This is a genomic window from Bacteroidota bacterium, assembly GCA_016718825.1.
Classification (GTDB): domain Bacteria; phylum Bacteroidota; class Bacteroidia; order J057; family JADKCL01; genus JADKCL01.
This window is the reverse complement of record JADKCL010000039.1, coordinates 1-56,507: the sequence shown is the minus strand read 5'-3', so window position 1 is coordinate 56,507 and position 56,507 is coordinate 1. Positions and strand designations below refer to the sequence as shown.

Annotated in this window: 61 protein-coding genes and 1 pseudogene (2 of these 62 only partly in view); 20 read left to right on the top strand and 42 right to left on the bottom strand. The window is 50.5% G+C overall.

Annotated elements, in window-relative coordinates; genetic code table 11:
* Positions 1–19, top strand: partial view of a hypothetical protein gene (locus IPN95_26265; protein MBK9452863.1) — the 3' portion only. It extends 1,475 nt beyond the left edge of the window; 19 of the gene's 1,494 nt are visible here — the last part of the coding sequence; its start codon lies off the left edge, out of view; the stop codon is at positions 17–19.
* Positions 1–567 carry the 3' portion of a hypothetical protein gene (locus tag IPN95_26260; protein ID MBK9452862.1) on the top strand. 3 nt of this gene lie to the left of the window's left edge, so the window shows 567 of its 570 coding nt (coding positions 4–570); the start codon falls outside the window, past its left edge; it ends in the stop codon at positions 565–567. The genes IPN95_26265 and IPN95_26260 overlap by 22 nt, the downstream gene beginning before the upstream one ends.
* 155 nt (positions 568–722) lie before the next feature.
* Positions 723–1,121, top strand: a complete 399-nt coding sequence (locus IPN95_26255) for a hypothetical protein (GenBank protein MBK9452861.1) — start codon at positions 723–725, stop codon at positions 1,119–1,121.
* Between the two features lie 260 nt (positions 1,122–1,381).
* Here IPN95_26255 and IPN95_26250 read toward each other — a convergent pair whose 3' ends face one another.
* Positions 1,382–1,933, bottom strand: a complete 552-nt coding sequence (locus IPN95_26250; GenBank protein MBK9452860.1) for a hypothetical protein — start codon at positions 1,931–1,933, stop codon at positions 1,382–1,384.
* Positions 1,934–2,307: 374 nt separating this feature from the next.
* Here IPN95_26250 and IPN95_26245 point away from each other — a divergent pair, with 374 nt between their 5' ends.
* Entirely contained in the window at positions 2,308–3,810 is a 1,503-nt protein-coding gene (locus IPN95_26245; GenBank protein ID MBK9452859.1) for a T9SS type A sorting domain-containing protein, read from the top strand.
* A 48-nt stretch (positions 3,811–3,858) separates the two neighbouring features.
* Here the strand turns inward: IPN95_26245 and IPN95_26240 are convergent, their stop codons facing one another.
* Positions 3,859–4,287: a DUF1801 domain-containing protein gene (locus tag IPN95_26240; protein ID MBK9452858.1), complete on the bottom strand. Its 429-nt coding sequence runs from the start codon at positions 4,285–4,287 to the stop codon at positions 3,859–3,861.
* A 104-nt stretch (positions 4,288–4,391) separates the two neighbouring features.
* On the opposite strand from IPN95_26240, the pseudogene IPN95_26235 reads away from it, so the two are divergent.
* Positions 4,392–5,262, top strand: a pseudogene (locus IPN95_26235) (zinc metallopeptidase).
* A gap of 183 nt (positions 5,263–5,445) precedes the next feature.
* Here IPN95_26235 and IPN95_26230 read toward each other — a convergent pair.
* From IPN95_26230 to IPN95_26175, 12 genes are all read right to left on the bottom strand, one after another.
* Entirely contained in the window at positions 5,446–6,018 is a 573-nt protein-coding gene (locus IPN95_26230; GenBank protein ID MBK9452857.1) for a nitroreductase family protein, read from the bottom strand.
* A 132-nt stretch (positions 6,019–6,150) separates the two neighbouring features.
* Positions 6,151–6,684 carry a YceI family protein gene (locus IPN95_26225; GenBank protein ID MBK9452856.1) on the bottom strand — a complete coding sequence of 178 codons (534 nt, stop codon included), beginning with the start codon at positions 6,682–6,684 and terminating at the stop codon, positions 6,151–6,153.
* A 67-nt stretch (positions 6,685–6,751) separates the two neighbouring features.
* Positions 6,752–7,627: a pirin family protein gene (locus IPN95_26220; GenBank protein MBK9452855.1), complete on the bottom strand. Its 876-nt coding sequence runs from the start codon at positions 7,625–7,627 to the stop codon at positions 6,752–6,754.
* A gap of 94 nt (positions 7,628–7,721) precedes the next feature.
* Complete coding sequence (locus IPN95_26215; GenBank protein ID MBK9452854.1) at positions 7,722–8,297, bottom strand: Crp/Fnr family transcriptional regulator; 576 nt, start codon at positions 8,295–8,297, stop codon at positions 7,722–7,724.
* Between the two features lie 65 nt (positions 8,298–8,362).
* Positions 8,363–9,496, bottom strand: coding sequence for a dTDP-4-amino-4,6-dideoxygalactose transaminase (gene rffA, locus IPN95_26210; protein MBK9452853.1), 1,134 nt, complete (start codon positions 9,494–9,496; stop codon positions 8,363–8,365).
* A gap of 2 nt (positions 9,497–9,498) precedes the next feature.
* Positions 9,499–9,951, bottom strand: a complete 453-nt coding sequence (locus tag IPN95_26205; GenBank protein ID MBK9452852.1) for a hypothetical protein — start codon at positions 9,949–9,951, stop codon at positions 9,499–9,501.
* Between the two features lie 48 nt (positions 9,952–9,999).
* Positions 10,000–10,914 carry a type IX secretion system membrane protein PorP/SprF gene (locus IPN95_26200; GenBank protein ID MBK9452851.1) on the bottom strand — a complete coding sequence of 305 codons (915 nt, stop codon included), beginning with the start codon at positions 10,912–10,914 and terminating at the stop codon, positions 10,000–10,002.
* A 2-nt stretch (positions 10,915–10,916) separates the two neighbouring features.
* A complete protein-coding gene (locus IPN95_26195; protein ID MBK9452850.1) occupies positions 10,917–12,533 on the bottom strand; it encodes a gliding motility-associated C-terminal domain-containing protein in 1,617 nt (538 codons plus the stop codon).
* A gap of 143 nt (positions 12,534–12,676) precedes the next feature.
* Positions 12,677–14,086, bottom strand: a complete 1,410-nt coding sequence (locus tag IPN95_26190; GenBank protein MBK9452849.1) for a prolipoprotein diacylglyceryl transferase — start codon at positions 14,084–14,086, stop codon at positions 12,677–12,679.
* Positions 14,087–14,192: 106 nt separating this feature from the next.
* Complete coding sequence (locus IPN95_26185; GenBank protein MBK9452848.1) at positions 14,193–15,101, bottom strand: carbon-nitrogen hydrolase family protein; 909 nt, start codon at positions 15,099–15,101, stop codon at positions 14,193–14,195.
* A gap of 76 nt (positions 15,102–15,177) precedes the next feature.
* On the bottom strand, positions 15,178–15,768 hold the full coding sequence (locus IPN95_26180; GenBank protein MBK9452847.1) for a GNAT family N-acetyltransferase: 591 nt from the start codon (positions 15,766–15,768) through the stop codon (positions 15,178–15,180).
* Positions 15,769–15,781: 13 nt separating this feature from the next.
* The gene (locus IPN95_26175; protein ID MBK9452846.1) at positions 15,782–16,186 is read right to left on the bottom strand and encodes a nuclear transport factor 2 family protein; all 405 of its coding nucleotides are present in this window, start codon (positions 16,184–16,186) and stop codon (positions 15,782–15,784) included.
* Between the two features lie 165 nt (positions 16,187–16,351).
* Here IPN95_26175 and IPN95_26170 point away from each other — a divergent pair, with 165 nt between their 5' ends.
* On the top strand, positions 16,352–16,846 hold the full coding sequence (locus tag IPN95_26170) for a DinB family protein (GenBank protein ID MBK9452845.1): 495 nt from the start codon (positions 16,352–16,354) through the stop codon (positions 16,844–16,846).
* Between the two features lie 124 nt (positions 16,847–16,970).
* Here the strand turns inward: IPN95_26170 and IPN95_26165 are convergent, their stop codons facing one another.
* Positions 16,971–19,655: a valine--tRNA ligase gene (locus tag IPN95_26165; GenBank protein MBK9452844.1), complete on the bottom strand. Its 2,685-nt coding sequence runs from the start codon at positions 19,653–19,655 to the stop codon at positions 16,971–16,973.
* Between the two features lie 395 nt (positions 19,656–20,050).
* Here IPN95_26165 and IPN95_26160 point away from each other — a divergent pair, with 395 nt between their 5' ends.
* Positions 20,051–20,803, top strand: a complete 753-nt coding sequence (locus IPN95_26160; protein ID MBK9452843.1) for a hypothetical protein — start codon at positions 20,051–20,053, stop codon at positions 20,801–20,803.
* A gap of 358 nt (positions 20,804–21,161) precedes the next feature.
* Here IPN95_26160 and IPN95_26155 read toward each other — a convergent pair whose 3' ends face one another.
* From IPN95_26155 to sufB, 10 genes are all read right to left on the bottom strand, one after another.
* Positions 21,162–22,070, bottom strand: a complete 909-nt coding sequence (locus tag IPN95_26155; GenBank protein ID MBK9452842.1) for a hypothetical protein — start codon at positions 22,068–22,070, stop codon at positions 21,162–21,164.
* Positions 22,071–22,073: 3 nt separating this feature from the next.
* On the bottom strand, positions 22,074–22,457 hold the full coding sequence (locus tag IPN95_26150) for a VanZ family protein (protein ID MBK9452841.1): 384 nt from the start codon (positions 22,455–22,457) through the stop codon (positions 22,074–22,076).
* A 106-nt stretch (positions 22,458–22,563) separates the two neighbouring features.
* Positions 22,564–23,265 (bottom strand): TerC family protein, encoded by a 702-nt coding sequence (locus IPN95_26145; GenBank protein MBK9452840.1) that lies wholly within the window; start codon positions 23,263–23,265, stop codon positions 22,564–22,566.
* 108 nt (positions 23,266–23,373) lie between these two features.
* Positions 23,374–23,790: a BrxA/BrxB family bacilliredoxin gene (locus IPN95_26140; protein MBK9452839.1), complete on the bottom strand. Its 417-nt coding sequence runs from the start codon at positions 23,788–23,790 to the stop codon at positions 23,374–23,376.
* 110 nt (positions 23,791–23,900) lie between these two features.
* Positions 23,901–24,263 carry a four helix bundle protein gene (locus IPN95_26135; GenBank protein ID MBK9452838.1) on the bottom strand — a complete coding sequence of 121 codons (363 nt, stop codon included), beginning with the start codon at positions 24,261–24,263 and terminating at the stop codon, positions 23,901–23,903.
* A gap of 44 nt (positions 24,264–24,307) precedes the next feature.
* Positions 24,308–24,637 carry an SUF system Fe-S cluster assembly protein gene (locus IPN95_26130; GenBank protein MBK9452837.1) on the bottom strand — a complete coding sequence of 110 codons (330 nt, stop codon included), beginning with the start codon at positions 24,635–24,637 and terminating at the stop codon, positions 24,308–24,310.
* Between the two features lie 11 nt (positions 24,638–24,648).
* Positions 24,649–25,905 carry a cysteine desulfurase gene (locus IPN95_26125; protein MBK9452836.1) on the bottom strand — a complete coding sequence of 419 codons (1,257 nt, stop codon included), beginning with the start codon at positions 25,903–25,905 and terminating at the stop codon, positions 24,649–24,651.
* Positions 25,902–27,233, bottom strand: coding sequence for a Fe-S cluster assembly protein SufD (sufD, locus tag IPN95_26120; protein MBK9452835.1), 1,332 nt, complete (start codon positions 27,231–27,233; stop codon positions 25,902–25,904). The genes IPN95_26125 and sufD overlap by 4 nt, the downstream gene beginning before the upstream one ends.
* 6 nt (positions 27,234–27,239) lie before the next feature.
* Positions 27,240–28,007 carry a Fe-S cluster assembly ATPase SufC gene (gene sufC, locus IPN95_26115; protein ID MBK9452834.1) on the bottom strand — a complete coding sequence of 256 codons (768 nt, stop codon included), beginning with the start codon at positions 28,005–28,007 and terminating at the stop codon, positions 27,240–27,242.
* Positions 28,008–28,139: 132 nt separating this feature from the next.
* Positions 28,140–29,585, bottom strand: coding sequence for a Fe-S cluster assembly protein SufB (gene sufB, locus IPN95_26110; protein ID MBK9452833.1), 1,446 nt, complete (start codon positions 29,583–29,585; stop codon positions 28,140–28,142).
* 243 nt (positions 29,586–29,828) lie between these two features.
* Here sufB and IPN95_26105 point away from each other — a divergent pair, with 243 nt between their 5' ends.
* From IPN95_26105 to IPN95_26095, 3 genes are all read left to right on the top strand, one after another.
* A complete protein-coding gene (locus IPN95_26105; protein ID MBK9452832.1) occupies positions 29,829–30,431 on the top strand; it encodes a Uma2 family endonuclease in 603 nt (200 codons plus the stop codon).
* 18 nt (positions 30,432–30,449) lie between these two features.
* Positions 30,450–31,031: a Uma2 family endonuclease gene (locus tag IPN95_26100; protein ID MBK9452831.1), complete on the top strand. Its 582-nt coding sequence runs from the start codon at positions 30,450–30,452 to the stop codon at positions 31,029–31,031.
* A gap of 213 nt (positions 31,032–31,244) precedes the next feature.
* The gene (locus IPN95_26095; protein MBK9452830.1) at positions 31,245–33,491 is read left to right on the top strand and encodes a T9SS type A sorting domain-containing protein; all 2,247 of its coding nucleotides are present in this window, start codon (positions 31,245–31,247) and stop codon (positions 33,489–33,491) included.
* 12 nt (positions 33,492–33,503) lie between these two features.
* Here the strand turns inward: IPN95_26095 and IPN95_26090 are convergent, their stop codons facing one another.
* A complete protein-coding gene (locus IPN95_26090) occupies positions 33,504–34,928 on the bottom strand; it encodes an NAD(P)/FAD-dependent oxidoreductase (protein MBK9452829.1) in 1,425 nt (474 codons plus the stop codon).
* Between the two features lie 267 nt (positions 34,929–35,195).
* Here IPN95_26090 and IPN95_26085 point away from each other — a divergent pair, with 267 nt between their 5' ends.
* Positions 35,196–36,215 carry a zinc-binding dehydrogenase gene (locus IPN95_26085; GenBank protein ID MBK9452828.1) on the top strand — a complete coding sequence of 340 codons (1,020 nt, stop codon included), beginning with the start codon at positions 35,196–35,198 and terminating at the stop codon, positions 36,213–36,215.
* 165 nt (positions 36,216–36,380) lie between these two features.
* On the opposite strand, the gene IPN95_26080 is transcribed toward IPN95_26085, so the two are convergent.
* Positions 36,381–37,445, bottom strand: a complete 1,065-nt coding sequence (locus IPN95_26080; protein ID MBK9452827.1) for a hypothetical protein — start codon at positions 37,443–37,445, stop codon at positions 36,381–36,383.
* A gap of 48 nt (positions 37,446–37,493) precedes the next feature.
* Here IPN95_26080 and IPN95_26075 point away from each other — a divergent pair, with 48 nt between their 5' ends.
* Positions 37,494–38,936 (top strand): T9SS type A sorting domain-containing protein, encoded by a 1,443-nt coding sequence (locus IPN95_26075; protein MBK9452826.1) that lies wholly within the window; start codon positions 37,494–37,496, stop codon positions 38,934–38,936.
* Positions 38,937–39,416: 480 nt separating this feature from the next.
* On the opposite strand, the gene IPN95_26070 is transcribed toward IPN95_26075, so the two are convergent.
* Positions 39,417–40,526 (bottom strand): T9SS type A sorting domain-containing protein, encoded by a 1,110-nt coding sequence (locus IPN95_26070; GenBank protein ID MBK9452825.1) that lies wholly within the window; start codon positions 40,524–40,526, stop codon positions 39,417–39,419.
* 346 nt (positions 40,527–40,872) lie between these two features.
* On the opposite strand from IPN95_26070, the gene IPN95_26065 reads away from it, so the two are divergent.
* Entirely contained in the window at positions 40,873–41,064 is a 192-nt protein-coding gene (locus IPN95_26065) for a hypothetical protein (GenBank protein ID MBK9452824.1), read from the top strand.
* Positions 41,065–41,408: 344 nt separating this feature from the next.
* Here the strand turns inward: IPN95_26065 and IPN95_26060 are convergent, their stop codons facing one another.
* From IPN95_26060 to IPN95_26050, 3 genes are all read right to left on the bottom strand, one after another.
* A complete protein-coding gene (locus IPN95_26060) occupies positions 41,409–41,867 on the bottom strand; it encodes a hypothetical protein (protein ID MBK9452823.1) in 459 nt (152 codons plus the stop codon).
* 78 nt (positions 41,868–41,945) lie between these two features.
* Positions 41,946–42,350, bottom strand: a complete 405-nt coding sequence (locus IPN95_26055; GenBank protein ID MBK9452822.1) for a hypothetical protein — start codon at positions 42,348–42,350, stop codon at positions 41,946–41,948.
* A 46-nt stretch (positions 42,351–42,396) separates the two neighbouring features.
* Entirely contained in the window at positions 42,397–43,380 is a 984-nt protein-coding gene (locus IPN95_26050) for an SIR2 family protein (protein ID MBK9452821.1), read from the bottom strand.
* A gap of 628 nt (positions 43,381–44,008) precedes the next feature.
* Here IPN95_26050 and IPN95_26045 point away from each other — a divergent pair.
* Entirely contained in the window at positions 44,009–44,176 is a 168-nt protein-coding gene (locus tag IPN95_26045) for a hypothetical protein (GenBank protein MBK9452820.1), read from the top strand.
* 12 nt (positions 44,177–44,188) lie between these two features.
* Here the strand turns inward: IPN95_26045 and IPN95_26040 are convergent, their stop codons facing one another.
* Positions 44,189–46,723, bottom strand: coding sequence for a T9SS type A sorting domain-containing protein (locus IPN95_26040; protein MBK9452819.1), 2,535 nt, complete (start codon positions 46,721–46,723; stop codon positions 44,189–44,191).
* 44 nt (positions 46,724–46,767) lie between these two features.
* Between IPN95_26040 and IPN95_26035 the strand changes: the two genes are divergently transcribed.
* The 6 genes from IPN95_26035 to IPN95_26010 all read left to right on the top strand — a co-directional run bounded on the left by IPN95_26035 (position 46,768) and on the right by IPN95_26010 (position 51,620).
* On the top strand, positions 46,768–47,403 hold the full coding sequence (locus IPN95_26035) for a hypothetical protein (GenBank protein ID MBK9452818.1): 636 nt from the start codon (positions 46,768–46,770) through the stop codon (positions 47,401–47,403).
* Positions 47,404–47,817: 414 nt separating this feature from the next.
* Positions 47,818–48,372, top strand: coding sequence for a hypothetical protein (locus tag IPN95_26030; GenBank protein ID MBK9452817.1), 555 nt, complete (start codon positions 47,818–47,820; stop codon positions 48,370–48,372).
* A 12-nt stretch (positions 48,373–48,384) separates the two neighbouring features.
* Positions 48,385–49,326 (top strand): DUF1186 domain-containing protein, encoded by a 942-nt coding sequence (locus IPN95_26025; protein ID MBK9452816.1) that lies wholly within the window; start codon positions 48,385–48,387, stop codon positions 49,324–49,326.
* Between the two features lie 463 nt (positions 49,327–49,789).
* Entirely contained in the window at positions 49,790–50,467 is a 678-nt protein-coding gene (locus IPN95_26020) for a hypothetical protein (protein MBK9452815.1), read from the top strand.
* Positions 50,468–50,771: 304 nt separating this feature from the next.
* Complete coding sequence (locus IPN95_26015) at positions 50,772–51,278, top strand: hypothetical protein (protein ID MBK9452814.1); 507 nt, start codon at positions 50,772–50,774, stop codon at positions 51,276–51,278.
* Between the two features lie 33 nt (positions 51,279–51,311).
* Positions 51,312–51,620 (top strand): hypothetical protein, encoded by a 309-nt coding sequence (locus IPN95_26010; GenBank protein MBK9452813.1) that lies wholly within the window; start codon positions 51,312–51,314, stop codon positions 51,618–51,620.
* Here IPN95_26010 and IPN95_26005 read toward each other — a convergent pair.
* The 10 genes from IPN95_26005 to IPN95_25960 all read right to left on the bottom strand — a co-directional run bounded on the left by IPN95_26005 (position 51,595) and on the right by IPN95_25960 (position 56,222).
* Entirely contained in the window at positions 51,595–52,131 is a 537-nt protein-coding gene (locus tag IPN95_26005; protein ID MBK9452812.1) for a hypothetical protein, read from the bottom strand. The genes IPN95_26010 and IPN95_26005 overlap by 26 nt on opposite strands.
* Positions 52,132–52,568: 437 nt before the next feature.
* Positions 52,569–52,757: a hypothetical protein gene (locus IPN95_26000; protein ID MBK9452811.1), complete on the bottom strand. Its 189-nt coding sequence runs from the start codon at positions 52,755–52,757 to the stop codon at positions 52,569–52,571.
* 134 nt (positions 52,758–52,891) lie between these two features.
* Positions 52,892–53,083 (bottom strand): hypothetical protein, encoded by a 192-nt coding sequence (locus IPN95_25995; protein MBK9452810.1) that lies wholly within the window; start codon positions 53,081–53,083, stop codon positions 52,892–52,894.
* Positions 53,058–53,525: a hypothetical protein gene (locus tag IPN95_25990; GenBank protein MBK9452809.1), complete on the bottom strand. Its 468-nt coding sequence runs from the start codon at positions 53,523–53,525 to the stop codon at positions 53,058–53,060. Before IPN95_25990 ends, IPN95_25995 begins: the two co-directional genes overlap by 26 nt.
* A gap of 434 nt (positions 53,526–53,959) precedes the next feature.
* The gene (locus IPN95_25985; GenBank protein MBK9452808.1) at positions 53,960–54,265 is read right to left on the bottom strand and encodes an AAA family ATPase; all 306 of its coding nucleotides are present in this window, start codon (positions 54,263–54,265) and stop codon (positions 53,960–53,962) included.
* On the bottom strand, positions 54,262–54,492 hold the full coding sequence (locus IPN95_25980; GenBank protein ID MBK9452807.1) for a hypothetical protein: 231 nt from the start codon (positions 54,490–54,492) through the stop codon (positions 54,262–54,264). The genes IPN95_25985 and IPN95_25980 overlap by 4 nt, the downstream gene beginning before the upstream one ends.
* A gap of 6 nt (positions 54,493–54,498) precedes the next feature.
* The gene (locus tag IPN95_25975; GenBank protein ID MBK9452806.1) at positions 54,499–54,840 is read right to left on the bottom strand and encodes a hypothetical protein; all 342 of its coding nucleotides are present in this window, start codon (positions 54,838–54,840) and stop codon (positions 54,499–54,501) included.
* Between the two features lie 84 nt (positions 54,841–54,924).
* Positions 54,925–55,113 carry a hypothetical protein gene (locus tag IPN95_25970; protein MBK9452805.1) on the bottom strand — a complete coding sequence of 63 codons (189 nt, stop codon included), beginning with the start codon at positions 55,111–55,113 and terminating at the stop codon, positions 54,925–54,927.
* A 613-nt stretch (positions 55,114–55,726) separates the two neighbouring features.
* Positions 55,727–55,861: a DEAD/DEAH box helicase family protein gene (locus IPN95_25965; protein ID MBK9452804.1), complete on the bottom strand. Its 135-nt coding sequence runs from the start codon at positions 55,859–55,861 to the stop codon at positions 55,727–55,729.
* Between the two features lie 55 nt (positions 55,862–55,916).
* Entirely contained in the window at positions 55,917–56,222 is a 306-nt protein-coding gene (locus IPN95_25960) for a hypothetical protein (GenBank protein ID MBK9452803.1), read from the bottom strand.
* Positions 56,223–56,507: the final 285 nt, after the last annotated feature.

The following is a 56,507-nucleotide window of genomic DNA, read 5'->3' as shown; positions in this document are numbered from 1 at the left end:
GAAAAAGTCGGAAAAATGACCTTGACGTATTACGTCCTCCTTTTGGCCGTAGTAGGCCTTCTGGATCTGGGCTGCAAACCCTTGGCGAAGATCCCTTCAGAAATTTCGCAACTGCACCCCCAAATTGCGACAATGATTGCCATGCGTTCACAATCACAGGCCTCGGTGATGTCGCAATACATCACGGGTAAGAAGTACGTTCAATTTTTTGAAAGTGGAAAATTCAAGGGACTTCGCAAGGAGTCCTACAAGATGCCACCGATGTTTTACTCCTTCGCTGACAGCAGTGTTTGGTACATTTCCTGCTCTTTTGACGAGGCTGACAAGGATACCGCAGCATTCTCAATGTCCAAAATGGTGGCTATCCTGAGGGAACCACAAAGAATGCTCCCATCTGTATTGGACTACCCATGGCGTGAGTACATTTATCCAGATATCGGATTGGCTTTTAATGTCAATGTCGAAAAGGGATACTACGATGTCATAGAGGTTTTCCAGCCTACGAATTGGAAAAAATACAAATTGTATTTCTGGAACGATCCCTCACAGTATCCAAGCCGGCATTGATGCAGCCGATTCAACAACTTTTGCTTCCGTTCGTGCTACTTGTCGCTCTTTGTTCAGCATGTTTGCATACCAAGAAGGTCCCGGCTGAAGTATCCCGCCTTCATCCTGAGGTTGCGAAAATGATATCCTTGAGATCACAATCGCAGGCCTCGGTAATGTCCCAATGCATCCTGGGTAAGAAGTTTGTAAAGTATCTAGAAGCAGGAAAATCAAAAGGGCAAAACAAAGAGACTTACAAGGTGCCACCCATGTTGTACGCCTTCGCGGATAGCGCAGTGTGGCTGATTTCGAGTTCCTTCCGCGATGCTGCAAAGGACACAGCAGCCTTTTCCCTTAAAAGCTTGGTCGAAGTTTTTGGTGAGCCCAAGGCCGATCTTCCTTCACTGCTGGATCAACCTTTTAGAAAGTATGCCTATCCGCGTGTCGGACTAGCTTTTTCCGTGAACGTCGAGCAAGGCTACTATACCATTGTCGATGTATTTCAGCCCACATCGTTGAAAAGGTACAAACGCTTTTTCTGGAACGATCCCTCACAGTATCCAAGCCGGCATTGATGGAGCCTGGTAAAGTGCCGTTACTACAACAGGGCTACCGTCTTTCATCCCATGAGCTTGGAACAGTACAAAGCCCTTCTTTGGACCGACCCGAAGCAGTTTGGGACTGGAATTGACTAGCGAATTAGCTCCAATACCATCTGGGGAGACTGGTTTCTGAATATCGGCAACACCAACCTTCTTTGATGTTCGTAGCCGCTATGGCCATTGAATTCTGAGACAATTTTGGCTTCAACTTCAACCAATTCCAGCGGATTCCCCTAAAAATCCGCGCCAATCGTCACCTTCAACGTTCCCGGTTCCACTTGAAAAAGCCTGATCAATTCCATCACAGCCCGCACCGGTGCCGTGCCCAAATCCACTGCGAATGTGAGCTTCCCCTCCGGATAGGTCGGTGGCGAAAAATAATGGATCACTTGCTGTACCCCATCGGCATCATAGGGCTTTTCGTCCTCGGAATCGATCCAATAGGTTGCCCAAGCCTCCAAGGCCTGACGGTCAAACCGTTCGCAGAGCACTTGCACCATGCATTCACTCCATTCGAAGGGATGAACCTCCACCATCATACCGCCACGCGATTCCCGGTAAATTTCATGTTCGAAGGGTCCGGAAAGCGTGAAGGAAGTCAGTTTGATCTCGCCCTTGACCTCCCGCACATAGTCGCCGCGAAAGAGTTTGTAGATAGGATCCGGAACGTAGCGATCCATTTCCAACAGCACCTCCGAACGCCCACCACTCCATTTCGCCAGCGATTGAACGAAATGATCCAAATAATGCGCCCGGTGCATGTCCAGCAATTCCACGAGATTCATAACCGAAGTTAAGTGAAAAGTGAATAGTGATCAGTGAAAAGTGTCCCTTTGGGCACCCCTGGTCATGCTGATCGATTGCCCCACCCGTCATGCTACGCCATTTCCCCGCTCGTCATGCAGATCGCAGCGAAGCATCTACCGGTTAGAAACACTCCAAGCCGATCAGCGCAGTGTGTTACGTTCGCGGTAGACTCAACCCCAAGCTGCACTCTGGGCAAGCCGCTGCGCTCTGTGTGACAAACGAATCCCTGAGTGACAAACGGCGCTCTGCGCGTTAACGGAACACCAATCACCACCAACCCAACTTTTCACTTCAAACTTTTCACTTTTCACTTACTTGGGGGATTTAAGCCAATAGGTTGTATCTTAGGATAATGAAACAAATAAATAAATTAGGACTGCTTGCTTATTTGCTGCTTACCCTGTTCCTCCAATTCGCGGGCTCGATGGCCGCGCAGAGTTGGCATCCATTTCCAGCGGGAAACAGCCTCACATATTCCTTTTCGCAAAATGGCTCATCCGATACCTGGTTTTTGGAAGCGGCATTTGATTCCGTTCGGTTGGAAGGTCAAGACACGGCCTACTATTTTTACCGAATTGACCGCAGCATCTTGCCGACGGATACGGGTACGACCTGCTATGGGCAAGATATTCAGCAGTTTCCCACACTTTACCGCGTAAACCAAGACCATTTTATGGGGCGCAAAATGACCTACCGTCCGAATGGTGAATGCAGTTTTGTTTCCTCGGTTGGCGATACTTTCCTGCTCAAAACCCAAGCGCAATCCGGGAATTCGTGGAATTGGACAAATGCTGTGACAGCTACCGTGGACTCCGTGGTTTTGGGAATCGTCTTGGGGCAATCGGATTCGCTCAAGTACATCCGTCTCGGATCCGGCCAAACTTGGGTTCTGAGTAAAGCCCATGGTTTGGTGCAGGCCACGAACCTCCTGCCCTTTCCGGATTTGACAGGTGCCACCGTCACGATTCAGCTCACCCTCGCAGGCATTCCTGCTGCCGGTTTGGGCGTAAGCCTTCCGGGATATGCAGAGATCTTCCAATTCGATCCAGCAGACCGATTTGGTTACGAACACAATGAGGGCTACCAACTCGGTTCCCGAACTGACTTTTTGGAATACAATGTGCAATCTCAGACACCGGCTTCGCAGTTCAATTACCAAACAACCTTGGAGCGGTTTGTGATCAACCGGCCCATTCAAGCTGCCATTGATTCGACCTACTTCCCGCCGGTTCCGCACAACTGGAGCTTCGATTCCGTTTCTTATCCCTTTCTGAATTTGAAACCCTATCAACACCGGATGATCGTTTCGTCGGTCAACGGAGCTGCTGTGCAGGCGGGTGTACATACGATGGCAACCATGAATGGGCGAATGGTCAAGGAATTTGATCTCTTAGAAATGTACGATTCCTGCGCAAACGTTTACACCACCTCAGTTACCACTGGCAATCAACGGTTTGGAGAAGGTCTCGGCGAACTCTACTACTTCTTGGGAAACGTACAAACGGCGCACATCCGCGAATTGTACGCCTACGAAAAAGGAACTGAAACCTGGGGCAATTTCCGGGAGTTGAGTACCTTGCTTGCTGTTGAATCGGGATTCGAAGGCCAACTCAGCATCTTTCCCAATCCGGCCCAAGACGGCATTCAAATTCAAGTTCCTTCGGAATTCCGTGGCAACAGCAAAGTCCTGAAGCTCTGGGCAATGGACGGAAGGCTGATCAAGACCGAAACCATGGCTGCTGATCAAACTTGGCAGCAAATGGAGCTAGCGGATCTAAACCCTGGCATGTATATCCTCAGCGTAGAAGAAAACGGAAACAAAATCGCGCAACGACGAATTGCGATCCAGCGCTAAGAGGATCTAAAAATCCTTGCAGTCGTATCACCAATCACTTTTCGTTTTTCACTTATAACTTTTCACTTCTCCATCCGCCAGCACGGCTTCGTAGAGATAGGCCGTCAACAATTCGACATCGATGTCTTGCAGGCGCTTGAAATCACGATAAAACACCTGTTTCCGGTTGCCGCGGTCGAGGTAGCCGATTTCGTCTGACATCCGGTAGCCTTGTTGAAAGCCGAAGCGCACGCCTTCGTGGGTGACCTTTCCCCAGCTCACTGCACCCGGCCAAATGAAAAAAATGCCTTTGTTCCGCCGGTAAAACGGGACGTTGAAGGAGAGTTTTTCCTCGATCTCAGGCACGCATTGGAAGATGAGTTGGCGCAGAAAGTCCGTGAGTTTGAGTTGATCCTCAGGTAAAAACTCCAGCAATTCGTCGATCGAATCGAATTTGACGTTTTGCATCGACTTTTTGGCGGGCGATTTTGGCTTCATGGGCGCATCAAAAACTGCATTCGGCCAAAGTTAAGCAGCTACATTGAATTCGTGCGTGGGTGAAAACCCCTATCTTTGCAACCGAATTCAAAACTTCTAGCATTATGGAATGGAAAGGTCGGCAGGCAAGCACGAATGTTGAAGATCGCCGTGGCGGTGGCGGAAGAGGCCGTGGCATCAAAGCCGTCGGCGGACTCGGGCCTCGGCGGCATCGTGATCGCCATCGTGGTCATGCTCTTGGGTGGCGACCCTGGGCAGGTCATCAACAACCTCCCGAGCAGCAGCAACGGACCCGTCACCGACAACAATACCCAACCCGGCGAGGGCCGCAGCGCCAAGGAAAATGAAGATGCCGAGTTTGTCAAGGTAGTCTTGAAAGACACAGAAGACGCTTGGAACAAGATTTTCAAGGAGCAATTGGGACGAGAATACGAAGAACCCATTTTGGTCCTTTTCACGGATGAAGTGTCTTCCGCCTGCGGCGAAGCATCCGCCTCCACGGGTCCGTTTTACTGCTCCGGTGATCAAAGGTTGTACATCGACCTGAGCTTCTACGATGACTTGAAAAACAAATTCGAAGCGCCCGGCGATTTTGCCATGGCCTACGTCGTCGCACACGAAGTCGGTCACCATGTGCAATACCTCCTTGGCAAATCCACCTGGGTACACGAGCAAAAAGCCCGTCTCAGTGAGGTCGAATACAACAAACTGAGCGTCAAATTGGAACTACAAGCCGACTTCTATGCCGGTGTTTGGGCCCATTACGCAGAGAAAATGAAGGATGTGCTGGAAAGCGGCGACATCGAAGAAGCCCTTAACGCGGCCAACGCCATCGGCGACGACCGTCTGCAAGCCAATGCCGGCCGCCGCGTGCAGCCTGAAACCTTCACCCACGGCACAAGCGCGCAGCGCATGAAATGGTACAAACTCGGTTACGAAACGGGCGATATCAAAAAGGGAGACACTTTTAAGTGAAAAGTGAATAGCTAAAAGTGAAAAGTTAGTTAGCAGTTAGAAAGTAGCAGTTAGCAGTGCTTTTGGCGCTGTTGGTGCGACTCTGCACTTATAACCTCCTCGTTTCTCGCTGTTGTGAACTTCATTTCCGATTCTCCACAACGAACTGCTAACTGCTAACTACTCATTGCTAACTATTCGCCGTTAGCTTTTTTTCAGCACAATCTCCGAAACCGGCTTCCGTGTTCTGGGTGCCAATTCCCTTGTCAGGAAGGGCTCGGGCAGCTTTTCTGCGGCATCCAAGTAGCCGAGGGCGATCATAGCGACGGGGGCGATTCCTTCGGGCAATTCCAATTCGGTGACGGTGCGTAGTTGATCAAATCCGCCCATGACGTGTCCGTAGATGCCGAGCGCGTTGGCTTGGAGCATCAGGGCGAAGTTGGCGGCGCCGAGGTCGTGCATGGCCCAAGTGTTGGGCTTGCCAGCGGCGTTGTGTGTTTGGATCATCGAAACCATCAACACCGCGGCGTTTTTGGCCCAAATCTGATTTCCGGGCATGAGCAGTCCCGTAAGCGTATCAAACAGGGGCGTGCCATGGTGCGCGTAGATATAACGCCAAGGCTGCTCATTCGCGGCGCTGAAGGCCCACGTTGCTGCCTCGAGGATCGTCTCGACGTCGGTCTCGGCAATCGGACGCTCAGCAAACGAGCGCGGGCTCCAGCGGTGGGTGATGGCGTCCATCACTGGACCGGTGGTTTGGGGAATTTTGATGTCCATCGTTTTTGAATGGAGAATTTTGAATTGAGAATTGAGAATTGAGAATTGTAGAGCAATCGCAAGAAATGGAGAATGGAGAACAAGCATAAGCAAGTTACCGCTCATTCTCCATTTTCAATTTTCCATTCTCAATTACTGCTTGAGCAATTGCAGGTCGATATGAATCCTGACTTCTTCGCTTACGAGAAGGCCGCCGGCTTCGGTCGGGGCATTCCAGACCAAACCCCAATGCTTGCGGTTGATTTTGGTTGAGATCGTGAAACCTGCCTTTGTATTGCCCCAAGGATCTTTGGCGACGCCACCAAATTCGACATCGAGGGTGACCGGATGGGCTTGTCCACGGATGCTCAAATCGCCATGGATTTGGAAGTCGGAGCTGCCGTCGTAACCGCTGATGCTCGTGCTTTTGAAGGTCATCTGCGGATGGTTGTCGACATCAAAAAAGTCGGCGCTGCGGAGGTGACCGTCACGCTGCTCGTTGCCCGTGTTTACGCTTGCAAGGTTGGCCGAAAAGCTGATGTCGGCCTTGCCGAAATCCTCTTCCTCGGAGGTGACATTCACGGTAAAGTCAGCAAAATTCCCCTTGACATTCGTGATCATCAAGTGCTTCACGCGAAATCCGATTTCGGAGTGGGAAGCGTCTGCAATCCAATTTACTGTTGCCATTTCCTTATTGATTTTGATTAAATATGTTCAATTTTTAAAAATACAATATTAATTACTATCTTCTCATTTACAGCGACATTGGCACATCCATCAACAACACTTCAGCTGATGATGAAATTGCCTTCAAGTCCAGCGATTCGACATCCCATACACCGAAGCCGTCGCGGCTTTCGAGGGTCTGTCCATCGACTTGGATGCTGCCGGAGAGCACAAATACATAGACGCCGTTGCCCTTGCGTTTGACCTGATATTGCGTCCCTTTTCCTTGGTCAAATTGTCCGATATGGAACCACGCATCCTGGTGAATCCATACGCCTTCGTCATCCGAATTGGGGGACAAAACCTGCTGCAAACGGTTGTGCCGATCGTCCAATTTCAAGGGAAGTTGGTCGTAGCGTGGCGTCACATTCCGCTTGTTGGGGAAGACCCAAATCTGAAGGAACTTGACCTCCTGATCCTTGCTGCGGTTGTATTCGCTGTGCTGAATTCCGGTGCCGGCACTCATCACTTGAATGTCGCCATTCCGAATGACCGCCACGTTGCCCATGCTGTCTTTGTGCTCCAAATCACCCGCCAAAGGAATCGAAATGATCTCCATGTTGTCGTGCGGATGCGTGCCAAAGCCCATTCCCGGCGCAACGCGGTCGTCATTCAGTACCCGCAGCACCCCGAAATTCATTCGCTCGGGATTGTAGTAATTGGCGAAGCTGAAAGTATGCCGCGATTTCAGCCAACCGTGGTCGGCGAGTCCGCGAGAATCTGATTTATGAAGAATACTGTTGCCCATGACTTTCGAATCTGAATTGGGAATATGATTGAAACCAATGATGTCCAGCGGTTTAAGCTCATCATTGTCGTTGGCGAGGAGTTTCGCAGCCTGCGTCGAAGCTGCCAGGATTCCTGCGCCTACCAAACCTTTTTTGAGAAATTCGCTTCTTTTCATTGCCTTTTTCGAGGTTGATGAAGCAAAGATAGGGTGGTCAAACACCTCGCGGCATTGAACTAGTTCAAGAAAGCATGTCGCTACATTTATTTTTTCAATGATTCATCCGGCTGCGGATCTTGCTGAGGAATTCAGCGGAAACGCCGAGGTAGGAAGCGATATAATGCTGTGCAACGCGTTGCGGAATCTGCGGATAACGCTCCAAAAACTCCAGATAGCGCTCCTGCGCGGGTTTGCTGAGGGTGGAAAGCAAGCGGTCATAAACCACGGAAAGGCTTCTTTGGAGCATCAACCGGTACATGCGCTCGAATTTGGGGTATTTGTCGAGCAGGATTTCCTTGTTGGCGCGGTTGATCATCAGCATCTCGGTGGGTTCGAGCGTCTCAATGAACAGTCTTGAGGGCTTTCCTTCATGGAAACTCGCCAGTTCGCTGACCCACCAATCTTCCACGGCAAAGGAAAGGGTCACTTCGAATCCATTTTCATTGATAAAATAGGTTCGCACACAGCCCTTGAGGATATAGGCTTCGAAGTCACAAACTTCTCCTTCTTGCAGCAGCATCGCCTTCTTTTCAAACTTTCGATAGGTAAGCAAGCTGTTGTAAAAAGTCAGCTCCTCCTCACTCGGGTGAAGACATCGGCGTACGTACGCGTTGACGTTTTCGTGAATACCAGACATATTCTAAAGCTTTAAGTAAAATCAATCAAAAAACTGATTTACAATATACTTACGACTTAAACTACGAATCTGTTAGCGACCAAAACAGCGGCAATGACCCGTTCTTGTTCCTCAGAGGTCATGCCATGGTAAATCGGCAGACGCACGATGTTTTCGCTCCATTCGCGGCAATTCGGGAGTTCACCGTTGTGGTGGCGATCAGCAAAATGGGGACTGCTGTGAAGGGGAATGTAATGAAAAACCGCCATGACATCCTGCTCCCGCAATGCTTGGATCAGCTGATCGCGTTGCGCCTGATTGGCCATTCGAAGGTAAAAAATATGCCCGTTGCAATCCGCGCCTTCCGGGACTATGGGCAATTGGAAAAGTCCATTTGCTGCCAAGGGGGACAAAGCTTCTTGGTAGCGGGCCCAAAGCTGTTTGCGACGTTTGAGAATCGACTCCCGTTCGCAGAGTTGCCCATAGAGATAGGCGGCATTGAGATCGCTCAAGGTGAAGCAGCTGCCGGTTCCGACCCAGGTATATTGTCCGACTTCGCCCCTGAAAAATGCGGCGCGGTTGGTCCCGTTTTCCCATGCAACGGCGGCTTTTTCGTGGAATCGGGCATCATTGACGACAAGCATTCCGCCTTGACCGCAGGTGATGTTTTTGGTTTCATGGAAGGAGAATGCCGCCAAATGCCCAAAGCTACCCATGTAGCGCCCCTTGTAACGCGCTCCGAGGGCATGCGCGGCATCTTCGACGAGAATCAGGTTATGTTGCGCCACAAGCGCCCCAATTGCCTCCATATCGCAAGCCATGCCCGCATAATGCACGACCACGATGGCGCGTGTACGCGGACTGATGCAAGCGGCCACGGCAGCAGCATCGACATTGGGATGGTCAGCGCGGCTGTCGGCAAAAACGAGGGTCGCGCCTGCACGCTCAAACGCATTCGCTGTGCCCACATGCGTGAAGCTCGGCAAGATCACCTCGTCGCCGGGCTGGAATTCGCAGCACATCGCCGCCATTTCCAAGGCTCCTGTGCAGGAATGCGTCGGGAAAACATCCTCAAAACCAAAAGCTTCCGCCATCAAAGCCTGAACTTTGCGCGAAAACGGGCCATTCCCCGAAATGTGTCCATTTCGGATGGCTTCTTGCACCCATTTCAGTTCGGTGCCGGTCGTGCAGGGGACGTTAAATGGAATCATCGCTAAAACCGTTCAATGTACCATTTTCCATCCCTTTTTACCAAATCCATTGTATCAGGTTTGTCACCATCGGGTCCGAAAAGAAACGGAACCTTGGCGGTTTCGCCTGAAATGTAGGCATCTCCATTCAGCCTGCCTTCAGCAAAAAACATCGGGAATTCGCCTTCCTTGTCAAATCCATTGGCGTAGTCACAAATTCTACGGACGTCCAAATGGGCATTTCCGGAAGGGTCGCAAATGCCTTGCAGGAGGCTTGCATCCCCTGTTTTTGCAGCTTGAAAAATGGCCTCGACCACAGCCGCCGGATTGGTGTGATCCACCGTTATTGCCGCTGCTGAAGTCGCGTCAGCCTCACTTGTCTCGCAACCCGTGAACAGCAACATTCCTTGAATGATCAGGCTCAGATACATCCGGATGCGGTCGGAAAGAAGCGTTATTTCTTGTCTAGCATGCATGCTCACGATGCCCGTACTTTTCCTTTGCTAGAAGAATCGGTGAAGCCCTTAGAACCTTACAGGTGAGGCGTTGTCGGCCCGATGGACATTCAAATCCAGACCGAGCATCACTTCATGACTACCCGAAGTATACTGACCTATTTCCTTCAAAGTCAGATCATAAGAGTATCCCAATTGAAGCTTTGGTGTAATAAAGGTTTGCAGTTGCATCACCAAGGAATTGCCCGGTCTCCAGATGCTCCCGACGAAGATTCTGTCTTTGAACATCGCGCCCAAGCCGAGGTCGAGGCCGATCGGCAATCGCGGTGTTACACGGAGCATCATCGAGGGGCGGAGCTTCACGGCTTCTCCGACGGGGATCGCGGCACCTCCCATGAGGTACACGCTTTTGGGCAACTTCGAGACGGATCCGGGAATGGCGTAAATCTTTTCGAGCTTGCCGGGCATGATATTGGGCATCGATGCACCGGCATAGAAAAATTCGTTTTGATAGTACAAGCCTGGGCCAGCGACAAACGTCATGAGGTGCTGATCTTGATAGGCGAAGACCGGATCAAAAACTTCCTCGGTAAGATCTCCAAGCAACAAGGAAAACTGTTTGAAACCCATATTCAATCCAATCCCAAGGTGACCGGAGCCGATTGGAATGCGGTAGGCATAGTTCACGTTGAATAACCTACTTCTCGTATGCCCTAACCGATCCATCACGAAGTTGATGCCGACGCCATGGCGTAAATCGGCAGTGGGCATGTGAAAAGATGCCGTCTGCGTTTTGGGGGCATTTTGAAAGCCTACCCATTGCCAGCGTGACATCAGGCGAAGGGACAATTCGCCGGTGCTGCCCGCGTAGGCGGGATTGATGACCAGCTTATTGAAAAGGTATTGGCTGTACTGCGGATCGTTTTGCGCCCGTAGGGAAAACGTGAGCAACAGCAGGCAAGCAACATTGAGGATTCGTTTCATGTTCATCTGCCGATTAGTACGTTTCCATGAAGGGTCTCGCGGTCAGTTCCGAAGTCCAGAATGTAGAAATAGTCTCCCATCGGCAGGTTATTCCCCGATTTTCCGGTTCCGAACCAGTCGTTGTTGTAATGCTCCGTTCGGTAGACTTCGGCTCCAAAGCGGTCAAAGACGACGAGACTGAGCTCGGGGTAACGGGAAATACCTTCGACGTAGAAGAAGTCATTCACCCCATCGCCATTCGGAGAGAAGGCCTCGGTTACAAAATCGCCTTCTACGGGAGCAACGACGGTCAAAGGATCGGATTCGAAACTGCAACCATAGGCGTTGGTGACGATTACGGTATAGGTTCCAGGCTCTGGATTGAACAAGTCCTGACCGGTTTCGCCCGGAATCAATTGCCCATTGAAGGTCCAAGCATAGTAATTTGCAAACGAAGAATGCAATTCGGTTGGCAATTCCTGCAGTACGGGTTCGGCCGGATAGGGGTAAAAACCATAGACAACTGTGTCGGAGATCGTATGGCAGCCAAAGCTGTCGGAAACTTCCACCCACAAGGTCGTCGTCTGGGTAAGGGTAACTTCACGGGTAATGTCGGCTGTGCTCCAGGTATAGGCACTGAATCCCGCGCCGGCGTCAATGGTGATGCTGTCACCGACGCAGAGGCTATCGCCAGCCCCCACGTTGGGGTTGGGCAATGGCCGCATCAAAACTTCGAAGGTATCGCTTCCAAAACATCCGGTCGTGCTCACCATATCCACCCAATAGGTCCCGGAATTCTCAATGGTGTCGCGGCTTGTCGTGGCCCCGGTGGACCAATCGTATTGTGCATAAAACGGCGGCAAAACCAATTCGACAGGGGTTCCTTGGCATCCTTCGTAAAAATCAAAGAGGGTGGAAACCGGTTGAATGCCCGCAACAACCAGTGCTGCTGCGGTCGAAACGCAGTTGTTGGCATCCACAACCGTCACCGAATATAGGCCGGTATTGGCCAGATAAATCGAAGCTGCGGTTTGCCCATCACTCCAAGCGTAAGAAAGGTATCCAGACGGGACGCTCACGAGCGTCATGGTTCCGGGACATAACATAGGTTGCTGTGGCGTTACGGTCAGCGCAAAGGAGCAATTGTCCCCTTCGACTTGAATGGCCATTGCCCTCGTCCCGTTCGTGGCCCAAGTGGCGCCTCCATTCTCCGAAATAAAAAATGCTTCCCCCGTATCGGTGAAGGTTGCAGCACTGCCGATTGCGGAATAACCTGTGCCCTGAAGGTTGTTGTAACCATCCACGACCACCCAATATTTCGCGCCTACCGACATTACCGCTGAAAATGTGCTGTCCCAAACCCAGCCACCGCCACTATCTGGCAATTGCACTGTGCTTTCCTCCAAGATAAAATTCAGATCAGGCGAACCCGTACCATTGTCCTTGACAAGCGCGATTTTGACTGCTCCTGTGCCGGATTCAGCCTTGAGCCAGACCCCGAACTTCCTGACGCGGGATACATTGGCAAAGAAGCTTTGGGCTGCAAAATCCGTGCTGTCTTCCCCCACACCCGTCCAAAATGTATCTTGCGGCGTGAATTCATCGACCACCTGCGCTTGCAAGGGAATCATAGCGAGCATGGGCAGCATCAGCAAACCACAAATGAAGGACTTGAAAAAAAAGCCATGCATCGTCCATCGGTCCGACCCTCGAAATCTTGGGCGCAAAGCCCTTTTATTCGCGGTGTTCAAGGCAAGAAGGTCGTTGCTTTTCATGCGCGGCATCATTTCCCGGATGTATTGGCTTTGTTTTCAGTGGGCGGAATGGGGGCAGGAAACTTGGGATGGGTATAGGACCAAATGGTGAAGAAAAATCCAAGCAACACAAACGGAATGCTCAGCCACTGCCCCATTGTCAAGATCGACCCTGTCATAAATTCTGCTTGCTCCTCTTTTGCAAACTCAATCAAGATACGCATTCCGAAAATGAGAATCAAGAAAATGCCGAAGAAGCGCCCCAATGGCACCTTTCCATCGTGGTAGTAGTAAAACCACATCAAAAACACAAAGATGATGGTATAGGCCACGGCCTCGTAAATCTGGGCCGGGTGGCGCGCAACGAGCAAGATCTCATCCTCCTTCAGCACGAGTTTGTAATGCGGATTTTGGATTCCTTCTGGCGAATCAAGGGTATCAAGCACCATTTTGCGTGAATTCCCGCCAGCGACACCCCGGTGGATCACCGTCCAATTGTCGTCGCCGCTGCTGCGCAGCAAAAGGGTCCCTCTTGAAACATTTGCCGGAAAAAGACCACGCATATCAAACTTCAAATGGACCTTTGCCCCTTCCCAACGCCCCGCAAAAGCAGTGCGCTCAACCGAAAACGGATCCTCAAAAAAGGCCGTTCGCAGATTGAGGCTGTCGCCATTTTCTGCAGTCAAGGCCGGTTTGGTTCCCTTTTCGGCACTCACGTAGTGAATTCCAGCTTTGGTGCCCGGCGCAGTGTCCCGAAACTTGGCCATATTGCTTTCCTTGGGATTTCCCGGAGGAAACGCCAAGGGTGCGATCGGCAGGCGGGTATAGTTGGAATCGTTGGTGCTGCGGTAGACTTCAAAGCTTCGCGCATCGGACGAACCTTGTGGCAAATAGGTCAAATCAACCTGCTCGCCTTCCCATTTGGCACGCAAGGATTCGCCCTGATCTGCCCTCGGAAAGACAAAGCCGTAACTTGCCGTGGTGGGTGTGCCCAAAATCTCCGAATTCATCAGGTTGCCGAGGCGAATGGTAAGTCCAGACAAGGCCACCACAATCACAATGCGGTCCAAAACCCAGAGCACGTTGCGTTTGCTCACACGGCGCGTCCAGAAATAGAGTCCGGTAATGATGCCGATCGCTGCTCCGTGGCTTGCCAATCCACCTTCCCAGACTTTCAAAATCTCGAGCGGATGGGCGAGATAATAGTCTGGATCGTAGAAAAGGCAATGTCCAAGCCGCGCACCGACTACGGTGCTGATCGCCATATAGATCGTCAGCGACTCCAGCCAATTTTCGGGAACGCCCTCCTTGGCAAAAAATCGCTTGATGATGATGTATCCAAAAAAGAAGGAGGACGCAAACAGCAGCCCATACCAACGAAACGGCAATCCAAAGATCGATGGATCTGGATCCCAATGAATGTATTGAAGAAAATGCATCCCTGCGAAAATAGGAAAATTGTTTGGTCTTGGCGGGAAAACCATGAGAAAACGTCGAATCCATGGCCATTCGAAGTTTTCCCAGTCCGTCCAAAACTTGTTGGGCTTACAAAACCACTTTCCGCAGGCTCACTTGCCCCTCCAACAAGCCGATTTGTTGCATTTTCCCGTCACGGAAATTCAATACTTGGCCATCGGTGCGAATCTTGTGATTCAATTGGATGTCCAGTTCCTGAATCAACCATCCGGGTTGATTTTCAGGATACAACGCGATCACCCCGTCTTCGGGCAAGCCGTTATCTGGCGCTGAATATACCGCTCCGTAACCAAAGTTCACATCCACAACCGGCGACCATGAGGCCTCTCCAACCGTCTGGGAAACAACGGCATAACATTGGTTTTCAAGCGCACGCGCCCTTGCGCCGACATGTACGCGGGTAGCGCCCCTGCGCGTTTCCGTGCAACTTGGGACAAGGATCACATCGGCCCCTGCAGCGCAAAGCAGATGACTTCCGAGTGGAAATTCGATGTCATAGCAAATCTGAATGCCGAAACTGCCCCAATCCGCCTCAAACAACGTCAGCACCTTCTCCGAACTCGAAATCCCCCATTCCTCTCCTTCGAAGCGTGTCATAAAAAACTTGTCTTGCCAGCCAGCAAGCCCATTTTTCCCGAAAACAAAAGCACGGTTGATGAATTTTCCGTTCTCAGCCACGGGCAAACTTGGCGCCACGATGATCACTTGGTGCTGGATGGCGAGTTCTTCAAATCGAATGGCGAATTCCTGCAACAAGGGCTGCAAAGCTGTCAGATTTCCATGGATATCCGCTTGTATATCGGATGAAAACAGGCTCAGGAGCTCCATGGAGCCATATTCTGGAAAAAGCAGGAGCTGCGCACCTTGACTGACGGCCTTGGCGACCCAATCAGAAGTATGCCTATGCCACGCGTCCATGCCTGTGAAAGAGGTGATGGGATAGCTCGCGGAAGCAATACGGATCGAATGGGTGTTCATGGGCATTTTCGTTTGGTGGGTTCAAAAGGAAGAAGCATCCGTGCAAAAGTAATCGTGTTGGCCTACCGTTGGCAAGTCAGAAATTTCGCATCCAGTACATCATCGGTTTGGCGGTGGATTCCGATTCGCCGACATCTTTCCATTCAAAATGACTGACAAGTTCTGGCACCTTGCGGTAGCCACGTTTGATCCAGAAACCGTCGAGCGGTTGGTAGCCGTCGGGCCGCAAGGGATGATCTTCGGGCCGCTGAACGGCACAAAAACAGGTGGAATGAAAGGTCCCGAAACCCGCAGCATGTGCCTCGCGGGCGTCAAAGAACTTATTCCCGATACCCAGGCCTCGAAATTCGGATAAAAGAATGCTCTCCCCGAAATAAAAAATTTCAGAAAGCCGCATTCCAGCATCTTTAAAAGGCTTTTTGACGTCCTCCGTTTCGTCCTCCAAAGGAATGCACGTCGTGGCGCCTACCAAAGAATTCCGATAAAATGCGCCGAACATCAAGGCGCTTTCAGCATTGGAATAGGTTTTGAGGTACTCCTGCTCATAGGCAACGTCGCCTTCGTAGAGGTAGGGATAGTCCCGAAACACCGTGATGCGCAGGGCAGCAAGCGCGTCAAACTGGGATTCGATTGCCTTACCTTGAAAGGCTTTATATTCGATTTCCATTGGTCAAATCCCTTCAGGCGGAAACGAGGCGCAACCATTCCTCCAAATTGTAGTAGGTGCGAATCGTGGTGATCAATCCATCCTGGACGTCGAGCACTGCAACGACGCGGAGTTTGTAAACTTGTCCGTTTGCAGGCGGCATTCCTTCGCCCGCTAGTTTGTAAATTCCGGTAACGAGAAAATCTGCAGCGACCTTCCTGCCATTGGCCTCCTCCAAAAACGTAAAGTCGCTGAGTTGCTCGCTGTAGGCTGCGTCGTTGGATTGCAAAAATTCGGAAAGCAGGGCTTTGCCCATCCTTGGCAGACCCTGGTTAGGTTCGTGCCTGACATCCTCTGCGACAAGGGAAAGCATTTTGGGATAGTCCCCCAAGTTGAAAGCATTGTAATAAGTCTCGGCGACCTCGCGGGCTGTGCGCATTTTCATTCTACGATTTTAAGGCTGCGAAAATACCGCTTTTTCTGATTCACGGCTTGTTTCATTCGATGGGTAGGGCAGGCAAAAAAGGTGCCTTGGGAACTTAGATTCGGCACTTGTCACGAAAAAAAAGCATTAACTTCCTCGCTCAATCCAAAAGAATTGATGATGAATCAGAAAGAAACTTTTTTGAGCGAGTTCGTTGCCGAAGCAGCAAAAACACGCAAAATGCTGGAGCGCGTACCCTTCGACCACGCCACCTGGAAGCCCCACGAAAAGTCATCGACCTTGGCGGCCTTGGCACAACACGTCGCGAATCTGCCCTTGTGGGTGTCTATCACGCTGCTGCAGGACGAATTGGACTTCGCGAAGCCGATGGAACGGAGCAAACCTGTCGAAAGTCTGGAGGAACTGCTGGCTTTTGCCGATCAGCGACATGCAGCTGCCAAAGCTGTCCTTGAAGCGACATCCGACGAAATCCTCGACACCGGCTGGACAATGCGCAATGGGGAGCAGATTTTCTTCACCAAACCGAAAAAGGATGTTCTGCGCGAATTTGTCTTGAACCACACGGTCCACCACCGCGGGCAGCTGTCCGTGTACCTGCGTCTGCTCGACGTTCCCGTACCCGGAATGTACGGCCCAACAGCGGACGAGAAGTGAAAAGTGAAAAGTGAAAAACTATAAGTGAAAAGTGCCGGACGGAAGTGAAAAGTGAAAAGTGAAAAGAAAAAGTGCCGAGAATCAGAATCTTGGCACTTTTCACTATTCACTTTTCACTTTTCACTTAAAGCCCTGCGAGGGACTCGCGGAGGAGCTTTAGCGTTGCTTCGCCGTCGGCTTTCTTTTTGCGTTCGGATTCGACAACCTCGGGTTTGGCATTGCTGACAAATTTCTCGTTGCTGAGTTTCTTGTCGATGCTTTGCACAAATCCCTCCATGTAGGCGATTTCCTTCTCAAGTCTTGCCTTCTCGGCGTCGACATCGATGTTTTGAAGCGGGATGTAGAATTCAGTGGTCAAAACACGGAGGCTTCCGCTGCCGGCAGGCGCTTTGTCGGTGAACTGAATGCTGCTTGTAGCCAAGAACTTCTCGAGCACCGGCTTGTTGGCATTGAAAATTTCTGGTGATTGCGTATTGATGTAAAGATCGATCTGATCTTTGTAGCTCAGCCCTTTTTCGCCGCGGAATGCGCGGATCGCCGTCACCGTCTCCTTGATCAATTCGAAGTTGGAGAGGGCGTCAAAATCGTCGCCCACCACGATCGGCTCGGGAATCTGTGTGAGCATGATGCTTTCGCCGTCTTTGCGTTCGCGGAGGCTTTGCCAGATTTCCTCCGTGATAAACGGCACGAAGGGATGTGCCAATTGCAACACGGATTCGAAGAGATCAATCACCAATTCATAAGATTTGGCACTCATCGTCTCGTCGCGGCCGGTCTTCATCATTTCCAGGAACCAAGAACAGAAGTCGTCCCAAACCAAGCCGTAAACCGTCCGCAAGGCATCGGAAATACGCAATTTCTCGAAATGATCGGCAATCTCCGCTGCGGCAGCATTGATTTTGCGGCGCATCCAAGCCGTCGCAATCTTATCGAGTTCGGTGGGTTCTTTTTCCGGATCAACCGTCCAAAGGCTCACCAAACAGTAGGCATTCCAGATCTTGTTGCGAAACTTGCTGCCTTGCTCACACAGCTTGGAATCAAGCGCCTCCTTGGTCAAATCGAGCGGCGTATCAAAAATGAGGTCCCCTCCTGCCGGCGAACTCATCATGACGCCCACACGCACGCCGTCGGCGCTGTACATGGTGATCAAATCAAGCGGATCCGGAGAATTTCCAAGGCTCTTGCTCATCTTGCGGTTGTTCCGGTCTCGGATCAAGCCTGTGAGGTACACGTTGTTGAAGGGCTTTTTGCCCTCGTATTCGAAGCCAGCCATGACCATCCTTGCCACCCAGAAAAAGAGGATGTCGGGGCCGGTCACCAAGTCGTTGGTCGGATAATAATAGGTTGCGTCGGGATTGCCCGGCTCAGTCAAGCTGCGGAACACCTGAAATGGCCACAACCAGCTCGAAAACCAAGTGTCAAGCACGTCGGGATCTTGATGCAAGTCGTCGATCGTGAGTGTGAGGCCCGTCTTCGCGCATGCCTTTGCAAGCGCGCCTTCCGGCGTGACATCCACAAAATATTGGCGCTGCTCCTCGGGAAGCCCCATTTCATACTTCAAATAATACGCAGGAATCTGCTGTCCCCACCAGAGTTGACGGGAAATGCACCAGTCCTTGACATTCGCCATCCAGTGGTGGTAGGTGCTTTTGAACTTCGAAGGAATCAAATTCACGCTGTCATCCATCACGGCATCAAGCGCGGGCTTGGCCAAATCCTTCATGTCTACCCACCATTGCAGCGACAGGCGTGGCTCGATCACGGCATCCGTGCGCTCGCTATGGCCGACTGTATTCGTGTAATCCTCGATTTTGACCATGTGGCCTGCTGCTTCGAGGTCTTTCACGATCTTCTTGCGCACTTCAAAGCGGTCTTCGCCGATATACAATTGCGCCGCCTCGCTCATGGTGCCGTTCGGATTGAGGACGTCGATGATTTCCAGGTTGTGGCGCTGCCCGATCATGTAGTCATTCGGGTCATGTGCCGGGGTCACCTTGAGGCAGCCTGTACCGAAGTCCATTGTCACGTAATCGTCGGCAATGATGGGGATCGACCGTCCAATCAATGGGACAATCGCGCGCTTGCCCACGAGGTGCATGTAGCGCATGTCCTTGGGGTTCACGGAGATGGCAGAGTCTCCCAAAATCGTCTCCGGACGCGTCGTGGCGATCGTTACATATTCATTTTTAGTGCCTTCGATCTTGTACCGCACTTGGAAGAGACGCCCTTGCTTTTCCTTGTAGATGACCTCTTCGTCGCTCAAGGCGGTCAATCCCACGGGATCCCAATTGACCATGCGAAGGGCACGGTAGATGTAGCCTTTTTCGTACAGGTCGCAGAATACCATGATCACCGCCTTGTAGTAATCGGCATCCATGGTAAAACGCGTGCGGTCCCAATCACAGCTGCAACCGAGCTTGCGGAGCTGCTGCAAGATGATACCGCTATATTTTTCCTTCCATTCGAAGGCATGCGCGAGGAATTCGTCGCGGGTCAGGTCGGATTTTTTGATGCCTTGGTCGCGCAAGAGGCGCACAACTTTGGCTTCCGTGGCGATCGAGGCATGGTCGGTGCCGGGCACCCAGCAGGCGTTGTAGCCTTCCATGCGCTTGCGACGGATGAGAATGTCTTGGATCGTATTGTTGAGCATATGCCCCATGTGGAGCATTCCCGTGACATTCGGCGGAGGAATGACGATGGTATAGGGCTCACGTTCGTCGGGAACGGATTTGAAAAATCCGCTGTTTTCCCAGTATTGATACCATTTTTCCTCGCGCTCGGCGGGATTGTACGTCTTTGCGATGCTCATAGCGATGCCATTGATTTTGGGTGTGCAAAGGTAGTGATTAATGGAGAATGGAGAATGAAGAATGGAGAATGAAAATGAAGGTCTTGGGTTGAGGGAGCGGAGTAATCAGCAATGGGCTGTTTTGTGGAAAGTTGAGAGTGGAGAGTTGAGAGATGAGAGTTGGCGATGAACGTCGCATTTTGAATTTTCGGGAGCCGTTGTTACCGTCCATTGGCGAATGAACTGGCTTAGAAGCGCAGGGAGTCAGGAATTGGCTCGTATGCGGTTTGATTTAGGTGAATATTAAATTTTTACGATGTTACTTTTAGGAAGATATTGTCATGGAACTGACGAATTTATCATGCAGATTGGTATTGTCAAGAGAGAGATCAGTTTCGCTTTAATTTATTCTGGCTATGGAGGTTTTGATCGTGCAATCCGCCAAGGAGGGCAAAAACAGAATACCTGACTTTGAGGATTCTGCCAACCGCAGCCGCTTTAGGCGGGTTTATTCTGTGAAGGATGCAGTATCTGCCATCAAATTTCTTGTTCCCGAACTTGTGATCGTCGATGTCGACATTGAAAACGGGCAAGGATTTCGGGTATTTGAAGACACTAAGGATGTTACTTATGAGAAGATTGTAGTTTCGTCCTCTGACAGTGGCAGGGTGAAGTCGATCCGGTTTGATGTCGCGTTGCATTTACGCAAACCCTTGAAGTCAAATGAATTGCATCTTGCCCTACTTTCGTCGATTTTCAAACGGCAACAACACGGAATCCAAAGACTCTTCAAGGAAAAGTTTGATTCTGACCTTCAGGTGAGGCTTTCTCAAATCTTCCTCCCTACCGCTTCTGGCGTGGTACTCATCCCGGTTGGGGAAATCGCCTGGGTTGAGGACACTGGTGATCAACGCATTCTCAACCTGGCGAATGGCAAAAAGTTGAATTCACCGACAACCATGCAACGGATTCGCGGGCTGTTGCGCGGGAATAATTTTGTGCTGACACATGGATGCATTCTGGTGCAAGCACAGCAAGTTGTGGGCTTCGGGAAGTTTGAAGGCGCCTCGGTTGCCGTTTTGCGCTCCGGCAGAAGATTGGCTGTGAGTTATCTGGACGAATGCAGAATCCGTTCCCTTTGGCAACGCACGAACCATGGAATCACCTGATTTACAATCCTATTGAGATTGGCACCGTACTTTATTCTAGCCCTTGCCGTGAAAAGAATCACCTCTAAAGTGAAACCAATCCAGTAGGGGCTTTTTCTTTGCCCATTCCAGCAAAGCGAGTTTGGCACGGGATTTGGAACAGTTCGCTTGTAGTTTACAGCGTTCTTTCCTTGGAATTGTTCTCCTTAGCAGGAGTGCCCTTTACCTCAGGTAAGGGGCATTTTTTTTTGCGGCTTTGCCGCAAAAAAACAGTGAGGCTGCGGGGATACGGGTGGCAGTTAGCAGTTAGTAGTTAGCAGTTTTGAATGTCGCCTTTAGCGCCATTGGAACTGCTAACTGCTACTTTCTAACTGCTAACTCAGTTAATTTTCCACTTAACCTCCCATTGCATGATTTTGCGGTCATCGCTGCAGGAAAGGAGGCTGTTTTCCAACCAAAGCAGGCGGTTGACGCCGTTCCAGTGGCATTGGTTCTTTTCAAAATTCACGACCTTGAGCAATTCCAGCGAATTGGGGTTCCAGAATTTGATGCTTTTGTCCATGCTGCCACTGATGAGCATGCCGTCCGGACCTTGAATCAAGTCATTGACTGCGAAGTTGTGGGCAGGAACGGAAATCATCCTTTCTGGATTCGAATCCGATTGGTGAATACTCCACAGCGTGATGTGCGCATCCAACCCAGTGGAATACAACTTGCCCCCCTCCCCGACCAAGAGCCTGAAAATGGACTTTTCATGGGCCCGCCAATGCTTCAGCTCATTCAATCCGAGGTCCAATTCACGGATTGTTTGATCGCTTGCCCCCGCGTACAGGCGTTGCGTGCTTGCATCATAGGCAAGCGTGCGGACACTTTTTACAGAAATGCGTTGATAATGAAGATGATCCAAACGTTCCAGGTTCCAAACGGAAATCGCGCCGTCTTCGCCGGATGCGAGAACATGCTGACCGTCGGGCAACAGCAAGAGATCGAAAATCGACTTTTTGTGCAGTTGCACCCGTTTGATCGTTTCCCCGTTCCGCAGATCGACAAACACCAAGTCTCCCGACTGCAAACCCAGCAAGAGCAAATCCCTTTCGGCGATCAGCAATACCGAAAACACTGCGCCCGGCGCCTGCACGATGGCTTTGCCTTCCCCCGTCTCCAGATTCCATTCGGCAACGATTCCCTCAGATCCGCAACTGATGAAATGCCCCGACTTCGTCGACGGACTCAGACTGTAAATCGCCGCGGTATGACCGGTGAATTCTTTGAGTTTTGTGACTTCCATTTTTCAAAAGGGGCCTTGCAGCGATTTTGAAGGTCTTTGGATGCGAATACCCTTGAAAATTCTCAGACATCCATATCCCATCATTGCTCCCAAAACATTCAACAATAAATCATCGACATCCAGACTCCCGCGGTGAAGCAACAATTGGCTGCATTCCAGGATGACGATGGCGCTTACAAACAAAACCAGCATTCTCCCCCATCCGCCACCGAATACCAAAGGAATAAGAACTCCAAATGGCACAAAAATCACGATGTTGCCAGCAAGATTCACGGCAGCAGCCCAAGGATGATTGGCATACATTTTCAAAAAAAGCTTGATCGATGCGAATGGAACCAGGTTGTATTTTGGCGCATCTACTACTTGGCGCCCAAACCCGAATAGCATCCAATAAGTTACCAAAAGGCCGTAACAGAGCAATAGGGATAGAAATACACCCTTCAAAAAAGCCCGGTGGCGGGGTGATTTCTGGATTCCCATTCGCTAGCGTGCATTATGATTTCTCTTCCTTTGGCTTCAAAACCCGCATCTGAATGATGTCTACCAAAAAAGCGAAGGCCATCGAGAAGTAGATATAGCCTTTGGGAATCTCAAAATGGAAGCCTTCGGCAAGCAAGGAGACCCCGATCATCATCAAAAAGCAAAGCGCCAAGATCTTGAACGAAGGATGCTTGCTGATAAAATTGCTGATCGGCTTTGCCGCCACCAACATGATCAACACGGTCACAATCACTGCCGTGTACATGACCCAAAGTTCTTGCACCATGCCAACCGCAGTAATGATCGAATCGATGGAAAATACCAAATCGAGCAAAATGACCTCGGATAACATTCGGCTGAAGCCACTCTTGGCTGGAACGTGAGGCCCATGCTCCTCCGTTTCTGTCTTTTTGTAGATTTCCTTGGCGCTTTTGTAAATTAAAAACAATCCCCCGGCGATCAGAATCAATCCCTTTCCGGTGAATTCGACGTCGAACAAAACAAAGAGCTTTTTGTCCAAGTGAAGGATCCAAGAGAGAAAGGCAAGGAGTACCAAGCGCATGACCATGGCAAGTCCAAGTCCCCAAAAACGAAGTCTACCTCGTTGATTTTCAGGCAATCTGTCTGCCAAGACAGAAATGAAGACAATATTGTCTATGCCCAGAATCACCTCCAAGGCGATCAAAGACAACAAGGGAACAATGGCATCAACCATGGAAAACGTATGTTTTGAGTGCTTTCAAGGATGGGAATGATCTGCAAAGTCATAAAAATGGGATGCATCGCAGCTTGACGAAGCATCCCATTTTTCGCGGATATCGTCTCAGCAGTGCTCTTCAAATGCCGCCAACAAGTTGCCGGCAATCATGTCTGCACTGCGGCCTTCGATGTGGCGACGCTCAATCATGTGAACGAGGTTGCCATCTTTGAAGAGTGCAATTGCAGGAGACGATGGCGGATAAGGTGCCATATAGGCCCTAGCCTTGTCAGTCGCCTCGCGGTCCACACCCGCAAAAACGGTCGTGAGATGCGTTGGCAATTTCGCCGAAGACGTCACGGCCTTCACGATACCTGGACGCGCTGCACCGGCAGCACAACCGCAGACGCTGTTCACGATCACCAACACGGTTCCTTGCGTGTCGTGCATGACTGCATCAACTTCGTCAGCCGTGTGCAGCTCTTGAAAGCCCTTGGAGCTCAGCTCCTCGCGCATTGGTTTTACTAATTCTGGAGGATACATATCTTTCTTGTTTCTTGTTTACAAATTTAACTCGATTGATTGAGAATTGAGAATTGAGAATTGAGGGCCAATCGATCCTCGCACTACTTCCCTATCTAGATTCTCGACCTTCATTTCATCTTCTCCTTCGTGGACTTGATTATCTTGACCAAAAGGCTTACGATTTCTTGGCAGTCATCATTGATGCTTGCAAACATCTCCATATCAATGTATGCGGACCTTAACAACAACTCGATCCAATAAGCTGTCTCATTTGCTTCCTTAAGTGCAATCGAAAGCTTGTGTACAAAATCTGCTGTACTTTCACCATGCTGAGATTCTCTTACGAGTGCTCCAATGGAGGTGCCACTTCGCAAAAGCTGCTTGGACATGATGTACTCTTTTTTCTTTTCTCCAAGGAACTGATACATCTTCACAATGCGAATTGCAAAGTTCATCGTCTTCTCATGCAATATGTTTTCTCTCCCTTGCATAAGTCTAACCGACATTCTCAATTCTCAATTCTCAATTCTCAATTTTACATCATCCCAAGCTCAAGCTTGGCTTCTTCGCTCATCATGCTTTGCTCCCACGGCGGATCGAATGTGATTTCGACTTCGCAATGGTTGACTTCCGGGATGCATTCGACCTTGGCCTGGATTTCTCCGGGAAGGCTGCCTGCGACCGGGCAATTGGGGGATGTGAGCGTCATGCGAATGTGCACGTCTGCGAAAGGCGTGACTGCGACTTCGTAAATGAGGCCCAACTCATAAATATTGACCGGAATCTCGGGGTCATAAATGCTCTTGAGCACGTCCATGACGCGATTTTCCAAGTCCAGCACCAATTCGGGATCGATCTGCTGCATCGTCGTTTCCATCATTGAAACATCTTGATCACTTTGTGGAGGCCGGCAATCAAGACGTCGATTTCGGCTTCAGTATTGTAAAATGCAAAGGAGGCCCGCGTTGTGGCAGGAACCCCGTAGCGGTCCATAATAGGTTGGGCGCAGTGATGTCCAGTCCGAACGGCGATACCGCGGTGGTCGAGCAAGGTACCCACATCACTGGGGTGAATGCCATCGATGACGAAACTCACGACGGCCACTTTTTCGGGGGCTGTGCCAATGATCCGCAAGCCTGGAATCTCCAACAGCTTCGCCGTTGCCAATTCCAACAAATGCTGCTCGTGGGCCAGTGCACCTACATGATCCATCTGATTGAGGTACGCAATCGCCGCACCCAAACCCGCAAAGCCGGCAATATTGGGTGTGCCCGGTTCAAACCGGTGCGGGGGATCGTTCCAGGTGAAATAATCCAAGGTCACGCGGTCGATCATGTCTCCCCCACCTTGGTAAGGTCGCATGTCCATCAACCATTTGTCCTTGCCATACAGGACACCTGTTCCCGTCGGGCCAAACAACTTATGGCCGGAAAATGCATAGAAGTCCACATCAAGATCTTCCATGTCCACGCGCATGTGCGGGACCGCCTGTGCGCCGTCGAGCAGCACGGGAATGCCCTGCGCATGTGCCATTTTGATGATTTCCTTCACGGGATTGATCGTCCCGAGCGCATTGGACACATGGCTGAGCGCGAGCAATTTGGTGCGCTCATTGAGCAATGCCGGAATTGCTTCCAAGTCCAATTCTCCGCTATCCGTCAGTGGAATGGCCTTCACCTTGATTCCGGAACGCGCGGCCAGCAGGTGCCAAGGCACGATGTTGGCGTGGTGTTCCATCCCGGAAATCAGCACTTCATCGCCCGGTTTCAGCTTTTCTCCGAAACTATGCGCTACGAGATTGATGCTGTCTGTGGTGCCTTTGGTGAAAACCACCTGACTGCGGTGAATGGCATTGATATAGGTGCAAATCTGGTCACGTGCACCTTCGTACAGCCGTGTCGCTTGATCGCTCAGATAGTGCACGCCGCGATGGACATTGGCATTTGAATGCGCATAGTAATCGCTCGTCGCATCGATGACCGCCTGCGGCTTTTGGGCCGTCGCAGCATTGTCGAGATAAACCAACGGCTTGCCGTAGGCAGTCGTTTGCAGAATCGGAAAATCTGCCCTCACCCTTGCCAATTCGAAGGGAAGCACGGTTTCCGGAGATGCGACAGTGGTTGCCATGTTCATTCGCCTCCCAATCGTTGCATCAAATAGGTTTCCAAGGTATCCTTGAGCGCCACCGTCGAAATCTTTTCAAGAACTTCGGCGCCGAAGGCGTAGGTCAACAAGGCCTTGGCCTTGGGCGCAGACAGGCCGCGGCTGCGCATGTAAAAAAGCGCGGTTTCATCGAGACGGCCTGTTGTCGCGCCATGCGAACATTTGACGTCGTCGGCAAAAATTTCAAGTTGTGGCTTGGTTTGCACAGAGGCGCCTTCGGAAAGCAGCAAGGTTTTGTTGCTCTGAAAGGCGTTGGTTTTCTGTGCATCCGGACGCACCATCACTTTGCCGTTGAAGACCGCGGTGCTTCTGCCGTCCAACACAGTCTTGTAGTTTTCGTTGCTGTAGCAATGCGGCATCGCATGGTCCACCAAAGTATGGTGATCGACATGCGTATTGCCATCGAGCAGGGTCAAGCCATTGAGGTGGGTTTCGCAACCCGTGCCTTCATGCCGCACCTGCAAATCGTTGCGGACGATCCCTCCTTGCGAACTCATCACGACCGAGGTGAAATGGCTGTTCTTGCCTTGAACCACTTGGGTGAAGCTCGTCAGCGAATAGGTTTCCTCGATTTCGTTTTGAATGCTGCACAATTCGAATTTCGCACCTGCTCCGACGGAGATTTCCGATACATGGTTCTCCCAAATGGGCGCTGCATTCCAATTGTACCATGTTTCGATGACATTGGCTTCCGATAAATCATCGACCAAAATCAGCGTTCTGGAATTGGCCGCAACGCCTTCCCCTACGCCAAGATGAATGACGTTGATCGGTTCAGCGAATTGGGTGTTCCTAGGAATGTGCAGGTAATAGCCATCGGCAGCAATGGCCGTGTTGAGCGCCACCAAGGCGTGATTTTCGAAGGAAGCGATCTTGGAATAATGCTCCAAAACGCCTGCATCGCCGTTCTCGAGGGCCACCTTCAGGCTACCTACCCGAATTGCACCCGCTTGCAAACGTGACAAATTCGGATCAAAATGACCATTCACCAAAACGACGACGTTGCTGCCAAAACCATGCGGCAATACGACATCGTAGAAGTAGTCCACCGAGTTGTCAATGCCTGTTTGAGGCAAGCGGAAGGCTGGAGCAAAATTGCCTTCGACCAATCGGCGCAGGCTCGTGTATTTCCATTCCTCGTGCTTCGTGGTCGGAAAGCCCAACCTTACAAACGTTTGCATGGCTGCGTCGCGGGTAGCTACAACGGAGGCCGGCAATCCCGTGGAAAAGCTCTTCAGCATTTCGTAGTTGGAGGCCCAAGCCCTGACTTCCGCAGCTATTTCTAAGGTATTCGTCATGCGATTTTATACTGTTGGGACGCCATCGACCTCGGCCTTGATCCAATCGTAGCCTTTTTCCTCCAATTCGAAGGCGAGTTCCTTGGTGCCGGACTTCACGATGCGGCCGTTGTACAACACGTGCACAAAGTCGGGCACGATGTAATCGAGCAAACGCTGATAGTGCGTCACGACGATCACGGCGTTGTCGGCATTCTTCAGCTTGTTCACACCGTTTGCGACGATGCGCAAGGCGTCAATGTCGAGTCCGGAATCGGTCTCGTCGAGCAAGGCCAACTTCGGTTCAAGCATCGCCATCTGGAAAATCTCGTTCCGCTTCTTTTCGCCGCCGGAAAAACCTTCATTCACCGAACGCTCCTGAATGAGCTTGGGATCGATTTCGACGAGGTTGGCTTTTTCCCGCATGCGCGTCAAAAATTCCTTGGCCGACATCGGATCCAAGCCGCGCGCCTTGCGAATCTCCTCCAAAGCGGTTTTCAAAAAGGTAATCGTGGTGATGCCCGGAATCTCAACCGGATACTGAAATGCAAGAAAGATACCCGCCCAAGCGCGCTCCTCTGCATTCAATTCCAGCAAATCCTTGCCGTCAAAAGTCACCGAACCGTCGGTCACTTCATATTCCTCGCGGCCTGCCAAAACGGAAGCCAAGGTGCTCTTGCCGGAACCATTCGGCCCCATGATCGCATGCACTTCACCGGCCTTCACCGACAAATTGATCCCTTTCAAGATTTCCTTGTCCTCGACCTTTACACGTAAATCCTTGATCTCTAACATATCTTTTCAGTTAGCAGTTAGCGGTTAGCATTTAGCAGTTGACGAGTGGAAACGTTTTCGTGTGACCACTGCTAACTGCTACTTGCTAACTACTAACCCTTCATTTTTCACTTTTCACTAATCACTTTTCACTTAACCAACGCTTCCTTCCAAACTGATGGCCAACAGCTTCCTTGCTTCGACTGCGAATTCCATCGGAAGATTCTTGAGAACGGCATTCGAAAAGCCATTCACAATCAAGCTGATGGCTTTTTCCTGATCGATGCCGCGCTGTTGGCAGTAAAAAATCTGATCCTCCCCGATTTTGGACGTCGTGGCTTCGTGCTCGACCTGCCCTGTCGGATTGGCAACCTCTATATAAGGAAAGGTGTGCGCGCCGCATTTGTCCCCGAGCAGCAGCGAATCGCATTGGGAAAAGTTCCGCGCGCCTTCGGCTGACTTCAAGATTTTGACCAATCCGCGGTAGGAGTTTTGGCTCTTTCCTGCCGAAATCCCCTTGCTGATGATCGTGCTGCGTGTGTTTTTGCCGATGTGGACCATTTTGGTTCCCGTGTCGGCCTGCTGATGCATATTGGTCAGGGCGACGCTGTAAAATTCGCCGACGGAATTGTCGCCGGTGAGGTAACAACTTGGGTATTTCCAAGTGATGGCGCTACCCGTTTCGACCTGCGTCCAGGAGATTTTCGAATTTTTCCCGAGGCAATTGCCGCGTTTGGTGACGAAGTTGTAGATGCCGCCCTTGCCCTCTTTGTCGCCTGGGTACCAATTCTGCACCGTCGAATACTTGATTTCCGCATTGTCGAGCGTGATGAGTTCGACGACGGCTGCATGCAGCTGATTTTCATCGCGTTTGGGGGCGGTGCAACCTTCGAGGTAACTCACGTAGCTGCCTTCCTCGGCGATGATCAGGGTGCGTTCAAATTGACCGGTATTGCTTTCATTGATGCGGAAATAGGTCGATAATTCCATCGGGCAACGCACGCCTTTGGGGATGAAGACAAACGATCCATCGCTGAAAACCGCCGAATTGAGGGCTGCAAAGTAATTGTCGTTGTATGGCACCACGGCGCCGAGGTACTTTTGGATCAGTTCGGGATGCTCATGCACGGCCTCACCGAAGCTCATGAAGATCACCCCGAGCGTTTTCAACTTCTCCTTGAAGGTAGTGACGACCGATGTGCTGTCCCATACGATATCCACAGCGACGCCGGAGAGTACTTTCTGCTCTTCGATGGAGATGCCGAGCTTGGCGAAGGTCTTCAGCAATTCAGGATCGACTTCGTCGAGGCTGTTGAGCTTGGGCTTCTGCTTCGGCGCGGCGTAATAGGTGATATCCTGATAATCGATGGGCGGATACTGAACATTTTGCCAGTGGGGTTCCTTCATCGTGAGCCAGTGCCGAAAAGCCCGCAAACGCCAATTCAGGAGCCATTCGGGTTCATTTTTCTTGCTTGAAATGAGCCTGACGATGTCCTCATTCAGCCCTTTTGGGGCCCTATCGCTCTCAATATCAGTCACAAAGCCGTAGGCGTACTCCTGTCCGGCAATGTCTTCGATCACTTTGAGGTTCTCACTCATTCCACCAATTTCTTATTTAGACTCATTCTAATTAAGGGCAAAAATACGAATCTTTAACTCTGAAGGAAGGTGAATGTTTTAAAAATTTCGGGATTGGGTGGAATGGGGGTGGATTTGGGTTTTGGCCAATCCGAAGGTAGTATGCTTCCGAGTGACCAATGAGTAGGTGAGACAACCCGACACGATCGAAACCGACCTTGAGCCTAGCTTTGCCTGCTTTCAAATTCTGCGTATCTTTATCCAATGAATGCTGCAGAGAAAAACTTGAGGGTATCAGCGAATGACTATCTGATCTATTTGGATTCCATTGAAGGTCGGGCAGAATTCTATGACGGGCAAATTTTTGATATGGCTGGGGGATCCAACAATCACAGTAAGATTGGTGTGAATTGCAGTTCTGCGTTACTCTCTGCGCTTTCCCACAAAGATTGCTCAGTATATGGTGCCGACGCAAATTTGGCGATCGATGCAGCAAACGCTATCGTGATGCCGGATGTCCATGTGGTCTGTGGCGATGAGAAATACTCCAATCAAAACAGCAAAATTCATACGAATGCGATCGTCGTTGTAGAAGTGCTCTCACCATCGACAGGCTTGCACGATCGCGGGGGCAAATTTCATATCTACATGAAGATTCCGACACTTCAAGAATACGTCCTCATCGATCAGTTTCAACCCCAAGTGGACGTTTTGCGACGTTCGGATACTGGTTTTTGGCTGTTTCAATCCTATTCGGGTATGGAGGAAGTTATCCACCTTGCCTCACTCGACATCGATATTCCCTTGAGCAGCATCTACGCAAAGGTCAAGTTTGATCCGAATCCGGATATCGCCATCAAACCTTAAAATTGCAGGCAACGAACCATGGGTGTCGGAGAAAAAGTCACCGTTCAGGATTACCTGACCTATTTGGATTCCATCGAGGGTAGGGCCGAATACTATCAAGGAGTCATTTTTGATATGGCAGGGGGGACCAATGTGCACAGCTTAATTGGTGTGAATGTCAGCGGTGAACTCCGTGGGTTCGCGAAATCCAAAGGGTGTCGCGTCTATGGACCTGATGCAACACTTGCAATTGATGCAACGTCTTCCGTGGTCATGCCTGATGTTCACGTCGTATGCGGTGAGGAGACACCCTCAAGCCAGAATCAAAATCTCAATACGAATGCGATTCTGATCATTGAAGTCTTGTCTCCCTCAAGTGGAACCTATGATCGAGGTGGCAAATTCAACCGATACAAACACGTACCGAATTTGCAGGAATATATGTTGATCGAACAAGCAGAGCCGCACGTGGAGGTTCTTAGGAAACAACCTTCCGGAATTTGGTCATTCCAGTCTTATGATGATCTTTCAGAGGTCATCCACTTGACATCGATTGGATTTGACCTTCCCATGACGTCCATTTATGACCAGGTTGTTTTTCTGGCGAAAGGCAAGTCTTGAAACAGCGCTCCTCCTACGTCCTCCCTCCAGCTCACAATTACGATGATGCAAATCTACCGGAAGGTCGAATTTGAAACGGAAGCCTGAAAGCATTCCTCCTTGATTTGTTGTTCAATTATCCACAAACGGGTACCTGTTTCCACCATGATGCTACGCGAAGGGCAATTTTTCCTACCTTTCCTCTAGGTAATAGGAATTAACACTTGGTAGGGTATGGAAAAGAAACTCTTTTTGGCGGCGATGCTGTGCGCGCAGATGTTGGGCATGCAGGTAATGGCGCAAACGATCGCAACCGTTCGCACGGCTTCGATTGGCAGCACGGTGACGGTTCGCGGCATTGTGACGAACGGTTCGGAACTCGGCAGCATTCGCTACGTGCAAAACGGAACGGCGGGCATTGCGATTTACGGATCCAATTTGTCCTCGTTGCAACGCGGTAACTCGGTGGTGGCAACGGGTCCGCTCACGAACTACAACAATTTGTTGGAGGTCACGCCGGTCAATTCGTTTACGGATTTGGGGCCGCAGACTTTGCCTGCTTTTCAGACGATCACCGTTCCGCAAATGAACGAAACGACCGAAGGCGAATTGGTGCGTTTTGACAACTGTACCTTTGCCTTGGGAGGCGGTACATTTGCTGGGAATACCAATTACAATGTCACTTCCGGCGGACAAACGCTGCAAGTTCGGATTGCCAACACGAGCCCGCTTGTGGGAACGGTGATTCCCGCCGCCGCGGTGCACCTTACGGGAATTGCCTCGCAGTTTTGCGTCAATCCGACTTCCGGCTGCACGACAGGCTATCAACTCCTGTTGCGCGATGCCAACGACATCCTGCAGATTTCCACGATTTTCATCACGGCAGCGACTACGCAGACCAATATTTCGACGACAAGCTTCGATCTGAATTGGAGCACCAACGTGGCAGGAACGAATTCCTATCTCCAATATGGCACGACACCGGCCTTGACCGGGGGAACCGTCACCGCCAACAATGCAACGAACCATACCGTGACGTTAACGAGTTTGAGTCCTGCTACGGTCTATTATGCCAAGGCGTATTCGATTCTGAATCAGGACACTGCCGTGACCTTGATCGCTCCGTTTTGCACACAATCCTTGTCTTCGGGCAAAATCACCGCCTATTTCAACCGCATCCCCGACCTGAGCCAATCCACGGGCGTTGACGCGCGCTACATCGGCACCAAAATCGCCGATACTTTGGCGGCCTACATCAACCGCGCAACGATCAGCCTCGACATTTGCATCTACAATTGGGACAACCTCACGCAAGGGATGAAGATTGTATCGGCGGTGAACAATGCGCATCAACGTGGTGTGGCGATCCGCATGATTTACGATGGCAGCACCAACAATTCCTGCCTCAATTCGCTGAATGGTGCGATCAAACGGTTGGCTAGCCCTGGCGGAATCAACTACAGCATCATGCACAACAAGTTTGTGATCATCGACGAAAACGCATCCGACCCGAATCTTCCTGTGGTTTGGACCGGCTCGACCAATTGGACCGATCAGCAGCTCACCGAAGACGCCAACAATGTCATCATTTTCCAAGACCAAAGTCTGGCACGTGGCTACAAGCTGGAATTTGACGAAATGTGGGGGAATTCCAGTCAAACCGCTGCCGCTACGCCGGTCAATTCGAAGTTTGGACAGTACAAATCCGACAATACACCCCATGAATACATCATTGGTGGCAACAGCGTGCAAAGCTATTTCAGCCCATCCGACCAGACCAATACGCAGATTTTGAACACCATTGGCACGGCTGATACCGATTTGTATTTCGCGCAGTTTGTAACGACACGCTCAGACCTCGCCTACAAAATCAAGGATCAAATCGCGCTGAATGGGCTGGACAGCAAGGGTTTGATTGACGATTCCTCGTCGTCTGCCATTCCTTATGGCATCTTGAAACCGACCATGCTTTCGAACCTTGCTTTGTACAAACACAGTTGGCTGCTGCATCAGAAATACCTGATCGTGGATCAAAGCGATTTCCAGAGTGATCCTTTGGTGCTTACCGGTTCGCATAATTGGAGCAACAATGGCAACAACAAAAACGACGAAAACACGGTCATTGTCCACAATTTGATCCTTGCCAACCAATATTACCAGGAATTCATGGGCCGTTGGTGCGAACGCGAAGGCATGACTTGTACGCTTTCGGGTACCGAAGATGCGCTTCAGATGGAATTGGGCGTATTTCCGAATCCCAACAATGGCAACTTCAACGTTCGTTTTGAAGCGACAGCCGATGCCGTGGGCGTGATCGAACTATATGACCTGACCGGAAAATTGGTGTATGCAACTTCGAATGCGATTCAGTCGGGCATCAACCAAATTTCCGTGACAACTGCAGGGTTGCCCCGCGGGATGTATGCGCTGCGAATGGTAGCCGGAGAAACGACTTGGTCGAGCCGTGTGATGTTGCAATAGTTTCTGAAACCATCAGGCTTCAGAATAACATCCTCCCTCCCACCGTTGGCATTTCAATTGGCTGAATGCCTGCGGCTTGAAGATGCTTTTTCCGAGCAACATGCGCACGCATTCTTGCACACCCTCGGTGATGCTTGGATGCGGATGCACCATCTCTGCGAGTTCGTGGATGCCCTTGCCCATGCAGATGAGCAGGGCCACGGCTTGGATGGCGCTGCTCGCATCCTGCCCGATCGCCCGCATGCCCAAAATGCGCATTTCTGCATCGTCGGTCACCAGAATTTTGAAAAATCCCTCCGTTTGCCGCATCGCGATCGCCCGTGGAATGCAGTCGTAATTCCAAGTCGCCACACGGTAACAAAGTCCGGCGCACTGCGCTTGAATTTCGTTCATGCCCACGCCCGCGACTTCGGGCTCCAAAAACATGATCGTCGAAATGTTGTCGTAGCAAAGCGCCTTGTGGGCGTAGCCAAACATGGTTTCGACCGCAAATCTGCCTTCCAATTCGCCAACGTTGACGAGGGCGATGTCGGCGGTGATGTCGCCGACGGCAAAGATATTGGCTGCGGTCGTGCGGGTATCTTTGGACATTTCGAGGATATGGCCGCGGTCTGTCAATTGGACGTCGGTATTTTCAAGGCCAAGGCCTTCGGTATTGGGCTCGCGCCCGACCGAAATCAGGGCCTTTTCGACGTTGAAAATTTCTTGTCGGCCATCGGAATACCGCAATTCGTATTCGACGCGGCCATTCTTGATTTCCATTCGCAGCAAACTCGCATGACGGTGGATCGTTGCGCCATTCGCCTCCAGATTTTTCTCCACGATGGTCACGATATCGGCATCTTCGAAGGGCAAAATCCGGTCGGCTTTGTCGATGAGGTACACTTTCGTTCGGCCGAAGGAGGCAAAAATCGTGGCAAATTCGCAGCCGATCACGCCTGCCCCCAAAACCACGATACTTTCCGGGTAATCCTTGAGATTGCCAACGCCATCGCTGCTGAGGATGATCTGTTCATCCACTTGAATATGGGGAAGCAGCCGCGGCCGGCTTCCCGTTGCCAAAATCACAAATTCGGCCTCGAAATGTTGCGGCCCCTGCTCGGAATCCACGCGGATATGATGGTTGGATTCCAAAATGGCTTGGCCCTTGACGTAGTGGATGTCGGCATGCAATGCACAGGAATTGCAGCCCTCGATGTGACGGTCAAGTTGCGCCATTCGTTCATTGACGGCGACATTGACCTGGGCGACAATGTCTGCAAAAGGCACCTGCACGCCCGGCAAGCCGAAGTGCGCATTCTGCTTGCGCCAACGTGCCAAATCCTGCGAAATTTCCCAAAACGTCTTGGAACTGAGCGCGCCATTGTGCAAGCCTGCGCCACCGAGTTTGTCCTTTTCGATGAGCAACACACGCTTGCCAAAGTCCACGGCACGCATGGCATTTCGTTGGATTACCGACTTTACGCCTGAGGTCGAAATGCAACATTGAATTGAGAATTGAGAATTGAGAATCGAAGATCGGCGAAGCCAAACCCGCAGGGTTCAGCGAAGCTAATTAAAAAACGAAGTTCAGCGAAGCTAATTGAAAATGAAGTTCCGGCGCGATCGGGGAGTGAAAAGTACGGAGATTTTGGGTTCGTTTTGATAGGCTCTTCGAATTCTTGCTTTTGGCTGTATCTTGTGCCCTCAATTAAGAGTCACCGCATGAAAGCATTTGTCCTCCAGAAATTCGGTTCCGCCGCTACTGCCTTTGAATTCAAGGAACAACCTGATCCGCGGGCGAGCAAAGGAACCGTCGTCGTCGAAACCGAAGCCTTTGGCATCAATTACGCCGACGTCGTCGCGCGCAAGGGCATGTACAAGGAATGTCCGCCGACGCCATGTGTGATCGGCTACGAAGCGGCAGGACGGATTACCGAAGTGGGCGAAGGCTGCGAACATCTTAAAGTCGGCATGCGCGTAGCGTGTTTTACCCGTTTTGGCGGATATGCAACGAAAGTCGTGGCGCCGGTTGCAGGGGTGGTACCCATTCCGGAGGACATGGAGGTCGGGATTGCTTTGGCCTTGATGGTGCAATATTCGACGGCGTGGTACTGCGCCGAATATGCCACCCGCATTTTGCCGGGCGATCATGTCTTGATCCAAGCGGCCGCAGGCGGCGTCGGAACGGCCTTGGTGCAAATCGCCAAACACCGCGGCGCCATTGTCTATGGCACCGCAGGCAGCGCCGCGAAATTGGAGTATTTGCGTTCCTTGGGTGTCGATCACCCGATCAACTACAACGAGGAGGACTTTTTCACGAAGATTCAGCAGCTCCGCGGCAAAGCCGGCGTGGACTTGGTGTATGACAGCTTGGGTGGCAAACAATTCAAACGCGGTTTCCAATTGCTGGGCAAAGGCGGCCGCATTGTCGGCATGGGTTCGGCAAGCCGAGAAGGCCGCGGCATTTTCGCCGATATCGGGACGCTGTTTGGCTTTGGCCGCTACTTTGCGGCGTTTTTGCTGATGGAAAGCCGGGGCATCATCGGCTGCAACATGTTGCGGGTGGCAGACCATCGTCCCGATGTCTTGCAGCATTGCTTGCAAGGCTCACTCCGAGGCGCAGCCGAAGGCTGGCTCAAACCCACAGTCGGCAAAGTATTCGCCTCCACCGAATTGACAGCAGCGCATGAATATGTCGAGCAGCGCAAGTCGATGGGGAAAGTGATCATTACTTGGAAGTGAAAAGCTAAAAGTGATAAGTGAGAAGTAACAAGTGGGAATTGTTTAGTGGAGAGTTGAGAGATGAGAGTGGAGAGTTGAAAAATTAGCAGCGTTCATTTCTTTGTGCCTTCGTTGCGAATTTGGGGGGGCGGGGCTTCGTGTCTTTGTGTCTTCGTGGCCGAACTCCTACTCCGAATATTCATCCTCCAAATACTCGATCACGGCTTTCCGTTTGATGCTGTCTTTTCCTTTCAGAATGGCCAACAATTCTTTGTTCCAGGCGTGGAGAAACAGCTTCTTGGATGCGCCCAAGTCAAAGGCCAATAGCTTTTCTGTATTGAGATTGGAAGATTTAAATTGGGGTTCCATTACACCCGTTTCGAGATTCGCAGTGTAAACAACATCCGCTTTTCCCTTGAAGGTCGGTTGATTTCCCCGGTAGCGGTAGCCCAATTCGATGGTCCACTCGTAGCGCACCGTCAGCGGATTGTAGCTTACAATTTTGCTTTCCAATTGCCGGTTGTAGACGCAAGGATTCGCCAAATTGACCTCTTCCAACAAAGCACCCGCAGGAACCAAATGGCCATTGACAGCCGTGTAAAATAGCCACGAATGTTGCCAGATTCCAGTTCCACTCCCTTGATTGACAAGGTGAAACGCACCTGACACGCCCTTTGTATCTGCAAATTTGCCGCCACGGATGCCGTATTTATGATAAACATTCTGCGCACCGAGGTAGCATCCGTTTTGGAAATAATAAACCCTTGATTCCCAACTCATTTCATCAGGATTCAGCAGCACCATGTCGATGCCATTCGCTACCTTCTCCCCTTCTGTAAATTCCCAAATAACGTTTACCGAATCGGCGATTGCACCCACGATCGATCCAATTTCCTCGCTTCCGAATATCCGAACTGCCGTCGCATACTCCAATAATCCTGACTTCCGGGAGGCCAAAAACGCTTCCCAATCCTCCTTGGATAGTTGTGTGCCAAGGTCAGAAAAATCACGCAACAGGCTGTCCGTCTCATGATTGACTTCCGCAATCCAAGGTTTAGGATCCTGTTTACCAACGGCCTGCACGTATTCGCTCCATTCCGCCACCGACCTTGCTGCACGTATTTCATTTGCCCCCTGCTCCGCTTGTCCCAGCAATGCTTCACTGAAAATCAGCAGCATCGCCATCAAAACGTGCATTTTCCAATTGTTACCGCGCAAATTCACCCTTCTTCCGAACGCTTGCATTTTCATTCTGCGATTTTCGCTAATTTTACTGAATCGTCCTTCTAAGAATCGCCTATGCGTTGGAAAGTTACACCCATCTTGCTCCTTTTTCTTATTTTCCTCACTTCGAATGCCTTCGCACAATTCAAATTGTATGAAAGCACCTTCAATGGCGGGGTCGTAACCGGCGGCTATTCCAATGGGGCAACCGTACCGAGTGGTTCGGGCAGTTTTAACGTGACGATTCCTCCGGGAAGTACCATTCGCCAGGCGTATCTTATTGCCGGCAGGGTTGGAAATGCGCCCAATCTCACCGTGACACTCAACGGAACCCCTTTTACGTTCAACGCCGGAAATATCGTCACGACGGGATTCAACACGCTTTATGGAGGAAATTCGGCCGTGCATGCGATTGACGTTACGGCTTCGATCAGTGCCGCAACCTCCGCCTATACCATTGCCGTTCCCGTCCAAAGCAATACAGTCTCCGACAAATTCCCCGAATTTTACCTCTACATCGCCTTCAACAATGCGGGCCTGCCTGCGATCAATTCGGCAATTTATTTGAACACGGTCACGCTGCAAGTGAGTTCATTTTCCTGGACCCTCAACACCACGCAGGCCGTCAACAACAGTCAGCCTGTGGGATTTGCCATCCTTGGCGGCTATGCAACGACAGGCTCCGACTGCGAACAGGTGGTGGTGAATGGAACGAACATTGGCTCATTTGGCGGTCAAGACTTCAACGCTTCCTCGCAATGGGGCTGCATGGGCGCATTTCAATATTACAACAACGTGCTCACGGGTTACAACGACGACAACGCCAATCAGGCCATCCTTTTGACGGATGCCTTGAGCAATATCCAAGGCGTGATTCCCGGAAGCACCAATTCGATTCCGGTGACCTTCAACCATTGCGGTGGCGGCAGCGACAACCATGTTTGGGCCGTTTTCCTGACTTGGGGCGGCGTGATTTTGGACGGGAACTTGCTCAACTTCGAAGCCCAACCGTTGGACAATTCCGTGCAACTCGCTTGGGCCACGAGTTCGGAAGAGGGTGTCTCCCACTTCGAATTGCAGCATAGCCTGAACGGAAATGACTTCAACACCGTCGGCAACGTGGCGGCCAAAGGCACAGAAAATGGCGAATCCTATACATGGCCACATGCCGATCCCCGCGAAGGCAGCAATTGGTACCGCGTGCGGATGGTTGGTGCCGATGGCGTAGCGAGTTTTTCAGAAATCCGCGAAGTGCAATTTGCCGGTGCCCATGCCTTGGCCATCGGTCTGAGCCCCAATCCGGTGCGGCGCGGCGGCGAATTGCAACTGCAATTGGTTACGGGAAATGCACTGAATTGGACCATTTACGGCATGGGCGACGGCCGGGAATTGCTCAAAGGACAACATACGAATGGCATGGCAGCGACCCTACCGACCAATCAATTGGCCGCAGGTGTTTATGGCCTGAAGCTTGAGGGCGATGGGAAAGTGCAGATGATGAAGTTTGTGGTGGAGTAATTTCTGGATCAGAATTTACAGAATTCGCAGAATTTTCGGAATTGGGGGTTGTGTTGAATTTAGCCGTTGCGGTTACTGAATGGTGCGCTTTGCCAACTCACTCAGAGGATGGTGTTTGAGTTGGCAAAGCATCTGGATTTCAGTATCGTGGTCAGTGACGGCTTTGCCAACTCAACACACCGCGTTCCGGGGAGTTGGCAAAACCTAATTTGTGGATTGTCGGTGCGCTTTGCCAACCTCTAGTTGCAAAGCAATTACGGATCAACCATGGTCATGCGGCTTTGCCAACTCACACTTCCGCGGAGTGCAAAACCCCCCCCGGATGGTGTTTGAGTTGGCAAAGCATCTATGATACAGCAATTCCGCAAAAGGCCATTGTGATGTTTTGCTCCGGAAGCACAGTACGAACAGCTAATCCAAATGAAAAAGCGCGGAGGCCCATAAGAGGCATCCGCGCTTTTGACCTTTTAATACAGTAGATCAACGCTGCAAGACGAGCTTCTGCTGCTTTACAATTCCAGTATTGGTGGTCAAGCGGGCGAAATAAATGCCGTTGGCCATCGATTCACCATCCAAAATGACTGTTTGGCGCAGGTTGGCACTGAGGTTTCCTTCAAACAAAGTGGCAACACGCATTCCTTGAAGATTGTACACTTCCAAATTCACCGCGGCATTGGAAGCGACTGCAATCGTAACGGCAGTTTGTGCAGCAAATGGATTGGGCGCAGCGGTCATTTCGACTTCTTGGACAATGGCATTTTGCAGTAGTGAGCGATCGGATTTTCTTACTGTTTGATCGATCAAATCCGACGCATTCTCGTTCACAATCCCCTTGCGGTGAACGCTGTCGCCACCGTGGCGGGTAGTTTGACCTTCGAATGCAATTTCTGAAAGATTGACGATCCCCTTACGGTGAACGCTGTCACCACCGTGGCGGGTAGTTTCTCCTTCGAATGCAATTTCTGAAAGGTTGACGATCCCCTTGCGGTGAACGCTGTCACCACCGTGGCGGGTAGTTTGACCTTCGAATGCAATTTCTGAAAGGTTGACGATCCCCTTGCGGTGCACGCTGTCGCCACCGTGGCGGGTAGTTTGACCTTCGAATGCAATTTCTGAAAGGTTGACGATCCCCTTGCGGTGCACGCTGTCACCACCGTGGCGGGTAGTTTGACCTTCGAATGCAATTTCTGACAAGTTCACGATCCCCTTACGGTGAACGCTGTCACCACCGTGGCGGGTAGTTTGACCTTCGAATGCAATTTCTGAAAGGTTGACGATCCCCTTGCGGTGAACGCTGTCACCACCGTGGCGGGTAGTTTGACCTTCGAATGCAATTTCTGAAAGGTTGGCTATCCCCTTGCGGTGCACGCTGTCACCACCGTGGCGGGTAGTTTGACCTTCGAATGCAATTTCTGACAAGTTCACGATCCCCTTGCGGTGAACGCTGTCGCCACCGTGCCTTGTGGTTGACGCCATTTGCGGACGTGATGCCGGATCAGTATTCGTTTTTTGACCGAAAGCGACATTCGCCCCCAAGAACGAAACGACAATCATCGACCCGACCAACAGTGGTTGTAACACTTTTTTCATCTTCTTTTCCTTAACAGTTGAATGATTCTTAAGCTGAATACTACGAAAGAGCGCACTGACAGCCATATCCGGATGGCAGCATTTTTGCATGTATGCATGCAAATAACAATGATTGCTTGCCCATAGGGCAAGTCCCTTAACAATCTTACCAATATTCTTCCTCGGAACCAATTGAATGTGAACAAATCCTCGACGTCGGTGCGTTTAGATTGTCGGTGCGCTTTGCCAACTCACTCGGCGGAGGATGTTTGAGTTGGCAAAGCAATTACGGATCAGCATCTTGGTCTGTGGCGGCTTTGCCAACTCATGACCCGCGTCCGGGGAGTTGCCAAAACCTAATTTGCGGATGACGGTGCGCTTTGCCAACTCACTCGGCGGATGGTTTGTGAGTTGGCAAAGCAATTACGGATCAGCATTGTTGTCTGTGGCGGCTTTGCAAACTTCCCAATCCTCGGGACCGGGGAGTTGGCAAAACCTAATTTGCGGATTGACGGTGCGCTTTGCCAACTCACTCGGCGGAGGATGTTTGCGTTGGTAAAGCAATTACGAATCAGCATGGTTGTCAGTGGCGGCTTTGCCAAGGTTCTCGACCGGGAGTTGGCAAACCCCCCCCCCCCCCCCCCCCCCCCCCCCCCCCCCCCCCCCCCCCCCCCCCCCCCCCCCCCCCCCCCCCCCCCCCCCCCCCCCCCCCCCCCCCCCCCCCCCCCCCCCCCCCCCCCCCCCCCCCCCCCCCCCCCCCCCCCCCCCCCCCCGCCCCCCCCCCCGCCGCCCCCCCCCCCCCCCGGCCCGCCCCCGCCCCCGCCCCCGGCCCCCCCCCCGCCCGGCCCCGGGCCCCCCCCCCCGCCCCCCGCCGATCTCCCCTTTCCGATCAGGCGGATGTGGCTACGGCACAATATTAAACTCAATCCCCGTGATCGATCCGGTATAGGAATAAGGCACCGGCGAACTCACGGTCGGCAACCACAACGAAAAGGTATGCGTGCCCGCTGGCAACCAATAGATTTGGTGGGGCACAGTGAGTGTTGTACTCGTCACCGACGAATAAATGATCACGTCGTCCATGTAGATTACGGGTGTTCCAGCCCAATTAAACAAGGCCGCATAGGTCGAGGTCGTGTATTGACCTTTCGTAATGTTGGCATTCGTGCTTTCAATTTTCCAGACTTTGCCGACCGGGATGTTGAATGTCTGAATGTTGACTTGATGGTAGTTGGATCCCACTCCAACCGACTGCGTCCCGACGAGGTCGATCTTGAAGGCTTGGTTGAATTGCAAATTGCCTTGCCCAAAAACGCATCCCGTCACCAACACGAATGCAAAAAGTACAATTAGATTCTTCATTCGATTATTCTTCAAATCAGAGGCTTTAACTCTATTCGCTCAAAACCCTGAATTCAACCCCAAGGCCGATTCTATAAATTATGAGAATTCTGCTCTAGAAACCATCACAGGTATAACAATGCCCCGCAACCGTAGTCGTGCTACCCACCCCCGGCAATGGCTGCCAGTACAAGTTACCTGCACCGTCCGTCGAAAGCACCTGCGTACCCGCACCATCTGCAGGCGCAGTACCCAAACGACATTCGCGGGAATGACATCCGGAGCTTTGAAGCCGACGAAGTTCGTGCCTGCGCCTGTGGGTTCAAGGAAACGCAGATCAGCCGTCTGCCCTGCCGCCGGACCAAACGGATCGATTTGAAGGGCAGCAGCGTTGTTGGGCTTGACATGCAGCTTGGACTGCGGGGTCGAAATGCCGATGCCGACATTCTGCCCGAAGCTCAACGATGCCAGACTCAGCAAGGAAAAAAGTACAAGGTAGCGCATAAACCGGTGGTTCTAAACGCCACGAAGTTAGCGCATTGCAGGGGAATTAGGAAACGGCGGTGGCGTCGGCTTCCAACATTTTCAGATAATAATCCTCGTAGCTGCTGCAAGCAATCGGCACCGGTTCCACGTCGAGGGAGCGGAACAGGTCGGTCTTTGCAGCATTGGCCTTTTTGCGGGAGAGCCGGGAGGCGAATTCGTTGAGGTCATTGGGATCGGCTTCCGGCAAGACGGCGTAGTAGTACCGAATTCGATTCTTGATCTGCCCTTTCTTCCGGCGCTTTTGCTTGGCCCGGTAATTGATCAGCCACCACAAATGGTGCTCGGAAAAGTCGAAGGACAAGCCCGCGATGGCCAAATCATGGGTGAAGAACAGGTCGATCCATGATTCCTCCTGAAAGTCCTTTTTGGCCATGCGGTCAAAGAGTCCCACCGAACTTTTGGTCACTTCGCCACGCAGGTACTTTTGCATTTCGCCGATGTATTGCGAGTAGTGTTCATAGCCGATCATGATCGACTTTGACGGAAAATTGCGGATGGATTCGAAGCGTTTGTTGTCGTGGATTTCGCCGTGCATGTGCCAAATGGAAAGCTCCGGCTGCTGGAAAATGGTCCTGCGTTTGATGCTGTTCAGGGTTTCGTAGGTACTCACCTCCCGTTGCCCGGATTCGTTGGAAAACGCAGGATCGATGGCCTTTTCGAAGGCGTAATCGTAGTTGGTGGTGAGGATATGGCGCACGCCCGTGGCGATCACGGCCTTGTGCAGGTGCGTCGCCGGCGTATTGCGGAAGGCATCCGCGATTTTCCCCTTGATCATCTTCAGGTTGTCGTCGTAGTCGCCCTTGGTTTTGAACAGGATTTCCTCGAATAACAATGGAAACGGCTTGAGTTCATTGGAGAGATCCACGGGCGTACCGATCGCCTTGGCGAGTGATTTCAGCAATTCGCTCCATGACTGCACATCGTTGGGAATCGCCCGGTTGATGCCGTTGCCAATCAGAAAGGCCCTTTTTTCCACCTTGTTGCCCATTGTTCCAATCCTGTTTTTCAAAATCCGGGTTCCCCGAAATCCTCCACTTGAAAACCCATTTTCCAAGCAGGCTCAATTTAGGGAGGGAATTTTGAAAATCAAGGCGATGTGGAGCGGGGAATAAGGTGGGGTTCTGCAACGGGTTATTCGTTGATGGTAGCATCGGTATTTGACGGTCAAACCTACGAGAAATGCGAATGCCGTGCCACGCTCCGGAGGAGCCCCGTCCAGGTAGCCCACGGCAAGCCGTTGAATAATCCCCTTTGTTCTGTTTTCGGCGCGGCCGAAAACAGACACACGGATAGAAATCGTTTCTGATCGAGGCTACCTAGACGCGACCCCGCTGGGGAAAGACGGGCCAATGTATACATCCTATTTGTCTGTGGCGGCTTTGCCAACTCATCACATCGCGCGCCGGGGAGAGTTGGCAAAACCTATTTTTACTTGTCGGTGCGCTTTGCCAACTCACTCAGAGGATGGTGTGTGAGTTGGCAAAGCAATTACGGATCAGCATGGTGGTCAGTGGCGGCTTTGCCAACTCATCACACCGCGTGGCGGGGAGAGTTGGCAAAACCTACCCTTGGCTGACAGTCCCCCTTGCCAACTCACTCGGCGGAGGATGTTTGAGTTGGCAAAGCAATTACCGATCATCGCAGTGGTCAGTGGCGGCTTTGCCAACTCATCACACCGCGTGGCGGGGAGAGTTGGCAAAACCTACGCCTGGTTTTCGGTGCGCTTTGCCAACTCACTCGGAGGATGGTGTGTGAGTTGGCAAAGCATCCATTTTGCAACGTGACAATCCGTAGCCTCACTCCTTCACCACCCGCAAGGCAACTTGCCTGCCATCACCCAGCAATCGCATCATGTAAACCCCGCTCGCAAGCTCGATCAGACTGATTTCGGTGACCTGCGTCTCGACGGACATCCTGCGGACAAGCCGCCCCTGTGCGTCCAACAACTGCAGCTCCAATCCCTCGATCAAATTTGGCAATTGCAGGGTGAGTTTGTCTGCGAATGGATTGGGATAAACACTGATTGCGCTGCAAAATCCGCAATCCGGCAATCCGACGACAGTCTCGCAGGTGCTTGTGTCGGTGCAGGTGCCGTTGCTGACGACCACGGCGTAGCTGCCCGAACTTGTTGCGGTGAAGGTTTCCATATTTGCACCGGAGACGGGCGTATTGCCATTGCCACAGTCAATCCATTGGTAGGTCAATCCGCTGGGCGAAGCGGTGAGCGTGCCGCCGTTGACTGTGACACCCGCAGATACGGGTACAAGGGTGAGGGTGAGGATGAGCGTACTGTCACAACCTGCCGCGTTCGTGAGCGTCTGCGTGTACGTACCCGCGGATGTGTACGTCTGCCCGTTGAGCGTGAAGCTTGTGCAGGCGGATTGCGTCAGCGTCGCGCTTGTGGGTTGGTTGATGGTAAGGTTCAAGGTAATGACGGAATCACAGCCTTGCGAATTGGTCAATGTCGCCGTTTTGGGGCCGCTTGTGGTATAGGTTTGGCCATTCGCGGGCCAAAAGTAGGCGCCACAAGCGGTGGCAGATTGGCTGGCACTGGTATTTTGGTTGATCAGCAGGCTGATGGTCAATGTCGAATCGCAGCCGTTTGCATTCGTCAGGGTCTGCACATAGGTCCCCGAACTCGTGTACGTTTGGCCGTTGATCGTGTAGGGACCGCATTGTGTGGTACTCAAGGTCCCGAAGGTCGGCTGACGAATGGTCAAAAAGAGTGAAATCGTGGAATCACAGCCGACGTGGTTTCCAATGATCTGATTGTAGGTTCCCGAATTCGTATAGGTTTGGCCATTCAGGGTATAGCTGAAGCAGGCAGTGTCGGTCACCGTCGAAAATGTATTCAGCCCGGTACACTGCGACAGCTTGACAAGGAACATGTCGTATTGATTGACACCCGGCAGGCTCGTCAGGTTTTGGACGCCGACGCCAGGGTCAAAGTCCACCTCTCCTGTGAAAAATCCGAGTACATGGATGCTCTTGTCAGGCCCCAAAGCGATCGCATTTCCATTCAACGATCCTCCCGGACCCTCCAATGCACCTGCCCAAACGAAAACGCCACTGCTATCCAGCTTCTGGATAAATGCCGAACCAATCAACGGACTCGGTGCCGAATAAAGATTGAATACACCGACGCCCGGATCAAAATCCACCGTACCGATGTAATATCCCGTCGAATAAATATTGCCGAGATTGTCGACATCCATTGACTTCGCAAGGTCTTCGGCGATGGCCCCTCCCATCGTCGCCACCCAGCGAAAATCCCCATTCGGAGACAAGCGAAGCACAAAAATGTCCTGCGAGCCGGCGATTGTAATTCTCGTAGTCGTACCGGTGCCTGGGTCAAAATCCACCGTATCCTGAAATGTACCGGCCAAGACGATATTCCCCCATGGATCCGCCCGCACTTCAGTGGGACTGCCGCCCCCATTGGGTCCGCCAATGTTTTTCGCCCATTGGAAATTACCCCCCGAATTGAGCTTCAATACAAAAAAGTCCAAGTCAACCCCGCCATCGGGAATGATAAATGTTCCACTACCAGGATCCACGTCTGTATTTCCTGAATAATAAGCAGTTAACAAGACATTCCCCGCAGCATCGACATCCACACCAGTTGGATACAAAAATTGATTTCCCGCCCAGACTCGGTGCCATTGGTAAACGCCAAAGTTTGCAGCAAGCTTGACCATAAATATATTGCCGCTGTTTGGGAGCGTTTCAAATTGTGTTCCCAATAGCGGATCAAAATCAACTGTACCGCCCCAGACTCCAATCACCACCGGATTTTCATTTTCGTCAAGTGTGATGGATCGGCCTTGTCCAGAGGAGGCGGTTCCACCGAAAGCGCAGACCCAGAGGAAATTTCCATTCGGATCCAATTTCAATACGAAGGCCCCTACGTTCCCGTCGGTGGTCTCGAGGTGGGTAGAAAAGCTGGGGTCAAAATCGACGGTATTTGTGTAAACGCCGGTGACATAAACTTCGCCCATGGTGTTGGTCACCACATCATTGGCCGAGTCATACGTAGTGCCTCCGATCTTTTTTGCCCAAAGCAGTTGGCCATTGGGGCCGAGTTTTTGGATAAAAATATCTTGGGCGCCATTGCTCACAAGATTCAGCGTGCCGGCGCCCGGGTTGGCATCCATCGTACCACTAAAGTAGCCCACACTGACGACATTACCGGATGGATCGACGTCCACCGCCTTGGCCTCCTCGTAGAGGCTATTGCCCGTTTGTACTACCCAATCGAAGGTCTGGGCGTGGAGATGCGTACCGAAAAGCAAGAGGCAAACAAACAAGGAGAGAACGCGCGGAAATGTCATTGAGAATTCGATTGAGGATGAAAAACAAAGGTAGGTGATTGTGGATGGAATGTCAAAATATCGATGCGTTGTTGGCGATATGCCAAGCGGAGGATGGCGGTGCGCTTTGCCAACTCACTCGGTGGATGGTGACTGTGCGCTTTGCCAACTCACTCGGCGGATGGTGTTTGAGTTGGCAAAGCAATTGTGGATCAGCACCGTGGTCAGTGGCGGCTTTGCCAACTCATCACACCGCGTGCTGGAGGAGTTGGCAAAACCTACCCTTGCCTGCCAGTGCGCTTTGCCAACTCACTCGCCGGATGGTGTTTGAGTTGGCAAAGCAATTACGGATCAGCACTATTTGTCAGTGGCGGCTTTGCCAACTCATCACACCGTGTGCCGGGGAGAGTTGGCAAAACCTACCCTTGGCTGGCAGTGCGCTTTGCCAACTCATTCGGCGGATGGTGTTTGAGTTGGCAAAGCAATTGTGGATCAGCACCGTGGTCAGTGGCGGCTTTGCCAACTCATCACACCGCGTGCTGGAGAGAGTTGGCAAAACCTACCCTTGCCTGACAGTGCGCTTTGCCAACTCACTCGGAGGATGGTGTTTGAGTTGGCAAAGCAATTACGGATCAGCACAGTGGTCAGTGGCGGCTTTGCCAACTCATCACACCGCGTGCCGGGGAGTTGGCAAAACCTAGTTTGTGGATCGTGACAGTGCGCTTTGCCAACTCACTCGCCGGATGGTGTTTGAGTTGGCAAAGCAATTACGGATCAGCATAGTGGTCAGTGGCGGCTTTGCCAACTCATCACACCGCGTGCCGGGGAGTTGGCAAAACCTACCCTTGCCTGACAGTGCGCTTTGCCAACTCACTCAGCGGATGGTGTTTGAGTTGGCAAAGCAATTACGGATCAGCATCGTAGTCAGTGGCGGCTTTGCCAACTCATCACACCGCGTTGTGGGGAGAGTTGGCAAAACCTAATTTGTGGATCGTCGCAAAACCTATACTGTGGATGGTCAAAACCTATGCTGCGGGCACCAACGCCCCCCCCTTCCCCACATCCGTTGAAAACCCGAATTTGACCGACAATCCACCCCTGCTTATCCTTGCGCCATGAATTGGAACAAAAACGCATTCTCCGAATTTCCCTATACCATCACTGCGAATAACCATTATTGGACCGAACATCCGGAGTTTGACAAGAAGTCGGGGGCTGAGTTTTCCAAGCTGTACCGCCAAGCGATTGAAAATAAGCGGCCTGTGGAACGTGACATTCGGCAGGCGATCGCGAAATGGCCTACGGTGGCGGGATTCCAATGGTTGTTGGCCGAATGCTTTTCGTATGAAGACGAAGATCAGATGGATGAGGTCCTCGAGGCCATGATCGAAAACCATCCGACGTCGATCTTTTCGGTCGTCGCCAACCTCGGCCGCGTCATTTCGCACGACGAAGAATTGCCGACCTATTTTGGCTTGGACGATTCGCTCGAACTCGACGAATTGTTCCCCGACCGCAATGTGTTTCATGCCTATGAGGTTTTTCTCTACGAATCGACCCTCTTTTTGGTCTCGTTCCATGTCAGCAGTGGCCATTGTGATTTGGAGCGCCATCGACCGCTACCTTCAGATTGCCGACGCTCATCAACGCCAATCAAATCGCGATGTTGACCGAGATCATCCATGAAAAGCATCCAGGTCGACAGCAGCGACCATGACCTGTTGAATGAAAACGACGATCCCTTCGGCGATGGCGACTTTGACGATGAGGAGGATGAAGACGACGAAGACAATGCAAGTCCGGAGGAAATGGCCCGTCGATTTCGCGTATCCTCCAAGTTCCTCGAAATCCAAACCACCGAGCCGCCACGTTTCCATTTGGCGGTGACCGAAGCCTTGTATTCGGCCCCGATGCAGCTGCCGGATGACCTGATGCAAGACCTGTTGGCCCAAGACCGTGCTTTGCTCATTGCGGATCTGGAACTTGTATTGCGCGATGCCGTCGTGCGATTTGACTACTTCAGCGTCCTAAAAGATGAAAATTATTCCAGCCTGCATGCCTTCATTTTGCTCTGCCATTTCCAATCGGTGGCGAGCATTCCCGTGATACTGGATTTCCTGTCACAACCCGAACATGTCCTCAATCATTGGCTGGACGACATTCTCGAGCAAAACGTTCCGCAATGGCTTGCGCCGATGTTGCAACAGAATCTGAGCGCCTTCGACGCCTTGATTTTGGATGGGGATGCCTACGAATTTGCGCGCATCGCAGGCCTCGCAACCTTGGAACAATTTGCCTTGCATTGGCCGGAACGCAAAACCGATGTCGAAGACCATTTCCTGGAATTGCTGCTTGCGATCAATGCCCCCGAAAATCCAACGTTGGGTCAACCGTTGGTCAACAGCTATATCTCCTTCCTTGCAAGCAGCCTGAAAATGAAACGTCTCCATGCAGCCATGCAACCGCTGTTTGCGGCCGACAAGGTTGGATCAACCTTCATCGGAAGCTGGAAAGAAGCAGAAAAGGAATTCAACAACGAGAACAATCAGGCCATAAAAATGCCAATGTACCTCGATGACCTCCGGAGCACATACCACGAAGGGCTGGATTGGGCGAGTGTTTGAGGGGGGGGATGAAACACGCGGAAAACCCGGCAGCTGAAGCAACCGGAAATTGAGTAGCCAGGAACGCTGTACAAGCAAGCCGCTGAAATTGAGTCAACAGCGTGGTAAGATTCTTTCTCAATTTCAGCACCAACGTGATCACGGCGGAATGGCTATTCAATCTTCAGATCAGCGAAGCTAATCACCGTATCCTTTAGGTTACGGACGCCAACCAACATCCGGCAGCTGAAGCAACCGGAAATTGAGTAGCCAGAAACCGAACAAAGCAAGCCGCTGAAATTGAGTCAACAGCGTGTAAGATTTTCTCTCAATTTCAGCATAACGTTGATCACGGCGGAATGGCTACTTAATTACCGTATCGTTTAGGTTACGACCCCAAAGGCAGCCAAATCCACCGCCAAAATTGAAATTCCCATTCGCAGACATTAACTTTGGGCTCCAACATTCGCAGAAGGCATTCCCCATGAAAGAAAAACCAACACCACCCAAGAAGCCCAACAAATCTGCTGCGCCGACTCCCCCGCCGCCACGGTATAGGATTCCCGAACGGACGACCTTTTTGACGGCGACGATGACTTGCATTTGCGGCGTGGTGTCAGAACAGGAATTCCCTTGGGCTTTTGGCGCATTCGAAGATACTTTAAGTGTTTTGTGCCAACTCCCCTGCCCTGCCTGCGGAGCCAACCGTTATGCTTCTTGCAAATATTACCATCCACCGATCGACGAGGAAATCCTGACGGTTTGGAGCCGTTACACCGACGTTTGTTTTTCGAGTCAAGACGAAGACCTTCTGCTTGCCTCCGTAGAATATCTGCCGTGGATGGAGAAATTGATCGATGACCCGCTTACGCATCCTAGGAAACGCGGGGACTTGGTCTGCGCCATTATCACCTTGATTTTCAACGCGACGCCATCGCCCGGCAGCAAATGGTCCGAAGCGGAATTGGCGCAATGCGAAATCCTTCGGGAACGTGCCATCGCCTTTCTCAAACCCCGCATTCCCGTGGAGATGCTGCCCCATTACCATCATTGGGGTTACATCGCCCGCATCGTCTATCCGCAACTCGGCGCTACCTTCGATGAACAGCATCAGCCAAAGGTTCCCGAAGTGGAAGCGAAAGAGCCGCCGCTGATCTTGTAGAAATCACCGCTACCTCCATTTGCCAAATCCATTCCTTCTACCCAAATTCACCCCCTGCCAGCGTGGACCAGTCCCAGCCGGCACTTTGATCACCGCCAAATCACCCATGGACACCACCGTCACCTTCGCTGCGCACAGCCCCGGTAATGCGCACAAGATCCGTTCACATTCATTCCCTATCATGCCCATAGACGCCACCTTGTCCATTGACCTAGGCGACATCGAAAATTCAGCGAAATAGAGGCTCCGCATTTCTCCAAAAAATCACGACCTTCACCTTTCAATTTCATCCATTGATTCGACATTGAAGCAAGACAACGTCCTCTATCTCCAATTTGCCGATGGCCAAGAAGAGGCATTTGAGATCATCTTTGCCGAATTTTCCTTTTGGTTTGTTTATGCAGAATTGGAAGACGAAGAGCCGGCCAAGGACGAACACGGCGAAAACATCGGGGAAATCAAAATCACAATTCGGACAGGAAAAGCCCTGCATCCAAACCCTGAATTGGGTCCCGCGCGTTTGCATCCGCCGCGATTGGTCATGCACCCGCGCATGAGCGGCGAATCTTTGATGCTTTATCCGGGCAAGATCAGGCAGCTGCCAACATCGAGCCCTTTCCATCTCGATCCGATCCACAACAGCCTCTTTTATCGTGGCCACTACGGGAAGATCGAGAATATCGAAGCCGAGGTGCTCAGATCCGAAGGAGACGACTATCGGATGCATTTCACCGCCGATGGCATCCTTGCAGACTCGGGCACCGCTCCTATACACCTCGAAGCCATTGTCGATCTCAAATTTTCCATCTAATTTCCCTGCGTCATTCCAAATTCCCATTCACACATGGACATCACCGCCACCTTCCTCAACATCAACAAAATCATCGAACGGGAGAGCAAAAGCGCGACCTACAAGTTTGCTTTGCTGCGGGGGGTGATTGACATCGTGCAGGACAACTCGCCATACATCCGTGTGGTGGATGGGTTGGTGGAAATGCCCTTGGGGCTGTTGATGGAGAAGTGGATTTTGTATTATTATCCGTTGCTGGGGCCCCATCAGCGGATTCAGCAAATTGGCGGGGCGTTTCGGCTGGCTTTTGAACAACAAATGGCGCCGGTGATCGCCCCTATTGAATATTCTGCCGCTTCCTAAGCAGGTTCAGAAAGAAAGTAGGTTGGATAAACCCTCTTGAATTGTCTTCATGAGCCTCTTTAATCAATGTGAGGCCACCATTTGCATAAGCTTCCATTGTGTACATAAGAATCCCCACAGCTTGATCAATCGTAATTTCACCCCGTTCCAAGGACAAAAGGTCAAGGTTTGACTTTGCAACCAAACTGATAAATAAATATTCTTGAATGGTTGACAAATCACGCCTATCTAATTTGCCAGCCTTACTCCCCCAAAACTGTATAGGATGACCAAAATCATCCTTTGGATCTTTATCCCCAAGCGGAACAAACTCGTTAGAATACAATCCTAGAAAGAATGCATAAATGTATAATTCATAATTGGAACCAAAATGCTTGCCCAAGTCTACTCTGGACTTTTCGGATCCTCCTCCCTTTTGGGAAATTCCTTCAAAAAGAGGACCGCGAAATGCTTTGTGATACTTTGGAACTTTCAGACTCCATTTATCAAATAAACTTTCCATATTTTTCAAATTTCAATCACTTCAGTTGCAATGGTGCTTAGCACATTTGAATCGAATGGTCGCTAACACGAAGCCATATAGCTCGTGATCGTTTGACATCATCAAATGATGGCTTGACTTCGAGAGACCGCTGTCAGATTTCTCCCCAAAAATTCTTTCGTCAATAGTATTATCTGCCTTCAGACTCTGAAATAATATTCAGAATGATGCTGTTTTGACTTCTCCGAAGGAGGAAGTCGGCGCATCAAATATAATCGGATATGATTCATCCTCATCACCCTTGGCAATTTGTGAGATTCCAAAAGAATTGAAATATGCATCGAAGTCAACAGTGACTGATTGGGCCTATGAAGCTTTTCATCTCTTTCACGCAGTTCAATCACCACCGAGGTTCTCCCATTAAATTCCTCACGTTGCAGAAAAATAATGCCAGAAGAACCCCTTGTTCATTCTTGCAAAATACTCATTACTAATGTCCTCCAACCTAGAAATGAACTCATCATACATGCGATATTTTGTTTCTTAAAAACCTTTTCAATAACCCTCATTAAATCCCTAGTTTTTACAAGAAAGGCACTTGCTGACACTTTGTCGATCGCCTCCATTTCCATCTGTTCTGGTTCTAATATCGGCATTTAACCTATTCAATGTAACCTCAAATCCCTAGAAGTCTTCTGAAAATCAATCTTTGGGTCTGCCATGAATTATAGTCCTTCAGAGACGATCGAGATCTTTTTCTCCGATCGACCTACCAACAATTCTATCGCGATCATTCTTTTCCACTTCCAAGGGCAGCTTCAAGCCGCGCAATATCGTTTCTACGGTCTTCGTTGAAGGAAAACCTTGCAGCAACTTTTTCGGGAATTTCACGAAGCTTGACTTTATCATTCTCATGCCGCGAAGACATTACAAAAAGCCGATCTATGTAATTTGCTTTAAAAGGAACTTCCAACCTCTTCATCATCTTGGATGGGCAAATGCGATTTGAAGTATTCCTGCAGTCGTCGATACATAAAGTTGTAGGCATCAGTACCTTTCTTTGCCTCCCTATTGCACACCTTACAAATCTCTTCTTGTAACATTTCCTCCATGTGCACCTTGGATGGTACAGTCAATGGTAACGGAACTGCATTATTAAGCAATTCTAGGTGCGCCATACGTTGACCTTCTCGAACTCCCTTTTCCCGATCAAATTCGGATTGGATTTTTCTCCTTAAGTTGTAAGCATTCTCCACTTTCAAAATATACTCATCAAGCACAGGCTCGAAGCCCTCCAAAATCCAAAATTCATCCAACAAAGGGATGGTGAAATTATCGTCCAGCCTAGATCTTGTGGTTAGTAAGTCTTTCTCGATGGTTGAAATCCTACCATTAATATTTTGAAGCTCTTGCGCATTTTTCACGTATCGTTCCGCATCCTCCTAAATTAGCAAGTAACAACTCCAGCTGCTGATGCGCAGTGTCAATTTCCTTTTCAACGCGACCCTTCTTCGATTGCAAAAGTGAGATTTCAGTTTCCAATGCTTTATATCTGGCGGTGTTGCTTGAATCGCGTTTCGTCGATTCTTTCACATTGGCCTCAGTTCGTGTCCTGAGAGCCTCGCCGATCCTTATATACTTATCGTAGTGTTTAACGGTGGAGAACCGGTTTATCAGATTAGCTAAGGCATTGTCGTTGTTACGAAATATATCCAATTCTGTCTCTCCCTTAAACAAAGAATATGCGCGAATTTGGTTTGGAAACACCTCCTCCAAAAGTTCCTTCCCAGAAACCTTAGATCTTTCACCTCAAATGTTCTCCGAATAACCAACAAAAGATAATTCCTTAGAATGCACATTACCTTGGGAATTCAATGCTACAACAAATGATCTTGAGCCCCTGGGTTTCATCAAGGTGCTCAACCACTATTTGAACTCCCACCTTAAACTCACCACCATCCTGAAGTTCTGAAATGGCTTTTGCGGATGCCAGGAGAATAGGATCCCAATCACGTTCATTCAAAAGCCAATCCATGGCCTCAATGAACTTGGTTTTTCCTTCCCCGTTGTCTCCAAGGATAATATTAAGTCCTGAGGAAAAGTCAAAAGTTGATATCCGATGATAACAAAGGAAATTCTCGATGACAACTTGCCGAAATATCATATTTTACCGGTTAAGTAGTTCGTGATTTGCGAATAAAGCAACTTCTCAGTTGCAGGCGTTGAAGATTCTAACGAATCAACAATCAGCGCAATTGTGCTAATAATTGGGATCTCAGAAACCAATCCTTCATTAATAGTTTTCGGGAGTTGGTGGCTTTGCAAATCCCATTTGGACTGAAATATTTCATGCTGCATGAAATTTCTAAATATGTCATCTTTTCTAGCCATTATTAATTAAAATTGTCGTCGACACCAAAATCCTCCAAGCTCCCCATAATGACCAAGTGCGCTTTTGAGTTCCGAATAGGAATCCATTGGGTTCATTGCGAGCTTAGAAAAATCGAATACTCGTTGCAATTCTTTCTTAAATAAAGATTTTTCCATTTCGAATGTCTCATCTACGCGTTCTGAACGAGGAACAACAACGAGATCATGAATCGTTGCGAAATGCTTGTCCCTATGGATTCTGAGAACCCTGCCCCTACGTTGAATAAACTGACGAGGGTTGCCAGTACTTGAACAGAAAATCGCTAACTCAGATCTTGGTACATCTACCCCTTCATCGAGGCACTTCATTGAGGTTAGGACGTGAACCTTACCGCTTTCAAAATCCTTCAGAGTTGACCTCTATCCTTGGAGCCCGAGGTGAACTGCTAACCATCACCGTGAAATCAGTATTGGTACCTCTCTAGTGTAGGCATCAATCAAACGGAGATCCTCCTCGCTGTCTGCATCGATGTCATCTTCCTCATAATTGGCTTCAATACCTTCGGGCACGTACACTAAGGTATATTTGAGGTTGCCCTTCAATTCGAACTCGTGGTGAACGATTTGAACAAAGGCACTCAACTTACTTGCGCTTTATGAACGATTCTTTTCCTCGCCAGCAAAAGAAATTCTACGCCAGATTCCTTTCTAGGTGCCTGTTTTTGAGTCAAAATACTTAAAAAGCTGCTTGAGATTCTGAAATATTCTTTAAGCCTCGTCGTTCAGGTAGACGAGATGAGGAAAATATTTGTATTTACACAACCATTCATTGTCAATTTTTTCATCGAATATGAACAGATGTATGGAGGGGAATCGCCGAAAAATGTTTGGATCGTATCGTTTCCAATCTCATCGTATTGCCGTTCAGGTGTCGCTGAAAGCCCAATTCGTCTTTCCAAATGGCACGATTTCAATACCGCAGATACCTTCGGAGCACCAATGTTATGTAATTCATCCGCAATAAGCAGGGTATCTAGGGGTAGTGAGGTAAAATGAGTTTGAAATTTAACGCCTACAAATGAGGCATACGTGGCAATGACAATGAAGGAGGAATTAATGATTGTCGACGCCGTATTGAAAAAAAGAAAAGACTTGCATCCCATTTCTCTTTGCTGCTAACTGTGATAACATTTGAAAGTTAAACTTCATGCACTCCTTTCTCCACTGGTCTTGAAGCGCAACTGTTGGCACCAAATTATGGCGAAAATGTTCCGGACAATCTATATTCCTCAAGCAGACAATTCAAGGCAGTAATTGTCTTGCCTGTACCCGTTGCCATTGCAAATATACCTGTTCTACGATTTGCAACCCAATCTTGATATGCTTGCAACTGGTAGTCTCTAGGTCCAGAGAGCGATGGGAATCTTGGTTCTTGTCAATTGCATCTAGTCGAACTGTGATTTTTTCAGTAAGTCTCTTAGTTTCTTCTGGGTAGTTAATCCATGGCTCTCTGGCCCAGAAGGTTTTTTCATTGCCAGAAGATCGTGAATCGACTTCGGAGGAAAATAGGTAGCAACGGCAACCTCAACTTCTGAAACGTCCAAATAGTCCACGTCCCTAGACTGACCAGTAAAAATCTCTTCAAAGTACGTTTGTTGCTCCTCTATCATTCTGCTAGATCGGCTATTTTCCCAACTGAGAAAGGCATTGATGCGTTCAAGGTTTTCCAAAAGCCATAAGAAAAATTGCATGGCCCATCAAACAACACTGCATCTACATTGTCATAGAATATGCCTGATTTGAAATGAACGACACCACGTTTGTCTTTTGGCCTGACGATCACGATGGAAATGCGCTTCTGCGCAATTAGCCAACTATACAATCAAAAATTGCTGGCCGCTTGCATCTAACAACTTAAACATCGATTGAATATTTGACAATCCAAAAGATTACTATCAACTTCCCGAAGCCCTGCCGCGATTGTCCGCTTGTCGTCACCTGAAAGTACGTGATTGATTACCAATCGCATACTGCCA

Bases quoted from the DNA above. Each gene is read 5' to 3' on its own strand.
- IPN95_26240 (MBK9452858.1), bottom strand. From the start codon at position 4,287: ATGAAGCCAAAATCGCCCGCCAAAAAGTCGATGCAAAACGTCAAATTC.
- IPN95_26150 (MBK9452841.1), bottom strand. From the start codon at position 22,457: ATGCTATTCGGGTTTGGGCGCCAAGTAGTAGATGCGCCAAAATACAAC.
- IPN95_26160 (MBK9452843.1), top strand. From the start codon at position 20,051: ATGGAGGTTTTGATCGTGCAATCCGCCAAGGAGGGCAAAAACAGAATA.
- IPN95_26190 (MBK9452849.1), bottom strand. From the start codon at position 14,086: ATGCATTTTCTTCAATACATTCATTGGGATCCAGATCCATCGATCTTT.
- IPN95_26020 (MBK9452815.1), top strand. From the start codon at position 49,790: ATGAAAGAAAAACCAACACCACCCAAGAAGCCCAACAAATCTGCTGCG.
- IPN95_26035 (MBK9452818.1), top strand. From the start codon at position 46,768: ATGGAATGTCAAAATATCGATGCGTTGTTGGCGATATGCCAAGCGGAG.
- IPN95_26085 (MBK9452828.1), top strand. From the start codon at position 35,196: ATGAAAGCATTTGTCCTCCAGAAATTCGGTTCCGCCGCTACTGCCTTT.
- IPN95_26225 (MBK9452856.1), bottom strand. From the start codon at position 6,684: ATGGCAACAGTAAATTGGATTGCAGACGCTTCCCACTCCGAAATCGGA.
- IPN95_26070 (MBK9452825.1), bottom strand. From the start codon at position 40,526: ATGAAAAAAGTGTTACAACCACTGTTGGTCGGGTCGATGATTGTCGTT.
- IPN95_26130 (MBK9452837.1), bottom strand. From the start codon at position 24,637: ATGCAGCAGATCGATCCCGAATTGGTGCTGGACTTGGAAAATCGCGTC.
- IPN95_26065 (MBK9452824.1), top strand. From the start codon at position 40,873: ATGACGGTGCGCTTTGCCAACTCACTCGGCGGATGGTTTGTGAGTTGG.
- IPN95_26055 (MBK9452822.1), bottom strand. From the start codon at position 42,350: ATGCGCTACCTTGTACTTTTTTCCTTGCTGAGTCTGGCATCGTTGAGC.
- IPN95_26245 (MBK9452859.1), top strand. From the start codon at position 2,308: ATGAAACAAATAAATAAATTAGGACTGCTTGCTTATTTGCTGCTTACC.
- IPN95_26175 (MBK9452846.1), bottom strand. From the start codon at position 16,186: ATGCGCACAGCCCGCGAGGTCGCCGAGACTTATTACAATGCTTTCAAC.
- IPN95_26075 (MBK9452826.1), top strand. From the start codon at position 37,494: ATGCGTTGGAAAGTTACACCCATCTTGCTCCTTTTTCTTATTTTCCTC.
- IPN95_26080 (MBK9452827.1), bottom strand. From the start codon at position 37,445: ATGAAAATGCAAGCGTTCGGAAGAAGGGTGAATTTGCGCGGTAACAAT.
- IPN95_25960 (MBK9452803.1), bottom strand. From the start codon at position 56,222: ATGCAATTTTTCTTATGGCTTTTGGAAAACCTTGAACGCATCAATGCC.
- IPN95_25995 (MBK9452810.1), bottom strand. From the start codon at position 53,083: ATGAAGAGGTTGGAAGTTCCTTTTAAAGCAAATTACATAGATCGGCTT.
- IPN95_26010 (MBK9452813.1), top strand. From the start codon at position 51,312: ATGGACATCACCGCCACCTTCCTCAACATCAACAAAATCATCGAACGG.
- IPN95_26205 (MBK9452852.1), bottom strand. From the start codon at position 9,951: ATGCATGCTAGACAAGAAATAACGCTTCTTTCCGACCGCATCCGGATG.
- IPN95_26140 (MBK9452839.1), bottom strand. From the start codon at position 23,790: ATGTATCCTCCAGAATTAGTAAAACCAATGCGCGAGGAGCTGAGCTCC.
- IPN95_26125 (MBK9452836.1), bottom strand. From the start codon at position 25,905: ATGAACATGGCAACCACTGTCGCATCTCCGGAAACCGTGCTTCCCTTC.
- IPN95_26200 (MBK9452851.1), bottom strand. From the start codon at position 10,914: ATGAAACGAATCCTCAATGTTGCTTGCCTGCTGTTGCTCACGTTTTCC.
- IPN95_26185 (MBK9452848.1), bottom strand. From the start codon at position 15,101: ATGAACACCCATTCGATCCGTATTGCTTCCGCGAGCTATCCCATCACC.
- IPN95_26025 (MBK9452816.1), top strand. From the start codon at position 48,385: ATGAAAAGCATCCAGGTCGACAGCAGCGACCATGACCTGTTGAATGAA.
- IPN95_26195 (MBK9452850.1), bottom strand. From the start codon at position 12,533: ATGCTCGCTATGATTCCCTTGCAAGCGCAGGTGGTCGATGAATTCACG.
- IPN95_26250 (MBK9452860.1), bottom strand. From the start codon at position 1,933: ATGAATCTCGTGGAATTGCTGGACATGCACCGGGCGCATTATTTGGAT.
- IPN95_26030 (MBK9452817.1), top strand. From the start codon at position 47,818: ATGAATTGGAACAAAAACGCATTCTCCGAATTTCCCTATACCATCACT.
- sufC (MBK9452834.1), bottom strand. From the start codon at position 28,007: ATGTTAGAGATCAAGGATTTACGTGTAAAGGTCGAGGACAAGGAAATC.
- sufB (MBK9452833.1), bottom strand. From the start codon at position 29,585: ATGAGTGAGAACCTCAAAGTGATCGAAGACATTGCCGGACAGGAGTAC.
- sufD (MBK9452835.1), bottom strand. From the start codon at position 27,233: ATGACGAATACCTTAGAAATAGCTGCGGAAGTCAGGGCTTGGGCCTCC.
- IPN95_26230 (MBK9452857.1), bottom strand. From the start codon at position 6,018: ATGGACATCAAAATTCCCCAAACCACCGGTCCAGTGATGGACGCCATC.
- IPN95_26050 (MBK9452821.1), bottom strand. From the start codon at position 43,380: ATGGGCAACAAGGTGGAAAAAAGGGCCTTTCTGATTGGCAACGGCATC.
- IPN95_25985 (MBK9452808.1), bottom strand. From the start codon at position 54,265: ATGATATTTCGGCAAGTTGTCATCGAGAATTTCCTTTGTTATCATCGG.
- IPN95_26095 (MBK9452830.1), top strand. From the start codon at position 31,245: ATGGAAAAGAAACTCTTTTTGGCGGCGATGCTGTGCGCGCAGATGTTG.
- rffA (MBK9452853.1), bottom strand. From the start codon at position 9,496: ATGATTCCATTTAACGTCCCCTGCACGACCGGCACCGAACTGAAATGG.
- IPN95_26100 (MBK9452831.1), top strand. From the start codon at position 30,450: ATGGGTGTCGGAGAAAAAGTCACCGTTCAGGATTACCTGACCTATTTG.
- IPN95_26060 (MBK9452823.1), bottom strand. From the start codon at position 41,867: ATGAAGAATCTAATTGTACTTTTTGCATTCGTGTTGGTGACGGGATGC.
- IPN95_25975 (MBK9452806.1), bottom strand. From the start codon at position 54,840: ATGAAGTGCCTCGATGAAGGGGTAGATGTACCAAGATCTGAGTTAGCG.
- IPN95_26040 (MBK9452819.1), bottom strand. From the start codon at position 46,723: ATGACATTTCCGCGCGTTCTCTCCTTGTTTGTTTGCCTCTTGCTTTTC.
- IPN95_26155 (MBK9452842.1), bottom strand. From the start codon at position 22,070: ATGGAAGTCACAAAACTCAAAGAATTCACCGGTCATACCGCGGCGATT.
- IPN95_26165 (MBK9452844.1), bottom strand. From the start codon at position 19,655: ATGAGCATCGCAAAGACGTACAATCCCGCCGAGCGCGAGGAAAAATGG.
- IPN95_26105 (MBK9452832.1), top strand. From the start codon at position 29,829: ATGAATGCTGCAGAGAAAAACTTGAGGGTATCAGCGAATGACTATCTG.
- IPN95_26090 (MBK9452829.1), bottom strand. From the start codon at position 34,928: ATGCGTGCCGTGGACTTTGGCAAGCGTGTGTTGCTCATCGAAAAGGAC.
- IPN95_26145 (MBK9452840.1), bottom strand. From the start codon at position 23,265: ATGGTTGATGCCATTGTTCCCTTGTTGTCTTTGATCGCCTTGGAGGTG.
- IPN95_26255 (MBK9452861.1), top strand. From the start codon at position 723: ATGTCCCAATGCATCCTGGGTAAGAAGTTTGTAAAGTATCTAGAAGCA.
- IPN95_26170 (MBK9452845.1), top strand. From the start codon at position 16,352: ATGAATCAGAAAGAAACTTTTTTGAGCGAGTTCGTTGCCGAAGCAGCA.
- IPN95_26135 (MBK9452838.1), bottom strand. From the start codon at position 24,263: ATGCAAGGGAGAGAAAACATATTGCATGAGAAGACGATGAACTTTGCA.
- IPN95_26000 (MBK9452811.1), bottom strand. From the start codon at position 52,757: ATGCCGATATTAGAACCAGAACAGATGGAAATGGAGGCGATCGACAAA.
- IPN95_25980 (MBK9452807.1), bottom strand. From the start codon at position 54,492: ATGGCTAGAAAAGATGACATATTTAGAAATTTCATGCAGCATGAAATA.
- IPN95_26220 (MBK9452855.1), bottom strand. From the start codon at position 7,627: ATGAAAAGAAGCGAATTTCTCAAAAAAGGTTTGGTAGGCGCAGGAATC.
- IPN95_26180 (MBK9452847.1), bottom strand. From the start codon at position 15,768: ATGGAAATCGAATATAAAGCCTTTCAAGGTAAGGCAATCGAATCCCAG.